The 55,125-nt window shown below is 72.1% G+C and carries 52 protein-coding genes; 26 read left to right on the top strand and 26 right to left on the bottom strand.

Features of this window, described 5'->3' with window-relative positions:
- Positions 1-298 precede the first annotated feature (298 nt).
- Together WDW90_RS14045 and WDW90_RS14040 are read right to left on the bottom strand one after the other, a co-directional pair.
- A complete protein-coding gene (locus WDW90_RS14045; protein WP_336488013.1) occupies positions 299-1,231 on the bottom strand; it encodes an amino acid--[acyl-carrier-protein] ligase in 933 nt (310 codons plus the stop codon).
- Positions 1,232-1,257: 26 nt separating this feature from the next.
- Positions 1,258-2,460 carry an acyl-CoA dehydrogenase family protein gene (locus WDW90_RS14040; RefSeq protein WP_336488012.1) on the bottom strand — a complete coding sequence of 401 codons (1,203 nt, stop codon included), beginning with the start codon at positions 2,458-2,460 and terminating at the stop codon, positions 1,258-1,260.
- A gap of 299 nt (positions 2,461-2,759) precedes the next feature.
- Between WDW90_RS14040 and WDW90_RS14035 the strand changes: the two genes are divergently transcribed.
- Positions 2,760-3,029 (top strand): phosphopantetheine-binding protein, encoded by a 270-nt coding sequence (locus WDW90_RS14035; protein WP_336488011.1) that lies wholly within the window; start codon positions 2,760-2,762, stop codon positions 3,027-3,029.
- Positions 3,030-3,216: 187 nt separating this feature from the next.
- Positions 3,217-4,461 carry an alpha/beta hydrolase family protein gene (locus tag WDW90_RS14030; RefSeq protein WP_336488010.1) on the top strand — a complete coding sequence of 415 codons (1,245 nt, stop codon included), beginning with the start codon at positions 3,217-3,219 and terminating at the stop codon, positions 4,459-4,461.
- Between the two features lie 67 nt (positions 4,462-4,528).
- Here the strand turns inward: WDW90_RS14030 and WDW90_RS14025 are convergent, their stop codons facing one another.
- The 3 genes from WDW90_RS14025 to WDW90_RS14015 are packed head-to-tail and all read right to left on the bottom strand — an operon-like array spanning position 4,529 to position 8,695.
- Positions 4,529-6,334 (bottom strand): long-chain-acyl-CoA synthetase, encoded by a 1,806-nt coding sequence (locus WDW90_RS14025; RefSeq protein WP_336488009.1) that lies wholly within the window; start codon positions 6,332-6,334, stop codon positions 4,529-4,531.
- 38 nt (positions 6,335-6,372) lie between these two features.
- Complete coding sequence (gene metA, locus WDW90_RS14020) at positions 6,373-7,380, bottom strand: homoserine O-succinyltransferase MetA (protein WP_336488008.1); 1,008 nt, start codon at positions 7,378-7,380, stop codon at positions 6,373-6,375.
- Positions 7,381-7,402: 22 nt separating this feature from the next.
- Positions 7,403-8,695: an O-acetylhomoserine aminocarboxypropyltransferase/cysteine synthase family protein gene (locus WDW90_RS14015; protein WP_336488007.1), complete on the bottom strand. Its 1,293-nt coding sequence runs from the start codon at positions 8,693-8,695 to the stop codon at positions 7,403-7,405.
- A gap of 474 nt (positions 8,696-9,169) precedes the next feature.
- Between WDW90_RS14015 and WDW90_RS14010 the strand changes: the two genes are divergently transcribed.
- The 3 genes from WDW90_RS14010 (at position 9,170) to WDW90_RS14000 (ending at position 11,517) form a co-directional block, all read left to right on the top strand.
- Complete coding sequence (locus WDW90_RS14010; RefSeq protein ID WP_336488029.1) at positions 9,170-9,613, top strand: cupin domain-containing protein; 444 nt, start codon at positions 9,170-9,172, stop codon at positions 9,611-9,613.
- Positions 9,614-9,653: 40 nt separating this feature from the next.
- Positions 9,654-10,514: a branched-chain amino acid aminotransferase gene (locus WDW90_RS14005; protein ID WP_336488006.1), complete on the top strand. Its 861-nt coding sequence runs from the start codon at positions 9,654-9,656 to the stop codon at positions 10,512-10,514.
- A gap of 382 nt (positions 10,515-10,896) precedes the next feature.
- Positions 10,897-11,517, top strand: coding sequence for a chemotaxis protein CheB (locus tag WDW90_RS14000; protein ID WP_336488005.1), 621 nt, complete (start codon positions 10,897-10,899; stop codon positions 11,515-11,517).
- On the opposite strand, the gene WDW90_RS13995 is transcribed toward WDW90_RS14000, so the two are convergent.
- The 5 genes from WDW90_RS13995 to WDW90_RS13975 form a co-directional block, all read right to left on the bottom strand.
- Positions 11,504-13,183 (bottom strand): thiamine pyrophosphate-binding protein, encoded by a 1,680-nt coding sequence (locus WDW90_RS13995; protein WP_336488004.1) that lies wholly within the window; start codon positions 13,181-13,183, stop codon positions 11,504-11,506. The genes WDW90_RS14000 and WDW90_RS13995 overlap by 14 nt on opposite strands.
- 83 nt (positions 13,184-13,266) lie before the next feature.
- Complete coding sequence (locus WDW90_RS13990; protein ID WP_336488003.1) at positions 13,267-14,889, bottom strand: ABC transporter substrate-binding protein; 1,623 nt, start codon at positions 14,887-14,889, stop codon at positions 13,267-13,269.
- Positions 14,889-17,147, bottom strand: a complete 2,259-nt coding sequence (locus tag WDW90_RS13985) for an ATP-binding protein (protein ID WP_336488002.1) — start codon at positions 17,145-17,147, stop codon at positions 14,889-14,891. The genes WDW90_RS13990 and WDW90_RS13985 overlap by 1 nt, the downstream gene beginning before the upstream one ends.
- A 224-nt stretch (positions 17,148-17,371) precedes the next feature.
- Positions 17,372-17,608, bottom strand: a complete 237-nt coding sequence (locus tag WDW90_RS13980; protein WP_336488001.1) for a hypothetical protein — start codon at positions 17,606-17,608, stop codon at positions 17,372-17,374.
- 91 nt (positions 17,609-17,699) lie between these two features.
- Positions 17,700-18,002: a hypothetical protein gene (locus WDW90_RS13975; RefSeq protein ID WP_336488000.1), complete on the bottom strand. Its 303-nt coding sequence runs from the start codon at positions 18,000-18,002 to the stop codon at positions 17,700-17,702.
- A 276-nt stretch (positions 18,003-18,278) separates the two neighbouring features.
- Here WDW90_RS13975 and WDW90_RS13970 point away from each other — a divergent pair, with 276 nt between their 5' ends.
- The gene (locus tag WDW90_RS13970) at positions 18,279-18,719 is read left to right on the top strand and encodes a hypothetical protein (RefSeq protein ID WP_336487999.1); all 441 of its coding nucleotides are present in this window, start codon (positions 18,279-18,281) and stop codon (positions 18,717-18,719) included.
- 117 nt (positions 18,720-18,836) lie between these two features.
- Entirely contained in the window at positions 18,837-20,255 is a 1,419-nt protein-coding gene (locus WDW90_RS13965; RefSeq protein WP_336487998.1) for an FAD-binding oxidoreductase, read from the top strand.
- 28 nt (positions 20,256-20,283) lie between these two features.
- On the opposite strand, the gene WDW90_RS13960 is transcribed toward WDW90_RS13965, so the two are convergent.
- A complete protein-coding gene (locus WDW90_RS13960) occupies positions 20,284-20,682 on the bottom strand; it encodes a DUF3775 domain-containing protein (protein ID WP_336487997.1) in 399 nt (132 codons plus the stop codon).
- A gap of 173 nt (positions 20,683-20,855) precedes the next feature.
- Between WDW90_RS13960 and WDW90_RS13955 the strand changes: the two genes are divergently transcribed.
- The 5 genes from WDW90_RS13955 to WDW90_RS13935 all read left to right on the top strand — a co-directional run bounded on the left by WDW90_RS13955 (position 20,856) and on the right by WDW90_RS13935 (position 25,674).
- Positions 20,856-22,316, top strand: a complete 1,461-nt coding sequence (locus WDW90_RS13955) for a hypothetical protein (protein ID WP_336487996.1) — start codon at positions 20,856-20,858, stop codon at positions 22,314-22,316.
- An 83-nt stretch (positions 22,317-22,399) separates the two neighbouring features.
- The gene (gene dapB / locus WDW90_RS13950; RefSeq protein WP_336487995.1) at positions 22,400-23,197 is read left to right on the top strand and encodes a 4-hydroxy-tetrahydrodipicolinate reductase; all 798 of its coding nucleotides are present in this window, start codon (positions 22,400-22,402) and stop codon (positions 23,195-23,197) included.
- A 106-nt stretch (positions 23,198-23,303) separates the two neighbouring features.
- Positions 23,304-23,939 (top strand): 2,3-bisphosphoglycerate-dependent phosphoglycerate mutase, encoded by a 636-nt coding sequence (locus WDW90_RS13945; protein ID WP_336487994.1) that lies wholly within the window; start codon positions 23,304-23,306, stop codon positions 23,937-23,939.
- Positions 23,940-23,942: 3 nt separating this feature from the next.
- Positions 23,943-24,605 carry an alpha-ketoglutarate-dependent dioxygenase AlkB gene (locus WDW90_RS13940; RefSeq protein ID WP_336487993.1) on the top strand — a complete coding sequence of 221 codons (663 nt, stop codon included), beginning with the start codon at positions 23,943-23,945 and terminating at the stop codon, positions 24,603-24,605.
- Positions 24,606-24,705: 100 nt separating this feature from the next.
- Positions 24,706-25,674, top strand: a complete 969-nt coding sequence (locus WDW90_RS13935) for a hypothetical protein (protein ID WP_336487992.1) — start codon at positions 24,706-24,708, stop codon at positions 25,672-25,674.
- 20 nt (positions 25,675-25,694) lie between these two features.
- Here the strand turns inward: WDW90_RS13935 and WDW90_RS13930 are convergent, their stop codons facing one another.
- Positions 25,695-27,128, bottom strand: coding sequence for an FAD-linked oxidase C-terminal domain-containing protein (locus WDW90_RS13930; RefSeq protein ID WP_336487991.1), 1,434 nt, complete (start codon positions 27,126-27,128; stop codon positions 25,695-25,697).
- A gap of 309 nt (positions 27,129-27,437) precedes the next feature.
- Here WDW90_RS13930 and WDW90_RS13925 point away from each other — a divergent pair, with 309 nt between their 5' ends.
- Positions 27,438-27,794, top strand: coding sequence for a c-type cytochrome (locus WDW90_RS13925; protein ID WP_336487990.1), 357 nt, complete (start codon positions 27,438-27,440; stop codon positions 27,792-27,794).
- A gap of 173 nt (positions 27,795-27,967) precedes the next feature.
- Here WDW90_RS13925 and WDW90_RS13920 read toward each other — a convergent pair whose 3' ends face one another.
- On the bottom strand, positions 27,968-28,507 hold the full coding sequence (locus WDW90_RS13920) for a MarR family winged helix-turn-helix transcriptional regulator (protein ID WP_336487989.1): 540 nt from the start codon (positions 28,505-28,507) through the stop codon (positions 27,968-27,970).
- A 300-nt stretch (positions 28,508-28,807) separates the two neighbouring features.
- Between WDW90_RS13920 and WDW90_RS13915 the strand changes: the two genes are divergently transcribed.
- On the top strand, positions 28,808-29,230 hold the full coding sequence (locus WDW90_RS13915; RefSeq protein ID WP_336487988.1) for an organic hydroperoxide resistance protein: 423 nt from the start codon (positions 28,808-28,810) through the stop codon (positions 29,228-29,230).
- Between the two features lie 163 nt (positions 29,231-29,393).
- Here the strand turns inward: WDW90_RS13915 and WDW90_RS13910 are convergent, their stop codons facing one another.
- Genes WDW90_RS13910 through WDW90_RS13900 form a run of 3 tightly spaced genes read right to left on the bottom strand, consistent with a single transcriptional unit; the run spans position 29,394 to position 32,318 of the window.
- Positions 29,394-31,160 (bottom strand): methanol/ethanol family PQQ-dependent dehydrogenase, encoded by a 1,767-nt coding sequence (locus tag WDW90_RS13910; RefSeq protein ID WP_336487987.1) that lies wholly within the window; start codon positions 31,158-31,160, stop codon positions 29,394-29,396.
- A gap of 40 nt (positions 31,161-31,200) precedes the next feature.
- On the bottom strand, positions 31,201-32,169 hold the full coding sequence (locus WDW90_RS13905; protein WP_336487986.1) for a site-specific tyrosine recombinase XerD: 969 nt from the start codon (positions 32,167-32,169) through the stop codon (positions 31,201-31,203).
- Positions 32,166-32,318: a histidine kinase gene (locus tag WDW90_RS13900; RefSeq protein ID WP_147025183.1), complete on the bottom strand. Its 153-nt coding sequence runs from the start codon at positions 32,316-32,318 to the stop codon at positions 32,166-32,168. Before WDW90_RS13900 ends, WDW90_RS13905 begins: the two co-directional genes overlap by 4 nt.
- Positions 32,319-32,661: 343 nt before the next feature.
- Between WDW90_RS13900 and WDW90_RS13895 the strand changes: the two genes are divergently transcribed.
- The 5 genes from WDW90_RS13895 to WDW90_RS13875 all read left to right on the top strand — a co-directional run bounded on the left by WDW90_RS13895 (position 32,662) and on the right by WDW90_RS13875 (position 38,648).
- Positions 32,662-33,264 (top strand): shikimate kinase, encoded by a 603-nt coding sequence (locus tag WDW90_RS13895; RefSeq protein ID WP_336487985.1) that lies wholly within the window; start codon positions 32,662-32,664, stop codon positions 33,262-33,264.
- Positions 33,261-34,391 (top strand): 3-dehydroquinate synthase, encoded by a 1,131-nt coding sequence (gene aroB / locus WDW90_RS13890; RefSeq protein ID WP_336487984.1) that lies wholly within the window; start codon positions 33,261-33,263, stop codon positions 34,389-34,391. Before WDW90_RS13895 ends, aroB begins: the two co-directional genes overlap by 4 nt.
- 169 nt (positions 34,392-34,560) lie before the next feature.
- A complete protein-coding gene (locus WDW90_RS13885) occupies positions 34,561-35,841 on the top strand; it encodes a glycosyltransferase family 87 protein (protein WP_336487983.1) in 1,281 nt (426 codons plus the stop codon).
- 62 nt (positions 35,842-35,903) lie between these two features.
- Entirely contained in the window at positions 35,904-37,205 is a 1,302-nt protein-coding gene (locus WDW90_RS13880; protein ID WP_336487982.1) for an HlyC/CorC family transporter, read from the top strand.
- A gap of 282 nt (positions 37,206-37,487) precedes the next feature.
- Complete coding sequence (locus WDW90_RS13875) at positions 37,488-38,648, top strand: GGDEF domain-containing protein (RefSeq protein ID WP_336487981.1); 1,161 nt, start codon at positions 37,488-37,490, stop codon at positions 38,646-38,648.
- A gap of 1 nt (position 38,649) precedes the next feature.
- Here the strand turns inward: WDW90_RS13875 and metW are convergent, their stop codons facing one another.
- Positions 38,650-39,339: a methionine biosynthesis protein MetW gene (metW, locus tag WDW90_RS13870; RefSeq protein ID WP_431311039.1), complete on the bottom strand. Its 690-nt coding sequence runs from the start codon at positions 39,337-39,339 to the stop codon at positions 38,650-38,652.
- A 44-nt stretch (positions 39,340-39,383) separates the two neighbouring features.
- Entirely contained in the window at positions 39,384-40,598 is a 1,215-nt protein-coding gene (gene metX, locus WDW90_RS13865; protein ID WP_336487980.1) for a homoserine O-acetyltransferase MetX, read from the bottom strand.
- A gap of 311 nt (positions 40,599-40,909) precedes the next feature.
- Between metX and WDW90_RS13860 the strand changes: the two genes are divergently transcribed.
- The 3 genes from WDW90_RS13860 to WDW90_RS13850 all read left to right on the top strand — a co-directional run bounded on the left by WDW90_RS13860 (position 40,910) and on the right by WDW90_RS13850 (position 44,004).
- Positions 40,910-41,776: a chorismate mutase gene (locus WDW90_RS13860; RefSeq protein ID WP_336487979.1), complete on the top strand. Its 867-nt coding sequence runs from the start codon at positions 40,910-40,912 to the stop codon at positions 41,774-41,776.
- Between the two features lie 136 nt (positions 41,777-41,912).
- Positions 41,913-43,040 carry a pyridoxal phosphate-dependent aminotransferase gene (locus tag WDW90_RS13855; RefSeq protein ID WP_336487978.1) on the top strand — a complete coding sequence of 376 codons (1,128 nt, stop codon included), beginning with the start codon at positions 41,913-41,915 and terminating at the stop codon, positions 43,038-43,040.
- Entirely contained in the window at positions 43,033-44,004 is a 972-nt protein-coding gene (locus WDW90_RS13850) for a prephenate/arogenate dehydrogenase family protein (protein WP_336487977.1), read from the top strand. The genes WDW90_RS13855 and WDW90_RS13850 overlap by 8 nt, the downstream gene beginning before the upstream one ends.
- 23 nt (positions 44,005-44,027) lie before the next feature.
- Here WDW90_RS13850 and WDW90_RS13845 read toward each other — a convergent pair whose 3' ends face one another.
- The 6 genes from WDW90_RS13845 to WDW90_RS13820 form a co-directional block, all read right to left on the bottom strand.
- Entirely contained in the window at positions 44,028-45,197 is a 1,170-nt protein-coding gene (locus WDW90_RS13845; RefSeq protein ID WP_336487976.1) for a DUF2125 domain-containing protein, read from the bottom strand.
- A gap of 117 nt (positions 45,198-45,314) precedes the next feature.
- Entirely contained in the window at positions 45,315-45,761 is a 447-nt protein-coding gene (locus tag WDW90_RS13840; RefSeq protein ID WP_336487975.1) for a hypothetical protein, read from the bottom strand.
- Positions 45,762-45,919: 158 nt separating this feature from the next.
- Positions 45,920-46,693, bottom strand: a complete 774-nt coding sequence (locus WDW90_RS13835) for a lysophospholipid acyltransferase family protein (RefSeq protein WP_336487974.1) — start codon at positions 46,691-46,693, stop codon at positions 45,920-45,922.
- Between the two features lie 61 nt (positions 46,694-46,754).
- Positions 46,755-48,545, bottom strand: a complete 1,791-nt coding sequence (ggt, locus tag WDW90_RS13830) for a gamma-glutamyltransferase (RefSeq protein ID WP_336487973.1) — start codon at positions 48,543-48,545, stop codon at positions 46,755-46,757.
- 121 nt (positions 48,546-48,666) lie between these two features.
- Positions 48,667-49,170: a hypothetical protein gene (locus WDW90_RS13825; protein ID WP_336487972.1), complete on the bottom strand. Its 504-nt coding sequence runs from the start codon at positions 49,168-49,170 to the stop codon at positions 48,667-48,669.
- 57 nt (positions 49,171-49,227) lie between these two features.
- A complete protein-coding gene (locus WDW90_RS13820) occupies positions 49,228-49,962 on the bottom strand; it encodes a response regulator (RefSeq protein WP_336487971.1) in 735 nt (244 codons plus the stop codon).
- Positions 49,963-50,373: 411 nt separating this feature from the next.
- On the opposite strand from WDW90_RS13820, the gene WDW90_RS13815 reads away from it, so the two are divergent.
- From WDW90_RS13815 to WDW90_RS13805, 3 genes are all read left to right on the top strand, one after another.
- Entirely contained in the window at positions 50,374-52,119 is a 1,746-nt protein-coding gene (locus WDW90_RS13815; RefSeq protein ID WP_336487970.1) for an ATP-binding response regulator, read from the top strand.
- An 8-nt stretch (positions 52,120-52,127) separates the two neighbouring features.
- Positions 52,128-52,817 (top strand): NAD-dependent deacylase, encoded by a 690-nt coding sequence (locus tag WDW90_RS13810; protein WP_336487969.1) that lies wholly within the window; start codon positions 52,128-52,130, stop codon positions 52,815-52,817.
- A gap of 239 nt (positions 52,818-53,056) precedes the next feature.
- A complete protein-coding gene (locus WDW90_RS13805; RefSeq protein ID WP_336487968.1) occupies positions 53,057-53,278 on the top strand; it encodes a hypothetical protein in 222 nt (73 codons plus the stop codon).
- 82 nt (positions 53,279-53,360) lie between these two features.
- Here WDW90_RS13805 and WDW90_RS13800 read toward each other — a convergent pair whose 3' ends face one another.
- Positions 53,361-53,495, bottom strand: a complete 135-nt coding sequence (locus WDW90_RS13800; protein WP_336487967.1) for a hypothetical protein — start codon at positions 53,493-53,495, stop codon at positions 53,361-53,363.
- A gap of 528 nt (positions 53,496-54,023) precedes the next feature.
- Here WDW90_RS13800 and WDW90_RS13795 point away from each other — a divergent pair.
- Positions 54,024-54,809, top strand: a complete 786-nt coding sequence (locus tag WDW90_RS13795; protein ID WP_336487966.1) for a DUF1194 domain-containing protein — start codon at positions 54,024-54,026, stop codon at positions 54,807-54,809.
- Here WDW90_RS13795 and WDW90_RS13790 read toward each other — a convergent pair.
- Positions 54,810-55,125, bottom strand: a 316-nt coding sequence (locus WDW90_RS13790; RefSeq protein ID WP_336487965.1) for a hypothetical protein, incomplete at its 5' end; no start/stop codon positions are given.

The following is a 55,125-nucleotide window of genomic DNA, read 5'->3' as shown; positions in this document are numbered from 1 at the left end:
GGAGGCTCGCGTGAGGGGTCGGTGCGGCATCGAACGGGAGCGGCCCCGGACCGGCGCCGATGCTGGATGGCTTGCCCTTCCCGGATCAAGCGCGGGTCCCCTCTCCCGTGCGGGAGAGGGACAGGGTGAGGGAGGCGACCTCGCCGGAGAGACCTGATTCCTCACCCGGTCCGCGTGAAGCGGACTCGACCTCTCCCGCACGGGAGAGGTGAGAGGCGGCGCGGATCGGACGCCGCCCGAGGCACCGGGGATGAGGCGTGAACCTGCTGGCCCGGGCGGGCGAGAGAGCGCCGCGGCCTCAGAGATGCAGGGCGGCGCGCACGCGTTCGGGCCAGTCGGCGATCCGCGCGCCGTGGGTGGCGAAGAGGGCGACCGCCAGCCGGTCCATGCCGAAGGCGACGCAGCCCGTATGGGCCGGCTCGCCGTCGGCATGACGCAGGTCCCAGGTCGTGCCGAAATGCTCGCGGTGGTAGTTGAAGCTCATGCAGGCAGTGCCGGCGGCCTCGCCCCGCAGCGGGATCAGCAGCTCGAACTTCAGCGACTGCTCGAGTTGGCTGAAGGCCATGATCTGGCCGACCCGGCCGAAGAACGGGTCACTCGCCTGCTCGACCCGGTAGGGCAGGCCGAGCGCGTCGGCGAGCGCGGTGGCGCGGGCGATCCAGCGCTCGCGGAAGGCCGAGACCTGATCGGGCGTGCCGATGCAGACATACTCGCGCATCCGGAAGGATTGCAGCCGGTCGAGATGCCGGGAGGGCTCGCGGCGGAAGCAGTCGCAGGCGACGTCGAAGCGGTAGCCCTCGCCCGGCACCGGCCCGCGCGCGGCCGCGATCGGGTAGACCGGGTAGCAGGCGGCCGGCGTGAGCACGAGGTCGGCGGTCTCGAGCGCCGCGGTCCAGTCGCCGCCCGTGGCCTGGAGGTCGGCCGCCGCCCGGATCTCGGCCTCGCTGCCCTCGAGGCAGGAGACGCAGCCGAGAAGGTTCGGGAAGCTCTTGAGATAGCCGTGGCGCTCCAGATGCTCCCGGCTCATCACCGGCGGGAAGCGGAAGACCTCCGTCCCGGCCTCGCGCTGGGAGGAGATCAGGGCGGCGAGCGCCTCGACCACCGACTCGTAGGCGCCGGTCCGGGCGTAGACGCCGTTCGCGTTCATCGGCCGGAACATCGCGTCGAAGAGCGCGTCGAGGGGATCCTGCGCCGGCGGGGCGGCCGGCACATCCATGACCTTCATGTTCATGAGGGCGACTCCTGGAGGAACGGGGGTCAGTCGCGCAGAGCGGCGGCGACGGGGGTCATCAGGGTGGCGGTGGCGAGATTGGCCATGATCCGGTCGTTGTGGATCATGATCGGCGCGGACAGGACGTCGCGCAGCGCCCGGCCGACGCTGAAATCGCCGTCCTGCCGGTAGCCCGCGAGGCCGTTGGCGCGCAGCGCGCTGCTCACCGCCGCGACGGCGAGCTCGGAGACCTCGACCTTGAGCATCGTGATCGCGGTCTGGAAATCGAGGGCCGCGAGGGACGCGGGATCATCCGCGGCGGCCTCGAACCGGTCGAGACCCTGCGCGATCAGGGCGCGGGCCTGCTTCAGGCTCGACACCGCGCGGGCATAGTGCAGGGCCCCGGGGGGGGCCTGCCCGCCGGCGCCGCGCATCGCCGTGCGGGTGAAGGCCTGTGCCTTCTCCACCGCGCCGGCCGCGATGCCCGCCCAGGCGCTCGACCAGAGGAGGTGCGAGACGGGCGTCATGGTCTGACCGTGGATATCGGCGTAGCGGGCAGGCAGGACCTGCTCGGGCCGGAAGCGGGCGCGCAGCCGGAAGCCGGCGCTGCAGGTGCCGCGCATGCCGAGCGTCTCCCAGCCGCTCAGGCGCTCCAGCTCGTAATCCTCCCTCAGGAGCACACAGAGCACCTGGTCCGAGGCGCCCGCATCGGCCGCCCGGCGGGCGACGGTGACGATCCCGTCGGCCTGGGCGCCGTAGGAGATCACGGTCGCGGCCCGCTCGAGGCGGAGATGGTCGCCATCCGGCTCGACCGCGGCGGCGGAGGCGCGCACGTTGCCGCCGCCCTGCCCCTCCGTGGTCGAGGAGGCGAGGAGGAGCTGCGCGTCGGCGATGCGGCGCATCGCGCCCTCGCACCAGGGCTCGCCGCGCCCGTGGCGGACGAGGCAGGCGACCTTGGTCTGGTGCATCGCGAAGATCATCGCCGTGGAGGCGCAGGCGCGCCCGAGCACGTAGCAGATCTCGGCGAGCGCCTGCATCGAGGCGCCCTCGCCGCCGAACGCGATCGGGATCGCCGCGCCGAGGAGGCGCTGCGCGCGCAGGGCCTCGACCGCCTCGGCCGGATAGCGCGCCTCGCGGTCGACCTCGGCCGCGTGGGCGGCGGCGACCGCGGCGGCGGAGGCCGCCCGGGCCGCGAGATCGACCCCGCCGTCGAGGCGCGCCACGGGTCCGTGCCTGTGCTGAATCGTCATGAGCTTTCCCGAAACGCCGTCCGCGGCCGTCGAGGGCGCCGCTGCCCGGACCGGGGCCGCGCTCGGCCGGGTCCGTCGATGGCCCATCATAGGCCGGGCACCCCCTAAAGCCGAGTTACGCGAACTCTAGAAAACTACGTATTCGGGCGATTGATCGAATTAACGACAAATATCGTTAAATTCATGAGTTCGTTGACCGATCGATCCCGTGAACTTATCTGAAGAACATCAAGGATTGGGTTGTTAACCATTTCCTCCTCGACTTGCCGCCCAAGCTTCACGAGATCGCGAGACTGACGATGCCGAGCGCTGTGCAGAACGACGTGACCGATCGGACACTGGCCCTGGCGCAGGAGATCGCGGCGCGCCACGCGATCAAGCCAGTCTTCGAGCCCCAGGACGCGCTGGTGGATGTCGGGCTCACCTCGCTCGACCTCGTCAACCTGATGCTGGCGATCGAGGCCGAGTTCGACATCATGATCCCGCCCGCCTGCCTCAACCCGAAGAACTTCTACTCGGTCGACGCCATCTCGCGGATGGTCGAGTCGGTGCGGGCAGGCGTGCATTAAATCCCGGTCGGACACACGCGGATAATCCATCGACCGACTGCGTCGTCCCGGAGCACGACGCCGCGAGGCCGGAGTACGGTTCCGCGCCGGCTTTCAGGATTGATCGGCGCGGGCCTCGGGCCGCACTCTCGGCGCCTCTCGACCGGCGCGGCGCGATGCCGGCCGGTCCGGCCCGAGGAGTCGCAGCATGGCCGTGCCGACACCGAGGAACTACTTCGACCTGTCGGCCTGGGCCTACAACAGCGGTATGACGGCCGGCACGCCCGATGCCGAGCTCGCGCCCTTTCCGGTGGCGGCGAATCACTACGACTCTCCGAACGACTACGACGCATTCCACGCCGCGACGGGCTTCTACGGCGCCGCCTACGTCAAGGGGACGGGCGCCGACCGGACCGTGCTGATCGGGTTCGAGGGCACGAACCTGGCGATCCTGCCGGACGAGCCCCAATTCGCCGTTGCGCAGATCCTGGCAGATGTCGCCCTCTATCTCGGGCAGCTGCCGCCCGCCCTCACGGACGCGCTCGCCTTCACCCAGTCCGTCGTCGCGACGGCGCTCGCGCAGGGCATCCCGCGGGAGAACATCGTCGTCACGGGCCACTCCCTCGGCGCGGCCGAGGCCGAGTACGTTGCGGCCCAGACCGGGCTCACTGGCGTCACCTACGGCACGCCGGGCATCTCGACCGATTACGTGCCGCCGGGCGCCGACACTCCGCTGACGAACTACGTCGAGTACGGCGACCCGGTCGGCAATTACGCGAACGGTCTCCCGCTGCCCGTCGAGACAAACTTCCTCTACAGTCCGAAGATCGCGCATTACGGCGACGTCAGCTATCTCGGTACGCCGGCCGAGGCGGCGCCCATCGTCGCGGCGGGGCTCGCCTTCGGCCATCCGTCCCTGCGCCCCGCGGCGCTCGCGACCTTCGCGGCCGCGGCCGCCGAGTTCCACCTGCTCACCACCTACGGGGAGGATCTCTTCCCGAACCAGGCCGTTCCGGTCCCGGGCTGGATGGCGAGCCTCACCGGCGCCGACATCCTGCGCATCGTCTCGGGCGTGCTCGGTGACGGCAACGCGCTCGTCGACGACGTCTTCTACTACGCCGCCAACCCGGACGTGTTCGCGGCCCGCCTCGATCCCGAGACGCATTACGCGGCGTCCGGCTGGCTCGAGGGCCGGGACCCGAACCCGTTCTTCTCGACCGCGGGCTACCTCGCGGCGAATCCCGACGTCGCGGCGTCCGGGATGAACCCGCTGGCGCACTACGAGGCGTTCGGATTCAGCGAAGGCCGCAACCCGTCGGCGGAGTTCGACGCGGCGGCGTACCTCTCGGCCTACGCGGACGTGGCGCGGGCCGGCATCGACCCGCTGCAGCATTATCTGGAGCACGGGGCGCTCGAGGGACGCATCGCCTTCGCGCAGGCGCATCCCGCCTGAGGCGCGGGCGGCTCGTGCCGAGTTTCGGTGAGCCGGTCCGACGGGCCGGGCTCACCGGGATCCGGCCTCAGAGTCGGATCGCGCCGGCCGCGACCGCCGCGAAGGTTGCCCGGTCGAGGGGCCGGTAGGCGCCGTCGACCTCGAGATAGAGTGGGTCGGCGATCCCGTCCGGGTCGAAGCCCTGCGCGGCGAGCGCCGCCGTCTTCTGCTTGAAGGTCTCGGTCACGCCGATTTCGGGACAGATTCGCAGGAACAGTGGCCGGGCATAGGCGGGCAGCCGCTCGGCGAGCCGCGCGTGCAGGCCCGCGAGGTCGAAATCGGGCCCGACGGTGAGCGCCGCCATGCCGGCGCGGCCGTCCGCGCCCGGCACCGCGACGCCGTAGACGCTCGCTTCCCGCACGCCCGGGCATCGGCCGAGCACCGCGGCGACCTCGGTCGTCGCGACGTTCTCGCCCTTCCACCGGAAGGTGTCGCCGATGCGGTCGACGAAGTGGAAATAGCCTTGGCTGTCCTGGCGCATCAGGTCGCCGGTGCGCAGGTAGGCGTCCCCCGGCCTGAGGACGTCCCGCAGCACCTTGCGGCCGGTCTCGGCGGCGTCGGTGTAGCCCTCGAAGCGGTGCTCGGCCTTCTCCGAGAGGCGCCCGAGCAGCTCGCCGGTCTCGCCGCGCGCCGCCGGCAGGCAGCGCCCGGCGGCGTCGCGCAGAGGCAGCCCCGTCTCGACGTCGTGGCGCACCAGGAGGGCGGGCGAGCGGTGGGCCATGAAGCTCGGCACCCGGCCGACGGCGCCGACCTTGCCGTCGACGTTGTAGAGCGAGACGGTGCCCTCGGTGGCGGCGTAGAATTCGAGGATCCTCGGGATCGCGAAGCGCTCCCGGAAGCGCTCCCACACGTCCGGGCGCAGGCCGTTGCCCGTGCAGAGGCGCAGGCGATGCGCGCGCTCGCGCGGGTCGGGCGGGGCGAGGGTCAGGTAGCGGCAGAGCTCACCGATATACTGGAACAGGGTGCAGCCGGTCCCGGCGACGTCCGCCCAGAACCGGCTCGCCGAGAACCGCTCCCGGATCACCACGGCGCCGCCCCCGAGAAGCACGCTGCCCGTCGCCACGATGCCGCCGACGCTGTGGTAGAGCGGCAGGCAGTTGTACATGCGGTCCGCGGGCGTCGGGCCGATCAGGCCCGCGAACCAGTGGGTCCACATCATCACGCGATGGTGGCTCACATGGGCGGCCTTGGGCAGGCCCGTGGTGCCGGAGGTGTAGATCAGGAGCGCTCCGTCCGAGAGGCCGACCGGCGGCGCCTCGTGCGCGCCGAGCGGCGCGCCGTCATGCTCGGCCGCGGCCTCCGCCAGGCAGGCGAAATCCGCCCCCTCGCCCTGCCACCAGACCGCCGGGGCCCGGGCAAGGTGGCCGAGCGTCCCCGCGAAAGCGTCGGCGAGCGCCGTCTCCACGATGAGGAGGCGGGGCGCCGCCACGTCGATGCAATGGGCGAGGCCCTCGCCCCGCAGGTTCGTGTTGAGGAGGGCGACGCGCAGGCCGACCCGGGTCAGCCCGAGCCAGATCGCCACGAAATCCGGACGGTTGCGCATGAGGAGCCCGACCGTGTCGCCCTTGGCGAGGCCCTCGGCGAGCGACCAGCGGGCGTAGCGGTTCTGGCGCGCGGCGAGATCGGCATGGCTCAGGGTCTCGTCCTCGCCGATGAGGGCGGGCGCGCTCCCGTGGGCGGCCGCGAGCTCGTCGACGACGCGCGGGAAGATGCGCCCCGGCTCCGCGTCGATCCGGGCGGTGCGCTCCAGCGCTCCGATCCAGCCGGCGGTCGAGGAGGCCCTGGGGCCGGCTTCCGGGGGAGCGGGCGAGGCGGCGAGCGGGGCGGCGTGCATGGGTCTCGGGCTCAGCGTGCGGGGAAGGGCGTCGCGCCTCAGGCGCGGTCCCGGATCGGCAGCGCCGCGGCGCGGCGGGCCGCCACCAGCGCGAGCCAGTTGCGGAAGAGACCGGCGGCGGCGTCCTGCCAGGCGGGCGGGAGCGGCGGCGCCTCGTCGAGGGACGGGAAGGCGGCGTAGAGGCCGGGATCGCGGTGCGCCCGCGCCGCATCCGCGAAGGCCTCGAGGCGCCGCGCGGAAGCGGGCCCGAAGGAATGCTCCGGCAGCGGCGGGCATGTCTCCCGCGCGCCGTCGAGGAAGCGGCCGACGTCGCGGCGGTACTCGCGCGCGAGGCTGTCGCCGTCGTATTCCGGGTGGCCCTGCAGGAACACCAGCAGGCTGCCTGCCTCCCGCACGAACAGGTCGACGCCGACCGCCTCCGAGCGCCGCAGCACCGTGTAGCCGCACGCCGCGAGATCGGCCTCCGCGAGTTCGTTCCAGCGCGAGTGCGGCACCGGCACGATCGCGGCCAGGCCCGTCAGGAGCGGATGCGGGGCAATGCGCGCGCAAGGATAGACGCCCGAATGCTTGGCGGGCAGCGGCCGGCGCAGGATGCCGTCGAGATGCAGCACCGCGGCGTGCGCGGCAAGGCACGAGAACAGGGTGGAGACGGTGTGCCGGGCAGCCCAGTCCACCACACCGGCGAAGGCGGGATAGTAGGGCTCGTCGTCGAGCCGGGCGGCGCGGGGCTCGGAGCCCGTGATCACGAGGGCGTCGAGGCCGGCCTCCGGCAGGGTGCGGTGCGAGGCGTAGTGGCGGTCGAGATGCGCACGGGCGAGCGGCCCGCGGGGCACGCCGTCGAGCGAGAACAGGCTGAGCGCGACGCCGTCCCCGATCAGCCGGCGGAACTGCCGCTCGGTCTGGATCAGGGCTGCGTCCGGCATGTTGTTGAGGAGGCCGACGCGCAGGGCAGCCGCGCCCGGCCCGGCGAGCGGGGCCGGGACGGGCGGGCAGGGCGCTCCTTCGAGGCCGAGCGCCCGGAACTCCTGCGGGCCGGTATCCAGCATGTCCGTTCTCCCGATGGCCGGGTCAGGCCGCGAGGGCGGCGGGACGGGCGGCGGCGAGCGCCTGGTCGAGATCGTCCCGGATGTCGTCGATGTGCTCGATGCCGACGCTGAGGCGGATCATCTCCGGGTAGACGCCCGCGACGCGCTGCTCCTCCGAGTTCATCTGCCGGTGGGTGGTCGAGGCCGGATGGCAGGCGAGCGACTTGGCGTCGCCGATGTTGACGAGGCGCTTCACGAGCCTGAGGGCGTCGTAGAAGGCCTTGCCGGCCTCGAACCCGCCCCTCACTCCGAAGGTGAGGAGCGAGGAGCCCTGGCCGCCGAGATATTTCCGCGCCATCGCGTGGTGGGGGCTGTCGGGGAAGCCCGCGTAGTTCACCCAGGCGACGTCCGGGTGGGCCCGCAGGTGTTCGGCGACCTTGCGGCCGTTCTCGACGTGCCGCTCGACGCGTAGCGCCACCGTCTCGATGCCCTGCAGCAGCAGGAAGGCGGAGAGCGCCGGGAGCACGGCGCCGGTGGTGCGCTGATAGACGCTGCGGGCGCGCGCCGCGAAGGCGCCGGCCCCGAAATGCTCCGCGTAGACGAGCCCGTGATAGGAGGCGTCCGGCGTGCAGAACATCGGGAACCGCTCGGGCTGCGCCGTCCAGTCGAAGCGCCCCGAATCCACGATGATGCCGCCGAGCGTGGTGCCGTGCCCGCCCATGAACTTGGTGAGCGAGGCGATGACGATGTCCGCCCCGTGCTCGATCGGGCGCAGCAGGATCGGGGTCGGCACCGTGTTGTCGACGACGAGGGGGACGCCGTGCGCGTGGGCGACGCGGGCGAGGCCCTCGATATCGCAGATGTTGCCGGCCGGGTTGCCGATCGATTCGCAGTAGACCGCGCGCGTGTCGGCATCGATCAGGCGCGCGATGTCCTCCGGGCTGTCGCTCGCGGCGAACCGGCAGGCGATGCCCTGGCGCGGCAGCACGTGGGCCAGCAGCGTGTGGGTGGTGCCGTAGAGCTGGGGAACCGCGACGATGTTGCCGCCGTGGTCGGCGAGCGTGGCGATGGCGTAGTGCAGGGCGGCCTGCCCGGTGGCGACGGCCAGGGCGCCGTGGCCGCCCTCGAGCTCGGCCACGCGCCGCTCCAGGACCGCCACCGTCGGGTTGGCGATCCGGCTGTAGCGGTAGCCCTCCTCCTCCAGATTGAAGAGGGCGGCCCCGTGGTCGGCGCTGTCGAAGGCGTAGGCCACGCTCTGGTAGATCGGCACCGCGACCGCGTGGGTCGTCGGGTCGTGCTCGAAGCCGGCGTGTACCGCGATCGTCTCGCTGCGCATGAGGCGTGGTTCCCGTGAGGCTCAGAGCCCGTACGGCTCCGGCGCAAGTCCTGCACCACCTCATCCTGTCTCGGCGCGATACAGCCGATAAAGAATATTGGTGAACCAAATACAGACCGGCATCTCGGTGAATCGAAGCCGAATCGAGCGGGGGACAAAGCGCGGTGGACCGCATGCCCGGCCTCATGGCCTGCCCCTGCCCGGCCCCTGCCCGCGCCGGTTCGGCGAGAGGATGCGGCGGGCGGCGTCCCGAAATGGGGCGAACCTGTATCGGATGGACGAGATCCGCACCTGCTCCGATCAACGGCATACGGAATTAAACTTACGGCTGTCATTCCTACGCATTAAGCATGCCTTAACCCGAGGCTTGCGAACCGATATTGATGTGTGTTGAGTGAAATGACCGGAACGACTTCGATCCCGCCACTCGATTCCTCCAGCCCCGAAGAGAGACTGCCTGTGTCGACGATCCCGATGATCCCCTCCGTCACCTCGGTCGAGCTGAAATCCGCTCCGATCGAGCCGAGCTGGATCCAGGAAGGCAACCCGCAGGCCCGCAACGCGACGCTGTCGCGCAGCGCCGACGGCCTCGCCAGCACCCTGGTATGGGATTGCACGGCCGGGCGGTTCCAATGGATCTACGACATCGACGAGACGATCTACTTCCTCGAGGGCTCGGCCACGATCAGCGACGGGCATTCGGAGCCGAAGACCTTCCGGGCCGGCGACGTCCTGTTCCTGCCCCGCGGCGCGGTCTGCCACTGGCACGTCGAGACCTACGTGCGGAAGGTCGCCTTCTGCCGCCGCACCCAGCCGAAGATCGTCGGCTTCGCCATGCGGGCGATCGGCAAGATCAAGCGGACGCTCGCGCGCCGCCCGAGCCAGACCGTCGCGCCGGGCTTCCTCGAAGCCGCCTGATCCGCGCCGCCCGTCCCCTCCCGTTGCGTGAGCCGCGGCCATGACCATGCCCCAGACCGAGCACACCTGGACGTACTTCGAGGGCGCCTGGCATCCCGGCAATGTGCGGATGATGGGCCCGCGCACCCATGGCGCGTGGCTCGGCTCGACGGTCTTCGACGGCGCCCGCGCCTTCGAGGGCGTCACGCCCGACCTCGACCGGCACCTCGCGCGGGTGAACCGCTCGGCGGCGGCGCTCGGCCTCAGGCCGAAGGTGAGCGAGGGGCGGTGGCGGGAACTGGTGCAGGAAGGCCTCGCCCGCTTCCCCCGCGACGCCGAGCTCTACATCCGTCCGATGTACTGGGCGGAGGACGGCTTCGCGGGAGGCGTGCGCTTCGATCCCGACTCCACCAACTGGTGCCTCAGCCTCTACCACGCGCCGATGCCGCTGCCCGCCGGCGTGCGGGCGACGCTGTCGCCGTTCCGGCGGCCGTCGATCGAGACGGCGCCGGTCGACGCCAAGGCGGCCTGCCTCTACCCGAACGGCACCCGCGCGCTCATCGAGGCGCACGCGCGCGGCTTCGGGAACTGCCTGATGCGCGACGGGCTCGGCAACATCGCGGAATTCGCCAACGCCAACGCCTTCCTGGCCCGCGACGGCGTGGTCCGCACGCCGGTCCCGAACGGCACGTTCCTCGCCGGCATCACGCGGGCGCGGGTGATCGCGCTCCTGCGAAGCTCGGGCGTGACCGTCGTCGAGGCGACCCTCTCGTACGAGGATTTCCTGAACGCCGACGAGGTCTTCACGGCCGGCAACTTCGCCAAGCTCGCCCCGATCACGGGCCTCGACGACCGGCGCTTCGAGCCGGGACCGATGTTCCGCCGCGCCCGCCAGCTCTACTGGGACTTCGCGCACGGCTGATCCGGCACGGCGCCCTGCGCGTCGCCCGGTCCGGATTGAGCCCACCCGCATCCCGGCAGCAGGACATTCCTGTGCCGCATCCGCCCGCGCTGCTCGCGGGACAGGTGCGTGAGAAGCGTGGATTGCCGGATCACCTCCTGAAGCTCACGCCTCAGCCTGCGGCTCGCCTCGATCAGCAGATCCGAATCGGAAAAGTACATCGTCTGGATTTATGCGAATGCGCAGATTCCCGGCATTGACCCAGGTTAGGTGGAGCGGAGTTCCCGTCGGGAGCGGCGACGCGACCGCAGCGCCCAGACCTGCCCCCCGCGGGCGCGTCGCTGACGCGTAGCCAATCCTCATGGCCGGCCGCGACCCGTGCTATGCTGTGCCGATGGAAGCCGTGACCCCCTGGTTCGTGGCGGTCGGAGCATCGGGCGGCGAAGGCCTCGATGACCTGATGACGCTCCTGCACGAATTGCCGCCGAACTTCGGCGCCGTCGTGCTGATCGTGCTGCACCGTCCGGTGGATTGCCTCAGCGAGCTGCACGCGGTTCTCGGCCGAGCCTCGCGCTTGCCCGTCGCCATCGCCCTGCAGGGCGAGCGCTTCGAGCCCGGAACCGTCTATATCGGCGAGCCGGACGATCACCTCACCCTGACGGAGCGGACCTTCGGGAAGCTGATCGACGATCCGACGGGCCGCTATCGCAACCGCACCGTCGACCTGCTCTTCCACTCGGTGGCCGCGCACGGGGGCAAGCGCATCATCGGGGTGATCCTGTCCGGCGCGCTCGACGACGGCGCGCGCGGCCTCTCGGCGATCCATCGGGCCGGCGGGATCACCATGGTGCTGACGCCGAGCGTCTTGCCCTGGCGGGGCATGCCCGAGAACGCGATCGCGTTCGACGGGCCGGTCGACCTGACCGGCACCCCGGGCGAGATCGCCCGGGCGATCGTCGCGGCCGTGGCGCGCGGCCCCGGTGAGCCGGCCGCCCAGCTGGGCGACGGCCTCAGAGCCCCTTGAGGGCTCCCTCGCGGATCCGGCTCAGCGTCATCCCGGGCGAGATCGCGTCGGTGGCGATCTTCAGGTGGATGATCGCGGGCTGGCCCGAGGCGCGGGCCGCCTCGAGGGCCGCCGGGAAGTCGCCGGTCGCCTCGACGGTGACGCCGAAGCCCCCGAAGGCGCGGGCATAGGCGGCGAAGTCCGGATTCCGCAAGTCCGTCGCGGAGACCCGGCCCGGGAAGTCGCGCTCCTGGTGCATGCGGATCGTGCCGTAGCTCGCATTGTCGCAGACGATGCAGATGATCGGCAGGTCGTGCTGCACGGCGGTCGCGAATTCCTGGCCGTTCATCAGGAAGTCGCCGTCGCCGTTGAGCGAGATCACGGTGCGCTCGGGGTAGAGGCGCTTGATCCCGACCGCCGCCGGCACGCCGTAGCCCATCGAGCCCGAGGTCGGGGCGACGTGGGAGCCGAGGCGCCGGAAGCGGTAGAAGCGGTGGATCCAGGCCGCGTAGTTGCCGGCCCCGTTGCACAGGATGGCGTCCTCGGGCAGCGCCTCGCGCAGGTGCACCATCACGGCCCCGAGATTGACGCCGCCGGGCTGGGGGGTGGCGAGTTCGCTCCAGTCGAGATACGCGGCATGCGCCGCCCGCGTCTCCTCCGCCCAGGGAATGCGGGCGGGCGCCTCGAGCGCGGCGAGCGCCGCCGCCATGCGGGCGGGCGCCGCGTTGATGGCGAGGTGCGGGACGTAGACGCGGCCGAGCTCCTCCGGCCCGGGATGGATGTGGACGAGGCGCGGGCCCGGGTTCGGGATGTCGAGGACCGCGTAGCCCTGGCTCGGGATCTCGCCGAGGCGCCCGCCGAGCACGATCAGCAGGTCGGACGCCTTCGCCCGCGCCACGAGCTTCGGGTTCGCGCCGAGGCCGAGATCGCCCGCATAGGCCGGGTGCAGGGGGTCGAACAGCGGCAGCCGGCGATAGCTTGTGGCCACCGGCAGGTCGAAACGGTCCGCGAAGGCGTGGATGTCGGCATGCGCCGCCTCGGTCCAGCGGCTGCCGCCGAGGAGCAGGAACGGGCGCCTCGCCTCGGCCAGGAGCCGCGCGAGGCGCGCGAGCTCGTCGGCGCCGGGCGCCGCCTCGACCGGCTGCCAGGGCGCCGCCAGCGGCGCGGTGACCGACTCCTTCAGCATGTCCTTGGGCAGCGCCATCACGACGGGGCCGGGCCGGCCGGAGGTCGCTGTGTGGAAGGCGCGCGAGACGTATTCGGGCACGCGCTCGGCCTGGTCGATCTCGGTCGCCCACTTGGCGAGCGGCCCGAAGGTGGCGCGGTAATCGAGCTCCTGGAAGGCCTCGCGATCGCGCTGGCCGCGCTCGACCTGGCCGACGAACATGATCATCGGCGAGGAATCCTGCTGGGCGATGTGGATGCCGGCCGACGCGTTGGTGGCGCCGGGTCCGCGGGTGACGAAGCAGATGCCCGGCCGGCCCGTGGCCTTGCCGTGGGCCTCCGCCATCATGGCGGCCCCGCCCTCCTGGCGGCAGGTGGTCACCGCGATGCCGGATTCGTAGAGCGCGTCGAGCACGGGCAGGAAGCTCTCGCCCGGCACCGTGAAGACGTGGGCGACCCCGTTCGCCCTGAGCTGATCCACGAGCGCCTGGGCGGCGGTGCGGGCTTGGCCTTCGATCGTCATGGGGTCCCCGGTCGCATCGGCATGGAACGGGCTCGGCGCTCCTTTGGCCGGAGCGGAACCGGGCCGACCCTAGCAGGGAAACGTTAGCGGGACGTCTCGCCCCGCAGGGCCACGCCGTCGAAGAGATGGCGCCCGAGCGGGTCCATGCGGAAGCCCGCGACGCCGCGGCGCAGCGCCATGTGGACCACGGTGTGGGCGAGCGGCACCCAGGGCGCCTCGCGCCGCACGATCTCCTGCCCGCGCGCGTAGAGGTCCAGGCGGGCGGGCGTGTCGGTGGTGCGGCGGGCGGCCTGGATCAGGGCGTCATAGTCCGGGTCGCACCAGCGGGCGAGGTTGGCGCCTCCGGGCTCGGCGGCCTTGCAGCCGAGCAGCACGTTCATGAAATTGTCCGGATCGCCGTTGTCGCTCGTCCAGCCGTACAGCATCGTCCGCGGCTGGCCCCCGTAGAGTGCCGCCCGGTAGGCGCTCCAGGGCTCCGTCACGAGCCGGGCCCGAATGCCGATTCGGGCGAGATCCGCGCGGATCATATCGGCGACGCGCCGCCCGTCCGGGTTGTAGGGCCGGCTCACCGGCGGGTACCAGAGGTCGGTCTCGAACCCCTCCGCGTGGCCGGCCTCCGCGAGCAGGCGCTGGGCCTCGGCGCGGTCGAAGGCGATCTCGGGCAGGTCCGCGTCGGTGGCCCACAGGCCCGGCGGCAGCGGGCCCCGCGCCACGATGCCGGCCGCCCCGTAGGCGCCCTCGACGATGGCGCGCCGGTCGATGGCGAGGTTGATGGCGCGGCGCACCCGCACGTCGTCGAACGGGGCCTTGCGCGTGTTGAGGGCGAGGTAGGAGACGTTCAGCTCCGCCTTCGACATCAGGACGAGGTTCGGGTCGGCCGCGATGCCCGCGAGGTCGCTGGGCGCCGGGAAGGCCAGGACGTGGCACTCGCCGGCCTTGAGCTTGGCGAGCCGCACCGCCGGGTTCGGGGTGATCGAGAAGACGAGGCCGTCGATCGGCGCGAGGCCCGGCTCCCCGGCCTCGGGCGCGCGCCAGTAGTCGGGGAAGGCGCGGTAGCGCACGGCGATGTCGGGCCGGTAGCCCGCGAAGGCGAAGGGACCGGTCCCGATCGGCTCGCGCTCCAGCGCGTCGCGGGCGTCTGCCGCCGCGAGGCTCGCGGCATATTCCGCCGAGTGGATCGACGCGAAGGCCTGGGCAAGGTTCGGCAGGAAGGTGGCGTCCGCCTCCTTCAGGCGGAAGCGCACGGTGCGGGGATCGGGCGCCTCGATGCCCTCGATCAGGTCCGCGAGGCCGAGATCGCGGAAGTAGGCGAAGCTGCCGTTCTTCAGGGCGTGGAACGGGTGGTCCGGCTTCCACTGGCGCAGGAAGGAGAACAGCACGTCGTCGGCGTTGAGCGGCCGGGTCGGACGGAAGCGCGCGTTGGCGTGGAAGCGAACGCCCTCGCGCAGGGTGAAATCGTAGGTCCGCCCGTCCGCCGACACCCGCCAGGATTCGGCGAGGCCGGGCCGGATCTCCGTCGTGCCGGGCGCGAATTCCACGAGCGTGTTGAACATCTGCCAGGTGACGTTCATGGCGGTCGTGGTCGTCACCACGGCCGGGTCGAGGGATTCCGGGTTGCCCTCCGAGCAGAAGACCAGGGTCCCGGCGGCGGCCGAGGCGGGCGGACCGAGGCAGAGCGCTGCCAGGAGGAAGTGCCGCAGGCTCATCAGCTGGCCGCCCTCAATGCTGGGCGCGCGGGCGCCTGGATCGCGGCCGGGAACTCGATGCGCACGCGGGTGCCCTCTCCGGGTCGGCTCGCGAGCGCGATGCGTCCGCCGAGCTTCACCGTGACGAGGTTGTGGACGATGTGCATGCCGAGGCCCGTGCTGCCGCGGGAGCGGGCGGTGGTGAAGAACGGGTCGAAGATGCGTTCCAGGTTCTCCGGCGGGATGCCGCGCCCGTCATCGGCGATGTCGAGGCGGATCAGGCCCGGCCCGGCCTCGGAGACGCGCACGCCGATATGCCCCGGCCGGCCGGGCTCGAAGCCGTGGACGACGGCGTTGGTGATGCAGTTCGTCACCACCTGCGCGAGCGCGCCGGGATTCGTGTCGACGGTGAGCGGCGGGCAGTCGCGCGTGACCGCGTGCCCGCCCTGGCGCAGCAGGGGCTTGAGGCTCGCCAGCAGCTCGTCGAGCCAGATGTCGAGGGCGAAGCGGCGCTGCTCGTCGCTGACCCGGTCGACGGCGACCTGCTTGAAGCCATGGACGAGGTCGGCGGCGCGGGCCAGGTTGGTGCAGAGCAGGGCCGCCCCCTCCTGCACGCGCTCGACGTAGTGGGTCAGGCGCGAGCGCGAGAGCTGGCCCTCCGCCAGCGTCGCCTGGAAGCCCCGGGTCTCGTCCCGCACCACCGTGGCGGTCGTGAGCGCGAGGCCGAGGGGCGTGTTGATCTCGTGGGCGACGCCGGCCACGAGCTGGCCGAGCGAGGCGAGCTTCTCGGCCCGGATCAGGTCGGCTTGCGCCTGGCGCAGGTCGAGGAGAGCGGCGTCCGCCTGGTCCTTGGCGCGCCGGAGCGCCTGCTCGCGCCGGGCGATCTCGGTGACGAAGAAGTTCGTGGCGCGGGCGATGTCGCCGAGTTCGTCGGCGCGCTGCAGCCCGCTCACACGCCCGGCCGCGGGGTTCGCCGCCAGCGCGATCATGTCGCCCTGGAGCTGGCGCAGGGGCGTCGTGATGGCGCGGGCCACCGCGAGCGCCACCAGGGTGCCGATGAGAAGGCCCGCCGCCGCGCCCGCGAGCAGGATCTGCCGGATCGAGGCGCCGAAGCGCTCGGCCTCGCCGATGAAGGCGTCGTTGAGGCTCTGGGCGCTCGCGCTCATCGCGGCGGCGAGCCCGTCCATGTCGGCGAGCATCTCGGTCTGGCGCTCCAGGCCGCCGATGGTTGTCGTCAGCCGCTTGCGCCAGCCGTCGATGGCATCGACCATCTCGGCCTGGATCAGGGGCGAGATCGGCAGCGCCGACGCCTTGCCCGAGAGCTGCTCGCCCTCCTCCAGCATGGCCCTGGCGCCGGGCGGGTCGCGGCGCACCAGGGCGTCAGCGGTGCGCTGCCCGAGACGGAGCGTCGTCACCGCGATGTTCTGCGTCGCCTGCTCGGTCTCGTTCGCCTCGATTGCGTAGGTGAGGAGCTGGGCCACCTCCTCGTGCAGGGTGCGCTGGCCCGAGGAATCGATCTTGAGGATGCGCTCGCTCCATTCCGCGAGCCCCTCGCCGGTCCCCGCCTCCTCGGAGGCGGCGAGCCCCTCGATCTCGTCGGCCTCGCGCTTGCGCCCCTGCGCCCGCAGGGCGGTCGCGAGGCTCGCGGCGGCCTCGCGCAGCCGCGCGACCTGGGCCGGCTGGACGGCGGCCTCGCCGCGGGCCCGCTCGAGGGCGAGTTCGGCCGCGATCGCCTGCAGGCCGTTGATCCCCGCCACCACGTCGCGGGTGGTGCTCAGGCGCTGCACCTTCTCGCTGAGCGAGCGGACGAGGTCGGCATTCGAGGCCTGCTGGCGCAGGCGGGCCCGGTCGGCGAGCTCGACGAGGCGACTTGCCCGCGTCGCCATCTCGGCGATCAGCCCGTCATTGTCGCGGGTGACCCCGATGAAGGCCCTCATCCGGGCGACGTAGCGGCTGAGCGCGGCCTGCGCCGATTCGATGCGTGCCGTCTGCTCGGCGGTGCGGACGTAGGACTTCAGGGCGTCGAGGCCCGCCCCCGCCTCGGCGGTCAGGGCCAGGAAGCGCTCGGCATGGGCCGCCCGCTCGGCCGCGCGGGCGCCGACATAGTCGTCGCGCACCATGCGGGCGAGCGCCAGCACGCGGTCGACCTGACCGGCATGCACGGCGCCGCCGCGGGCGCGCTCCTCCTGCGCGAGAAGGAGCCAGCCCGCCACCGCGATCGCGGCCGCGATCAGGATGGGAACGCCACCGACGAGGAGTATCTTCCGGCCGACCCGCATCAGCGCTCCCCACGAGACTCCCGTCGACCGGCCTCACCTGTCCCGGCAACGACAGTGCATCGGGAGTTTCGCGAGAGGCGCTTACCGCCCATCGTGCAACGTCGCCAGTGTAGATTCTTCGCAGGGGCGGGCAAGCGCGGGCCAAGGTCCGCTTTAACGGGCCGGTCCGCGCCGCTGATCTGGACCGCCCGCGCGGAATCTTAGCCGGATCCGCAGCAGCGGGCTCAGGGTGTCACGAGGGTCTTGCTCAGACGGCCTTTCGGCCCTTCGGAACCCTGTGCGGAGCCTTTGCGTCCGCGCGCCGTGCGGCGCGACGACTTGCCGGGCGCTGCGCGGACGCCGAAGCGCTCGGCCGCGTCGGGCGGCGGCGCTGCGGGCTCGGCCTCGCCATGGAGGATCGTGCGCAGCCGCGGGAGCGCCTCGGGATCGGCGGCGAGCAGGTTTTCGGAGAAGTGGGACATGGTGGGCGTCCGGATCCTGAACGGATCGGGGGCAGCTTGCGCCGGTTCGCCTTGCGCCCGGCCTCAAGGAACCCGTCAAATTGTACGGAATCTACCGATTCCGCCGGGCCGGGGCGCCGGGCGCGGGCACCGGGCTCGCGGCTGTCGCCGGCGCCGTCTCGGCCATGCCGATGAAGCGCACGGCGCGCGGGCCCGTCCCCGCGCAGGCGGCCGCCGCGTAGGGCCACGCGGCCTGCCGGCAGGCCGCGTCCAAGCCGGCAGGCCCCGCCGGACTCGCGGGAAGCAGAACCGGCGCGGCGGCAGCGGCCGGGGCGCTTCCGGGCCCGGGCATCGCGAGGACGAGACCGGCCGCGATCGCGGCGCTGGCGCTCGCCAGATGAAGACATGTCGTCATGGTAACCCTCCCGGCCCGCGTCGGGCCGTCCCCGGCGCCTCCTCTAGGCGACCTGCATGTCCGCAGTTTTGCGTCGCGCGTCACAGGATCCCGGGATCCGGGGCCGATTGTTGCGTCGGGCGCGCCCCGCGCAACAGTCGGGGCTCCGCGCTGAGGCAATTCGCCGAGGCGGACGGCCCTTTGTGGCTGCGGCCGCCTGATCTATCTCGCACGGCGTTCCAAGCGGCCCGCATCGATCCCGAGAGAGGCCGCGCGATCGACGAGGAGACATTCAGGATGCGTCGACCCCTTCCCCTCGCCCTGGCGGCGGGGCTCGCCCTCGGCCTGGCCGCGGCACCCGCCTCCGCGCAGATCCGCAATGCGCCGGCGCCGCGGGCGCTCGAATTCGCCGCCTACATCTTCGCGGCCTCGAACGTGTGCGGCTACCGCATCGGCACCGAGCAGTTCGAGGCGCTCCTGGCCAAGCAGAACGCCCGCTCGGAGGATGTCAGCCCGCGCGGCCCCTTCGGCAACAAGGTCCAGACCATGTTCGCCCTGATGTCGAACCAGATGGCCCTCAACCGCGAGAAGGCGTGCCTCGCGGTGGCGGGCGAGTACGGCCCCGAGGGCAACGTCGCCAAGAACGTGCTGCTGCCGGCCGACGCGGCGCAGCCCGCGGGCGAGAAGCGGCCCGAGGGCGCCCCCGCGCCCGAGCCCGCACCGAAGCCGGCGCAGTAGGCGCCGGGACCGGGCGGACAGGCGCGCCGCGCGTCGCCGGACGGAGGCCGCCGTTTCCGGGGGCGGCCCACGCCTGTACAAGGCAGCGCGAGACACCCCCGCCAGGGAGGCGCAACGATGCCCGGATCCGACGCCCTCGACCCCTTCCGCGACCTCCTCGGCGAGGGCGGCGTGCTGTCGGATCCCGGCATGACGGCGCCCTACTGCCTCGACCACCGCGAACTGATGCGCGGCGCGACGCCGGCGGTGCTGCGTCCGCGTTCCGTGGAGGCGGTGCAGGGCCTCGTTCGGCTCGCCCGCGCCCACGGCTTCGGGCTCGTCCCTCAGGGCGGCAACACCGGCTATGTCGGGGGCGCGACGCCCGAGCCCGGCCGGCGCCAGCTCGTGGTGAGCCTCGAGCGCATGACCCGGATCCGGTCCGTCGATCCGCTCAACTTCACCCTCGCCTGCGACGCGGGAGTGATCCTGGCCGAGGCCCAGAGGGCGGCGGCCGAGCACGGGCTCCTGCTGCCCCTGAGCCTCGGCTCGGAGGGCAGCTGCCGTCTCGGCGGCAACCTCGGCACCAATGCCGGCGGCCTGCAGGTGCTGCGCTACGGCATGACCCGCGACCTCGTGCTCGGCCTCGAGGCGGTGCTGGCGGACGGCGCGCTGTTCTCCGACATGCGGACGCTCCGCAAGAACAACATCGGTACCGACCTGAAGCAGGCCTTCATCGGCGCGGAGGGCACGCTCGGCATCGTCACGGGCGTGGTCCTGAAGCTGTGGCCGGAGCAAGCCTTCCGGGCGACCGCCTGGCTGCAGCTCGGCGCGGGCGCGCCGATCCCGGAGATCGCCGCCGACGTGCGCCGCGAAACCGCGGACCTCGTCTCGACCTTCGAGCTGATCTCGGCCTCCTCGCTCGGCCTCGTCGCGGAGATGCGCGGCGCCGATACCGGCCTGCGGACGGGCCCGGGCGGCGCCGTGCTCCTCGAGCTCCAGGCATCCTCGGCGCGCATCCCCCTCGACGAGGTTCTGATGGGCACCCTCGAAGGGCTGATGGAGCGGGGCTTCGTCGAGGACGCGGCGCTCGCCCGGTCCGAGGCGCAGCGGCGGGCGATGTGGGCGATCCGCGAGACCATCCCCGAGGGCGAGAAGCACGCCGGCGGCTCGGTGAAGCACGACATCGCGGTGCCGGTCTCGCGGCTGACCGACTTCCTGGAGCGCGCCGGCGCCATCGTGGCGGAGCAGATGCCCGGCGTGCGCCTGTCCTTCTACGGACATGTCGGCGACGGTAACATCCACTACAACCTCGTGGTGCCGGAGGGCCAGGACCGGCTCGCCTTCACGCGCGCCGTCGAGGCGGGCATCGCCCACGACCTCTACGCCGTCGCGATCGACCTCGGCGGCAGCTTCAGCGCCGAGTACGGCATCGGCCGGTTCAAGCGCGACCTGCTCGCCCGCTACACCGATCCGACCCGGCTCGCGCTCGTCGCGGCGGTGAAGCGGGCCTTCGACCCGGAGGGCGTGATGAATGCCGGCGCGATGCTGGGCGGGTGAGCGCGCGAGCGGAGCCCGCCCCCCGCCCTCACGCCTGCGGCAGGTCCGGCGTGATTCCCAGCGCGTCGAGCCCCTCGGCGAGGAGGTCGCCCGCGTCCGGGGCGCCGAGGAGCTCGTGGGCCGCGCCCTCGCCCGCAGCCTCACGCTCGCGGGCGAAGCGCACGGCCTCGCCCCATTCCTCGGGCTCCATGTCGCCGCGTCCGACGTAGACCAGTGCGAGCAGGTTGGCGCGCTCGTCGTCGTTGAGCCCCGCGATCAGGCTGCGCACCTCGCCCTCGGTGGCGTCGTCCGTGCCGCCGACGAGGACGTCGGTGGAGCCGTCGTCGATCGGGTTCGAGCCGGAATCCGGATCGGTCGCGCCTTCCTTCACGTCGATCGCCCGCAGCCGCAGGATGATCTCGGTGACCTTGTCGACGGCGATGTCCATGCACGGCTCCCAGAACGATGGGCCCCGAAACACGGGCCCGGCGCACCGACAACCCCCGAACGGCGGGCCGGTTCGGCGCGACGGGTCGATTCCGGGACGTCCTCGCGCGGTCCTGTGGGTGGAGGGCGGCCGGCGCCTTTCCGGGGATATGGAGCCGCGCTACCTCGGCTGTCGTGTCGAACCTGCGCCCCGCCCCCTCCCTCCTCGCCCTGGTGCTCCTCGTCGGCCCGGCCCCGCGCGCGCAGGCCGAGACCGCGGCGCCGACCTGCTTCCTGACGGGCGGCGGCGCCCTCGAGATCTGCCGGGGCGGCGGCGAGGCCGAGGGCGTGTTCTTCACCCCCCGCCCCTGCGAGTTCGCCCGGAACGTGCAGCTGATCCGCCTCACCGGCGTGACGGGGGCGCCCGGCCCCCTGCAGGCCGTCTACCAGGGCGAGACGCCGGCCGAGCCCCGGCGCGCCCGGGGAAGGGACGAGGAGGCCTGCGAGTCGCGCCGCGCCACGAGCCCCCTCGACGGAGGCTCCGTGCGCTCAGGCCGCCTGCCCGAGCAGCTCGCCACGATCATGCCGCCGACGCGCTACCGGCTCTGGGAGATGGCCCGGTCGGTCGCCCGGCCAGAGAGCCGGCGCAAGCGCCCCGGGCGCGGACGGGAGCGCGCGGAGACGCCGCCGGAGCCCGCCGCCGAGGGGATCGGCGCCCGCAATCCCATGGTGGTCACCGGGCGCGACTGGGCGGGCGACGAGTACTATTACGCCTTCCTGCTCGCCACGACCTCGACGGAGGACGGAAACCGCCACGTCCTGATCCAGGCCCGCACCTTCGACTTCGAGCGCTTCGATATCCGCGGCCGCACGGGCGAGGGCCTCGACTGGACGCCCTTCATGCCGGAGGCCGAGCGGAAGGGACGTCGCCGGCGCGGCCCCGCGCCGGCCGGCGACAACCCGAGCCCGAGCGCCGTGCTCGACGAGGCGGGCAGGCCGGTCATCGGCAATTGCGCCGGCCAGGGCTTCGAGACGGAGGGCCTCGTCGGCTCGATCAGCGTGGTCGATCAGGTCTACCACTACTTCTACACGGATGTGCTGCCCGCCGATTGCAACGAGCCCATCCTGAAGCGGCGCATGGGCCTCTACCTGCGTACGAGCCGGGATCTCACCGGCGAACGGGTCTGGTCGGCCGCCCGCACGGTGGCCGAGCCCCTGCCGGCCCAGAGCCTCGTGCGGGTCGCCAAGGCCAAGGGCATGGACCGCTGGGCCGTCTCCTACACCTGCAACCGCCCCGCCAACGCCCCGGGCGGCCCCGTGGCTGACCTCTGCGTGCAGTACACGGCCGACCTCTCGGTCGGCTCGCTCGCAGGTCTGACCTGGTACTCCGAGCCCGTCTCGGCCAAGCGCTCGACGGCCTATCTCGGCCTGCGCTCGGGCGGCGACGGCAGCGGGCGCTTCGGGCGCAGCCAGCATTTCTGGATGACGGACCGCTACGGCAATCTCGACACGCCCGCAAGCTTCCCCGCCAAGGCCGGCTTCCTGACCTGGCTCGACCGCCTCGCGCCGGGCCAGGAGGGGACGGGCGCCTCGACCCTGTACGGCCGCCCGGTCTACTGGGGGACGTGGTCGGTGCGCACGATCGGGGCGAAGTAGGTCGCGGCATCGCCGCGCGGGTTGGCAGCCCGGGACCGAGCCTGTACCCCGGCCCCGACGGCAATCGAAACGAGGTGAGGACGATGCGGCTCGTCGTGGTCGGCGCCGACGGGCGCATGGGACGGATGCTGATCCGCGCGGTCGCGGAGGCCGAGGGCTGCACGCTCGCCGGCGCGATCGAGCGCGAGGGCTCGGCGGCGCTCGGCCAGGATGCCGGCACGCTCGCGGGCCTCGCGCCCCTCGGCGTGCCGGTGACGGACGACCCGCTCCCCGTCTTCGCGGCGGCCGAGGGCGTCCTCGACTTCACGGCGCCCGCCGCCACCACCTTCTTCGCCGAACTCGCGGCGCAGGCCCGCATCGTGCACGTCGTCGGCACCACGGGCCTGTCCGAGGACGACCTCGGCAAGCTCGCGGCGGCCGCCTTCCACGCCCGCATCGTGCGCTCGGGCAACATGTCGCTCGGCGTCAATCTCGTGGCCGGCCTGGTGCGCCGGGTCGCCGCCGCGCTCGGCGAGGAGTTCGACATCGAGATCGTCGAGATGCATCACCGCATGAAGGTCGATGCGCCCTCCGGGACCGCGCTCCTCCTCGGGGAGGCCGCGGCGGACGGCCGGGGCGTGCGCCTGCCGGACGTGCGCGTCTCCACCCGCGACGGGCATACCGGCGCGCGGCGGCCCGGCGATATCGGCTTCGCCACCCTGCGGGGCGGCACGGTGGTGGGCGACCACAGCGTGACCTTCGCCGGACCGGGCGAGCGCGTCACCCTGAGCCACCACGCGGAGGACCGCGGCATCTTCGCGCGCGGCGCCGTCAGGGCCGCCCGATGGGCCTTCTCCCGGCCGCCCGGCCTCTACGGCATGACAGACGTGCTCGGCCTGTAACGGCCCTCAAGCTTGGGCAGGGGTGCGGGCTCTGCTAGGAGCCCGACGAGGCCGCCCGAGCGCAACCCGGCTCGAAGCCCTTCGGATCGCACAAGGAATCGTCCCGATGGACCGCCTGCTCGTCCTCGCTCGCCACGGCCAGAGCGAGTGGAACCTGAAGAAGCTGTTCACCGGCTGGCGCGACCCGGACCTGACCGAGCTCGGCGTCGAGGAGGCCCGCCGGGCCGGGCGCTGGCTCAAGGACCAGGGCTACGGCTTCGACGTCGCCTTCACGTCGAACCTGAAGCGGGCGCAGCGCACCAACGCCCTGATCCTCGGGGAGATGGGCCTCTCCGACATCGAGGTGGTGCGCTCCCAGGCCCTCAACGAGCGCGATTACGGCGACCTGTCGGGCCTCAACAAGGACGATGCCCGCGAGCGCTGGGGCACCGAGCAGGTGCATCAGTGGCGTCGTTCCTACGACGTGCCCCCGCCCGGCGGCGAGAGCCTGAAGGACACCGCCGCCCGCGTGCTGCCCTACTACATCGAGACCATCCTGCCCCGCGTGATGGCGGGCGACCGGGTGCTGGTGGCCGCCCACGGCAACTCGCTGCGCGCCCTCGTGATGGTGCTCGACCGGATGACGCCCGCGACCATCGCGGGGCTCGAGATCGCCACCGGCATCCCGCTGGTCTACCGCCTGAAGGCCGACACCACCGTGCTGATGAAGACGGTGCTGGAGCGCGACATCGACCAGGACTGAGCGATGGCGGTTGCGCTCGCGCCGGGCCTGATCCACCATCCGGGCTATCTCGACGGGGACGCCCAGGCCGCCCTGGCCGGGCAGCTCGCGGCGGCGCTCCGGCTCGCTCCGCCCTACACGCCGCGCATGCCCCGCACCGGCCGCCCCTTCTCGGTCCGCATGACGAATTGCGGGCCGCTCGGCTGGGTCTCGGACGAGGCCGGCTACCGATATCAGCCGACCCATCCGGAAACCGGGGAGCCCTGGCCGGCGATCCCCGGGATCGCGCGCGCGGCCTGGGACGCGCTCGCCCGCTGCGCGGCCCCGCCGGAGGCCTGTCTCGTCAACCTCTACGCACCGACCGCCCGGATGGGCCTGCACCAGGACCGGGACGAGGCCGCCCTCGACGCCCCGGTCCTGTCGCTCTCCCTCGGGGCAGCGGCCCTGTTCCGCTACGGCGGATTGCGGCGCGGGGACCCGACCCGGTCGGTCCGGCTCGATCCCGGTGACGCACTCGTGATCGGCGGCCCCTCGCGCCTGATGCATCACGGCATCGACCGCGTCCTCCCGGCCGGGACCGATCTTCTCGCGGCGCGCGCGCCGCGGCCCGCCTTTCTGCCCGCCGGCGGACGTTGCAACCTGACATTGCGGCGCGTCACGGCCATCCCGGCGCCCGCCGCCGCTTGACTCCGGAGCGGCGGGCGCAGACCCATCGCATCGGAGGACGCCCCGCGGGGCGGCCAGGCCAGACCCCGGGCAAACCGGGCTCACGCGGAGAACCCGTCCGATGCGGTTGCGTCACGCCATCCGTCCCCTCGCGCGCCCGCTGGCGGCGCTCGGCCTGCTCGCGGCCGCATCGGGCGCGGGCGCGGCGGGCGAGCCGATCTACCCGTCGGGCTCCCGCTTCGGCTTCGAGCCGCCCTCGGACATGGCCCTCTCGCGGCGCTTCGCGGGCTTCGAGCGCAAGGAGGGCGGCGCCACGGTCTCGGTGGTGGAATTGCCGCCCTCGGCCTACGCCGACCTCGAGAAGAACTTCACCGACGAGAACCTGAAGAGCCAGGGCTTCGTGGTGGAGAAGCGCGAGCCCATCAAAGTCGGGGGGGCGGACGCCCTGCTGTTCACCGGCGAGCAGCCGCCCGAGGGCGCGACCGGCGGCCCGGCCATCCGCAAGTGGCTCCTCCTCGTCGGGGACTCGACCGTGACCGGCCTCGTCATCGCGCAGGCGCTGCCCGGCGCCGAGACCGAGGAGACGATGCGCGGCCTCGTGACGAACGTCACCATCCGGCCCGCCCTGACTCTCGACCAGCAGGTGGACGCCCTCCCCTTCCGGATCACCGATCCGGCAGGATTCCGGCCCGTCCGGGTGCTCGCCGGCAACTCGGTTCTGCTGACGCAGGGGCCGAAGGACCAGATGTCGAACCTGGAGCAGCCGATCCTGGTTCTGGCCCAGGCCGTTCAGCCGCCGCCGACCGCCGAGCAGCGCGACGGCTTCGCCCGCGCGGCGCTCTACGCCAACCAGACCATGAAGGATTTCGTGATCGAGCGCTCGCAGAGCTATCGGCAGAACGGCGTCGACTGGCACGAGATCGTGGCGCGGGCCACCGACCTGCCCTCGAACCAGCCGGTGGTGGTCTCCCAGACCATCCGCTTCGCCCCGGACGGCTACCTGCGGGCGGTCGGCGTGGTGCGGGAGGACCAGCGCGAGGGAACCCTCGCGAAGTTCCGCGAGGTCGTCGACAGCGTGCAGGTGAAGTAGCGACGAGCCGCCGCCGCGGTTCAGGCCGCGACGCGGCCCTCCAAGGGGAAGACCTTGGCGGGGTTCATCAGCCAGGCGGGATCGAACACGTTCCTCACCCGCATCTGCTGCTCGAGATCGGCCTGATTGTACTGGAAGCGCATCAGCTCGCGCTTCTCGATGCCGACGCCGTGCTCGCCGGTGAGGCAGCCGCCGACCTCGACGCAGAGCTTCAGGATCTCGTCGCCCGCCGCCTCCGCTTTCTGCAGCTCGCCCGGCCTGTTGATGTCGAACAGGATCAGCGGGTGCAGGTTGCCGTCGCCGGCGTGGAAGACGTTGGCGACGCGCAGGCCGTGGCCCGCGCAGATCGCGCCGATCCGCTCCAGCACGTGGCCGAGCTGACCGGTCGGGATGGTGCCGTCCATGCAGATGTAGTCCGAGATCCGGCCCGTCGCCCCGAAGGCGGACTTTCGGCCCTTCCAGATCGCGGCGCTCTCGGCCTCGGAGCGGGAGACCTTGAGGCTCGTCGGCCGGAAGCCCTGCGCGATCGCCGCGATGCGCCCGAGCATGTCGTCGATCTCGGCGTCCGACCCCTCGACCTCGATGATCAGCATCGCCTCGGCATCGCGCGGATAGCCGGCCTGCGCGAAATCCTCGGTGATCAGGATCGCCTCGCGGTCCATGTACTCGATCGCCACCGGAATGATGCCGGCCGCGATGATGGCGGCGACGCACTGGCCCGCATCCTCGACCGAGGAGAAGCCGACGAGGGCCGGCCGCGCGCCCTCGGCCGCCCGCAGGATCCGCACGGTCGCCTCGGTGACGATGCCGAGCTGTCCCTCCGAGCCGCAGATCAGGCCGAGCAGGTCGTAGCCGCCGCTGTCGAGATGGGCGCCGCCGATCTCGACGACCGTGCCGTCGTTCATCACGAGCGTCACGCCCATCAGGTTGTTGGTGGTCACCCCGTATTTCAGGCAATGCGCCCCGCCAGAGTTCATCGCGATATTGCCCGCGATGGTGCAGGCGAGCTGGCTCGACGGGTCGGGCGCGTAGAAGAATCCCTCGTGCGCGACCGCGCCCGAGATCGCCAGGTTGGTGATGCCCGACTGGACGCGCGCCGTGCGGTTGGCGAAGTCGAGGTCGAGCACGCGCGTCATCTTGCCGACGCCGAGGATCACCGCGTCTTCCTGCGCGATGGCCCCGCCGGCGAGCGACGTGCCCGCCCCGCGCGGCACCACCCGAACGCCGTTGCGGTGGCAATAGGCCATCACGGCCGAGACTTCCTCGGTGGTCGAGGGCAGCACCACGGCGAGCGGCATCTTGCGATAGGCGGTGAGCCCGTCCGTCTCGAAGGCGCGGCGCTCATCCTCGCTGGTGATCAGCGCCTCCGCCGCCACGAGGGGCCGCAGACCCTCGATGATCGCCTCGCGGCGCGCGATGGTCTCGGCGTCGGGAGTCGGGAAGGCGATCGTCATGGCGTTCTCCCAGGGCCCGGACGGGCTTGTCTCTTTCGTCTTGCGGGCCGTCGTCGAGCGGCAGCGCCGCCTTCATCCGCCGCTCAGCTCGGCGGTGACAAGGTCGCGCTCGAAGCCGATCACGGCCGGCTTCGCATCTTGTACCCGAAAGCCGCCCACGACGCATCGGAACAGAATCGTGACCACGAGGCTTCCTTTGGTCGCGGAAGCGCTCGATGTGGAGCTAGCGTTCACAATCTCGATCTGTTCTAAACGTCGAGCTCGGCTATAAGCCCTGGCGGTTCAGACCGCCTCACAGGAGGAAAATTCATGCGTCACCTCATCCTCGGCGCCGCCCTCGCGCTGCTGATGCCCCTCTCGGCCCAGGCGCAGGACGCGGCCGCGGGCGAGAAGGCCTTCGCTCCCTGCAAAGCCTGCCATGCCTTCGGCAAGAACGGCGTCGGCCCCGACCTGAAGGGCGTCGTCGGCCGCAAGGCGGGCACGCACGAGGGCTACAACTACTCGGCCGCGCTGAAGGGCTCAGGCCTCACCTGGGATGAGGCGAATCTGAAGGAGTGGATCAAGGATCCCAAGGCCAAGGTCCCCGGCAACAAGATGGTCTATCCCGGCCTCAAGGACGACAAGAAGCTCGACGACCTGATCGCCTACCTCAAGACCCAATCGTAAGCCGCGCGGCTCGGGTACGGCCGATGAGCCGCGGCCGGGCCGCAGGCAAGGCCTGAAGGGGCCGTCTCCCGCGCGGGAGACGGCCCCTTCTCGTGCTCGCGTGCGGGACGCGAGACCCGGGCTGGAGGTGACTTCGATGTGACTTCGACGTGACTTGGCCGGATGCCGGGCGCTCAGACCTCCTCGGCCGTCCGCTCGCGCTCGAGCGCCGCGCCCTCGTGCAGGCCGGAACGGAGGCCGACCAGGAGGTCGAGGAGTTCGCGGCGGGCTTCGAGATCGAGCCCCGTCATGCCGCCGGCCTGGTCGGGGATGCAGGCCATGCTGTCCTTCAGGGAACGGCCCTTCGGCGTCAGGAAGATGCTCACCTGGCGTTCGTCGGCCCGGTCCCGCGCGCGCCGGACATGGCCCGAGGCTTCGAGGCGCTTCAGGAGCGGGGTCAGCGTGCCGGAATCGAGGAAGAGGCGGATGCCGATCTCCTTCACGGTCAACCCCTCCTCCTCCCAGAGCACCAGCAGCACGAGGTATTGCGGGTAGGTGAGGTCGTGCTCGGCGAGAAGGGCCCGGTAGGCCCGCCCGAAGGCATGAGCGGCCGCGTAGACGGCAAAGCAGAGCTGGTTGTCCAGCCGCTGCGGATCGAGCCGGTCGACGGCCTCGGCACGCTTGCCATCCGGTCTCGCCCGCTCGTGTCCGTGCGGGTCTGGGCGGCCCGACATACGCATCACTCCATGACGACGGCCATCAGGGCGTCGGTTTCCCGGTTCCACGCAATATCCTAGCCAAACCGAATTTTGTGCACAATCGACTCGCAACCGCGGAACTCGATTGCGCGCAATCGAGTTTGGTGTATGAGAAGGTGATCGTTCCGCGCGTCATCGGCATGGCTGCCGCGAGTCGGTACGATGGAGGATCGTCCGGACCGACATCGTCCGCCATGTCACATGTGAACGGTTCGGCGTATCCACAGCGGATCGACGGCCCTGGCGGGATGTCCGAACCCGTTCGAGGAGATGAACATGCAGGCTCTCTACACCGCCCACGCCCACGCAACCGGAGGTCGCGAAGGCTCCGCCGCGACCGACGACGGCAAGCTCGGCGTCACGCTCTCGACCCCGAAGGAGCTCGGCGGCGGCGGCGGTTCCGGCACCAACCCCGAGCAGCTCTTCGCGGCCGGCTACGCCGCCTGCTTCCTCGGCGCCATCAAGTTCGTGGCCGCGCAGGACAAGGTGAGGATCGCCGACGATGCCAAGGTCGAATCCACGGTCGGCATCGGCAAGCGCGACGACGGCACGGGTTTCGGCCTCACCGTGACCCTGAGGGCGACGCTGCCAGGCATCGACCGCGAGACGGCGCAGGACATCGTCAAGCGCGCCGACGTGGTCTGCCCCTACTCGCACGCCACCCGCGGCAACATCCGGGTGGACGTCTCGGCGGCCTGAAGCGCCTCGGCGCGGCCGATCAGGCCGGCGGAGGGTCCGGTGCAGGCTGCCGGGCGGCCGCGCCCCGGCCTCCCCGCGCCGACCGCCCGCAACGCCCCGGTGAGGAAGCCGGTCCGGCCCGGATTCGAGGACGAGACCCGGAGGATGGCGCTCCTGCCCAGCCTCACTCCGGAAGGGCGAAGACCGTGAGCTGGCCGCCGGCCGCCGTGTATTGCGACAGGGCCGCGTAGCCGCCGACCGCTCCCGAGCCGTCGGCCGGGTCGGTGAGGCCCGCCGCGAGGCCGATGCCGGCCCAGCCGCCGATGCCGGACAGGACCGCCACGTATTGCCGGCCGCGATGCGCATAGGTGGTGACGTTGCCGACGATCCCCGAGGGCGTCCTGAACCGGTAGAGCTCGCGGCCCGTACGGGCGTCGACGGCCTTCAGGTAGCCCTCCAGCGTCCCGTAGAAGACGATCCCGCCCGCGGTCGCGAGCGCCCCGGCCCAGACCGAGAAGGGCTCGGGCTTCGACCACGCGATCCGGCCCGTCGTCCCGTCCCAGGCGATGAAGGCGCCGGTATGGTCCTCGCCCTCGGGCGGATGCAGCGTCAGGGTGGCGCCGACATAGGGCTGGCCCGGCACGTAGGTCACGCGGAAGGGCTCGTAATCCATGCACATGTGGTTCGCCGGCACGTAGAACAGGCGTGTCCGCGGCGAGTAGGCCGCGGGCTGCTGGTTCTTGGCACCGAGGGCGCCGGGGCAGATCCCCGTCGTGGTCTCGTCCTCGCCGGCCTCCTCCGGTGCGTAGCGTCGGTCCAAGACGGGGCGGCCGTAATCGGCGGCCCCCGGATCCTGCGCGATACGGCTTGCCCAGTTCACGCTCGGGTCGAACTTCTCGGCCACCAGCAACTCGCCGGTGGCCCGGTCGAGGGTGTAGCCGAAGCCGTTGCGGTCGAAATGGGTCAGGAGCCTGCGGCTGCGCCCGCCGATCTCCTGATCGGTCAGGATCATCTCGTTGACGCCGTCATAATCCCACTGGTCGTGGGGGGTCATCTGGTAGACCCAGCGGGCCGTGCCGGTATCGGCGTCGCGGGCGAAGATCGACATCGACCACCGGTTGTCGCCTGGGCGCTGCACCGGATTCCAGGTCGAGGGATTGCCGGTGCCGTAATAGACGAGGTTGAGATCCGAATCGTACGAGAACCACCCCCAGCTGCAGCCGCCGCCGATGCGCCACTGGTCGCCCGCCCAGCTCCTCAGGGAGGAGTCCGGCCCGATCGGGCGGCCGAGCTGCGTGGTCCGCTCCGGATCGACCAGCATGTCGGCGTCCGGTCCCATCGCGTAGGCGCGCCAGAGCCGCCGGCCCGTCGCCTGATCGTAGGCCGTCACGTGGCAGCGGGCGCCGTACTCGCCCCCCGAGATGCCGACGATGAGCTTGTCCTTCACGGGCAGCACCGTCGCGGTGTTGGTCTCGCCCTTGGCGGGATCGCCGTTCGTCACGGACCAGATCGGCGTGCCGGTCCTCGCATCGAGCGCCACCAGCGTGGTGTCGGCCTGATGCAGGAACAGGCGGCCGTCGGCGTAGGCGAGGCCGCGATAGACCGTGTCGCAGCACATGACCGGGATGACGTTCGCGCCCTGGCGCGGCCTGTAGCGCCACAGGATCCTGCCGTCGTGGTCGAGGTCGAGCGCGTAGACGATGTTGGGGAAAGGCGTGTGCACGTACATGACGTGCCCGACGACCAGGGGCGCACCCTCGTGCCCGCGCAGCACCCCGGTCGAGAAGGTCCAGGCCACCTTCAGCCGCCCGACATTGCCCGCGTCGATCTGGTCGAGAGCCGAGTAGCGGGTATTGGCGGCATCGACCGTCTGCAGGACGGGCCCGTCTCCCGCCCGCGCGGCGCTGAGGCCGAGGGCAAGGAAAAGAGCCGGCACAAGAGATAATTTCATCTGGAAATAATCTTGGTTCGGCAGAGAGCTGCGCTGGATTTCAATCGTCCATCAGCGGGTGCAGGTCGCGGACCATGCCCTTGAGGCGCTCGTCGAGGACGTGCGTGTAGATCTGCGTCGTCGAGATGTCGGCGTGACCGAGCAGTTCCTGCACGATGCGCAGGTCCGCCCCGTTCTGCAGCAGGTGGCTGGCGAAGGCGTGACGCAGCACGTGGGGGCTGACGCGGTCCGGCCGGATCCCGGCGGCGGCGGCGGCCGTCTTCAGATCGCGGGCGAAGGCTTGGCGCGTGAGATGGCCGCTCTCGCTGTCGGACGGGAACAGCCAGGGGCTGTCGGAGGGGGATGCCGCGAGATGCTCGCGCATGGCGGCTCGGGCCAGCTCGGTCAGCGGCACGAGGCGCTCGCGCCCGCCCTTGCCCCGCACGACGAGGAAGCGCTCCCGGGTCGAGGCGGCCGTGCGCGGCAAGGCGATCAGCTCCGACACGCGCAGGCCCGTGGCATAGAGGAGCTCGATCAGGCACAGCATGCGCCGCGCGCGCACCGGCTCCCCCGGCGCCTGCACGTCCGCGGCCGACGTCACCCGCTCGCGGGCGACGCCGAGGAGGCGGTCGACCTCCGCGACCGAGAGCACCTTGGGCAGGACCCGGCCCCGCCTCGGCCCCGCGACCGGCGCGCTCGGGTCGGTCCCGGCCATCCCCTCCGCGTAGAGGAACTTGTGGAAGCCGCGGATGCAGGAGAGTCGGCGCGCGGCCGACGAGCTCTTGAGCCCCCGCGTCTCGAGCCCGGCCATGTAGGCACGCAGCGTCCCGACCTCGACCTCTGCCGGGTCGATGCCCTCCTCCGACAGATGGGCAAGGTAATCGTCGAGGTCGCGCCGATAGGCCTCGAGGGTGTTGCGGGCCGCCCCCCGCTCGGCGGCCAGCATGTCGAGATAGGCCGCGGTCTCGGGCGCGCCGTGCGGCCGGTGCTCGGCCGGCCGCGTGTCCGCCGCCGCGCCCCGGCGCGTCACCGGTTGCCCGGCTGGAGCTTCGCCGCCGGGATGGTCACGCTCATCTCGCGCGGGGTCGGCTCGACGAAGGTCGCCAGCGCGAACATGCCGGCGAAGACGAGCCCGGCCAGGATCGCGAGCGTGGCGATGAAACGGAACAGGGTCGGCACGTCGGGCGGGTCTCGATCGGGCGGGCGGGCAACGTGTTGCGCTGCGGGGACCCGGGGGTTGCATCACGCTGGGCCTGCGATGGCAAGGTCCGCGAAGACACAGGCGGCGGCTCCCGCGTCGCGGGCGGCACGCGGCGCGATCGCCCGGATGCGCCGGCGGCGTCGTTCGGATCTGCCCGTGTCCGGGAGTTTCGCGCAGCGGCCAAAACGCGCTAAGAGCCTCCCTTGTATGCCCCATGCGCGCCCCGCGCGGTCCGGACACGGCGACGACCGGCCGCGCGGAGGGCCCGTGAGGTGCCGTCGCCCCGTGTCCGTCGCTGTCGTCCATGCGTAGACTGCCGTCATGACCGAGCCTGAGCCAACAGGCGAACCGATCGAAGCGCGCTTGCGCCGGGCCCTCGGGCCGCGGTCGATCGTGCTCGTCGGGCTGATGGGCGCGGGCAAGAGCACCGTCGGGCGTCGGCTGGCGAACCGGCTCGGCATGATCTTCAAGGACGCCGACAACGAGATCGAGGCCGCGGCCGGCCTCACGATTCCCGACATCTTCGCGATCTACGGCGAGCCGAGTTTCCGCGAAGGCGAGGAGCGGGTGATCTCCCGGCTGATCCGGGAGGGCCCGATGGTGCTCGCCACGGGCGGCGGCGCCTTCATGCGGGAATCGACGCGCGCTCGGATCAGCGAGGGCGGCCTCTCGGTCTGGCTCAAGGCCGACCTCGACGTGCTGATGCGCCGCGTGCGCAAGCGCGGCAACCGGCCCCTGCTCCAGACCGAGAATCCCGAGGAGACCATGCGCCAGCTCATGGAGGCACGCCACCCCGTCTACGGCGGCGCGGACGTGATGGTGCTGTCCCGCGACGTCTCGCACGACCGGGTGGTGCAGGACGTGCTCGAAGCGCTCGACAATCACCTGACCGGTCCGACCAACCGAGGCGTGGCAGCCCAGTGACCGAATCCCTGACCGTGCACGTGCCTCTGGACGGCGGGCGCGACTACGACATCCTGATCGGGCGCGGCCTTCTCGACCATGCGGGCGCCCGCGCCGCGGCACTCGGCGGCAGGGCCGCCGTGATCGTCACCGACGAGACCGTGGCGGCGCTCTACGGCGCCCGGATGCGGGCGGGCCTGGAGGCGGCGGGCCTGCGTTCGGGCCTCGTCGCCGTGACGCCCGGCGAGGGCTCGAAATCCTACGCCACCTACGCCGCCGTCAGCGACGGGCTGCTCGCCCACAGAGTCGAGCGCAACGACCTCGTGGTGGCGCTCGGCGGGGGCGTGGTCGGCGACCTCGCAGGGTTCGCCGCCGCGACGCTGCGGCGCGGCGTGCGCTTCCTGCAGGCGCCCACGACCCTGCTCGCGCAGGTCGATTCCTCCGTCGGCGGCAAGACCGGGATCAATTCGACCCACGGCAAGAACCTGATCGGCGCGTTCCACCAGCCCCGCCTGGTGCTGGCCGACACGAGCACCCTCGACACCCTCTCGGAACGCGAGATGCGGGCGGGCTACGCGGAGGTGGCGAAGTACGGCCTGATCGGGGATGCCGGCTTCTTCGACTGGTGCGAGGCCAACTGGCGCGGGATCTTCGCCGGGGGGCCCGAGCGCGACGAGGCGGTGGCGATCTGCTGCCGCGCCAAGGCCGGGATCGTGGTGCGCGACGAGCGCGAGGACGGCGAGCGGGCGCTGCTCAATCTCGGCCACACCTTCGGGCACGCCCTCGAGCGCGTGACGGCCTACGATTCCACCCGCCTCGTGCATGGCGAGGGCGTGGCGATCGGGCTCGCGCTCGCCTTCCGCTTCTCGGCCCGGCTCGGCCTCTGCGCCGGCCAGGATGCGGGCCGGGTCGCGAACCACCTCGCGCTCGCTGGGCTGCCGACGACCCTGGCGCAGGTGCCGGGCGGCTGCGGCGATGCCGATGCACTGCTCGACGCGATGGCCCAGGACAAGAAGGTGCGCGACGGGGCGCTGACCTTCATCCTCGCCCGCGGCATCGGGCAAAGCTTCATCGCGCCCGGCATCGACCGGGCCGAGGTGCGGGCCTTCCTGCAGGACGAGCTGCGGGCCGACGGGAGTTCCGCCTGATCGGAGCGGCAACTCCGTCGGCAGGCTCGCGCGGCGTGTGACGCGAAGCCCAGATCCGCCATCCCGAAGGGATCGACCGGATTTGGCACGAGGCGTCCGCGCGTTAACCCGGCGGAACCGGGGCGCGGCCTATCCTCCGGCGTCTTCCGCGGCACCCGCGATGGGCCCGATGAGCGTTCCACCCGCGGCAGCCCCGCGCGCCGGCCTCGGCGATCTCCTGGCGAGCGACCTGCGGCTGCACGCCCTCACGCTGCGGGCGGCCCTCCTGCTCGTGCCCCTGAGCCTCGCCATCGCCTTCGGGCTCCTCGGCACCGGCCCGGTCGCGGCCCGCAACTGGCTCGGCGAACTCCTCGGCTACGACTTCTCGCAGGTCTGGCTCGCGGGGCGCAACGCCCTGCAGGGCGAGGCCGCGGCGGCCTACGACCTGCCCCGCCATCTCGCGAATCAGGAGGCCGCCTTCGGTCCGGAGGCGGGCCGCTTCGCCTGGCACTACCCGCCGGTCTTCCTGCTGCCGGCCGCGCTCAGCGCCCTCCTGCCCTACGGGCCGGCCTTCCTCCTCTGGAGCCTCGCCTCCCTCACCCTGTTCGCGGCGGCGCTCGGCCTGGCGACGGGGCGTCGGGACGCGGTCCTGATCGCGCTCGCCCACCCGCTCGTGATCTGCAACCTTGCCTACGGCCAGAACGGCCTCTTCACGGCGGCGCTGCTCACGCTCGGCGCCGCGCTGGTGGACCGGCGCCCGGTCCTGGCCGGCATGCTGTTCGGTCTCGTCGCCTACAAGCCGCAGCTCGCCGCCCTCGCCCCGTTCCTGCTGCTGACGACCGGGCGCTGGCGCGCGCTCGCGGCCTGCCTCGGCTGTCTTGCCGGCCTCTGCCTCGTCTCGGTCGCGGCCTTCGGCATCGCGCCCTGGCGCGCCTTCGCCGAGACACTGGCGCTCACCAATCGCATCGTGCTCCGGGAGGCGTGGTCGGGCCTCGACATCAACGCCAGCGCCTTCGGAGCCCTGCGCCTCCTCGGCGGCACGATGGCGGCGGCCTGGGCCTGCCAGGTCGCCGCGAGCCTGCTGGCCGTCGGGATCGCCTGGCGGGTCTGGGCCATCGGCGCCGCGCCGCCCCTGCGGGCGGCGGCTCTCCTCGCCGCGGCGACCCTCGTGTCGCCTTACGTGCCGCTCTACGACCTGGCGCCGCTGGTCCCGGCGAGCGGCCTCCTGGCGATCGAGGCGCACCGGCGAGGCGGCTTGCTGCCGCGGGAGCGGGCCCTCCTCATCGCCTCGCCCGTCGCGGCCGCCTGCCTGCGCCTCGTCGCGGGGACGACCGGCCTCTCGCTCGGCTTCGGCCTGGCACTGGCGACCCTCGGCCTCGTGGCCGCCCGCGCGCTGCCGGCGCGCGGATCCGAGCGCGTCGCGGACCGGTGCCGCCCCGCGCCCCGCGCGTGCGGGGCTAAAATCCTCTAAGAGGAGCCGGACGCGGCGCGGCAGATCGGCATACCGGCCGCGCGCACGAAGATACCGGCGCGATGGAAACCCATACCGACCTCTGGCTCGCCGCGAGCATCGTGGTGATCTCTCTCCTGCTCTCGGCCTTCTTCGCCGGAGCCGAGACTGCCTTCACGGCGGCCTCGCGGGCGCGGATGCACGCCCTCGAGACGTCCGGGGACGGGCGCGCCGCCATCGTCAACCGCATCCTGGCGATCCGCGAGCGTTTCATCGGCGCCATGCTGATCGGCTACAACATCGTGGCGATCGGCGCCTCGGCCTTCACCACGAGCGTGCTGACGGCGATTTTCGGCAAGAGCGGCGTGCTCTACGCCACCGCCGGCATGTCGATCCTCGTGATCGTCTTCGCCGAGGTGCTGCCCAAGACCCTGGCCATCAGCACGCCGGACCGGGCCGCCCTGCTGATGGCCCGGCCGGTCGCCTTCACGGTCGCGCTGCTCGGGCCGCTCGCGGTGGCGATCGAGAGCCTGGTGCGGCTGATGCTGCGCCCCTTCGGCATCACCATCGGCGAGCATCAGTCGATCCTCTCGGCCACCGAGGAGATCCGGGGCCAGGTCGCGCTGCTTCACCGGGAGGGCGGCGTCGCCAAGGCCGACCGCGACATGCTGGGCGGCCTTCTCGACCTCTCGGATCTCACCGTGTCCGAGGTGATGGTCCATCGCACCAAGATGCGGATCATCAACGCCGACTTGCCCTCCGAGGAGATCGTGCGCGAGGTGCTGTCCTCGCCCTATACCCGCATGCCGCTCTGGCGGGGCACCCCGGAGAACATCGTCGGCGTGCTCCACGCCAAGGATCTGCTGCGCGCCCTCGACGCGGCCGGCGGCGACGCCTCGGGCCTCAAGGTCGAGGCCTTGGCCCTCGAGACATGGTTCGTGCCCGACACCACCTCCCTGCGCGACCAGCTGAAGGCGTTCCTGTCCAAGAAGACCCACTTCGCCCTCGTGGTCGACGAGTACGGGGAGGTGATGGGCCTCGTGACGCTGGAGGACATCCTGGAGGAGATCGTCGGCGACATCGCCGACGAGCACGACGTCGCGGTCTCGGGCGTGCGCCCGCAGGGCGACGGCTCGGTGAATGCCGACGGCGCCGTGCCGATCCGCGACCTCAACCGCGCGATGGACTGGAACCTGCCGGACGACGAGGCCACGACCGTCGCGGGCCTCGTCATCCACGAGGCGCGGGCGATCCCCGACCAGGGCACCGCCTTCAACTTCCACGGCTTCCGGTTCCAGGTTCTGCGCAAGGCCAAGAACCGCATCACGACGCTGCGGATCACGCCGCTCGGGCCGAACCCGGCCCCCAAGCGTCATCCCGAGTGAGGCCGGGATTTTCACGTGCAACGTTAAGATCGGTCGAATCCGCCGGCAGGCGGGCGTGCCGGATCGGCACAGGGAGGAAAAGGTGCAACCGATCGCGCCGGCAGCAGGCACCCGGCGGCCCGTACGGGATCCGACACAGCCGGGCTTCGTCCGGCCTCATACCCTCAATGCAACGTTTAGGTTGCATTTGAGCGATAGGATCAAGGTCGTCTTCGGCATGGAGGCCTACCGACTGATCCGGCAGCCGCGACCGGATGGGCCGGGCGGCCCCGGAACGGATCGATGCGTCTGGACACCCCGACCCTGCTGCTGGTGACCGTCGTCGTGACCTTCATGGTCGGGACGCTGTTCCTGCTGTCGTGGAGTCAGGCCCGCCGCACCCACGCGCTGGCGATCTGGGGCATCGCCCATCTGACGGGCGCGCTCGCCTCGGCGCTGCTGGCTCTGCGCGGGACCATTCCCGACGCGGCCTCGATCGGGCTCGCCAACACGCTGATGATCGGCGCCTACGGGCTGATCTGGAGCGGCGTCCGGGCCTTCGAGGGGCGTAGCCTCCGGCTCGATCTCGCGCTGTCGGGAGCGCTCGTCTGGGGACTCCTCTGCTTCATCCCGGACTTCTTCGCCTCGCTGCCGGCGCGGGTGATCGTCGCCTCCGCCATCGCGGGCACCTTCTGCGCGGCCGGCGCGCTCGACATCTGGCGGGGCCGCGCGGAGGTGCTGGTCTCGCTCTATCCCGCCATCGTGCTGCTCGGCGCCTACGCGGTGCTGTACTGGGTCCGCGTGCCGCTCGCCCTCATGGCGCCGCTGCCGCGCGACTCGAACGTGATGGACTCGCCCTGGCTCGCGATCCTGTGCTTCGCCGGCATGCTGTTCACGGTGGCCATCGCCTTCACCTTCATGGCTCTGACGAAGGAGCGCGCCGAGCGAGAGCAGCGCCAGGCCGCCGAGACCGACCCCCTCACCGGCATCGCGAGCCGCCGCGCCTTCGTGGCGGGTGCCGAGGCGCTGCTCGCCGACCCGGCCCGGCCGGTGTCGCTGCTCCTGTTCGACCTCGACCACTTCAAGAGCATCAATGACACCTACGGCCACGCGGTCGGGGACGGCGTCCTCGTCGGCTTCTGCCACGCGGCGCGGGCGCTGCTGCCGCCGGGCGCGCTGCTCGGACGGATGGGCGGCGAGGAATTCGCCTGCGCGATTCCGGATCGCGGTCCCGAGGCCGCGCTGGCGAGCGCCGCCCTGATCCGCGCCGCGCTGGCACGGCTGTCGGTGCCGACCTTGCCCCGGCTCCGGGTCGGGACGAGCGTCGGGGTCGCGGAGAGCGGCGCCTTCGGGCGCGATTTCGACACCCTGCTGCGCCAAGCCGATGCCGCTCTCTACCGGGCCAAGCGCAATGGCCGCAACCGCGTCGAGGTCTCGGCCGCGCCGCTCGGGCGCGCGGCCTGACCTAACGGTGCCCGCCGCCCCTCCGCAGCAGGAACACGCCCTGCGCGCCGATCAGGTTCCAGAACCACCAGGGCATCGAGAAGCGCATCGGCCGGCCCCGCGCATCGAGGGCCGTGGCCTTCTCGATGCGCGCGCCGACCAGCCGGCACAGGCCGACGAAGTCGCGGATCGTGCAGTGATGGATGTTCTGGGTCTCGTACCACGCCTCCGGAAGGATCTCGGTGACGGGCATGCGGCCCCGGAAGGCGAGCTCGGCCCGCACCCGCCAGTGCCCGAAATTCGGGAAGGAGATGACCACCTGCCGGCCGATGCGCAGGAGGTGCTCCAGCACGATGCGGGGGTTGCGCGTCGCCTGGATGGTCTGGGACAGGACGACGACGTCGAAGGCGTCGTCCGGGTAGTTGGCGAGATCCGTGTCGGCGTCGCCCTGGATCACCGGCAGGCCGCGCGCGAGGCAGGCGTTGACGCCCTCGCGGGAGAGCTCGATGCCGCGCCCGTCGACGCCCCTGCGGTCGCGCAGGAGCGCCAGGAGCGAGCCGTCGCCGCAGCCGATGTCGAGCACCCGCGCGCCCGGCGGCACGAGGCCCAGCACCACGATGTGGTCGACGCGCGCGCCCCCGGATTCGGGCTCGTGCGGCAGCCGCTCGGCCGCGTCCCACGGCGCCGAGGAGGCGGCGTCCCCGAGTGCGATCTCGTCCTGCGCGATCTCGTCCTGCGCCGTCTCGTCCCGCGCGCTCACAGGCCGCGCGCCCGCGCCGCCGCGTCGATGAACCCTTGCGCCGCCGAGAACATGGCCGGCTCGTCGAGCAGGAAGGCGTCGTGGCCCTTGTCGCTCTCCACCTCCACGAAGGCGACGGGCGCCGAGGCCGCGTTCAGCGCGTGCACGATGGCGCGCGAATCGGCGGTCGGGAACAGCCAGTCCGAGGTGAAGGACATGATGCAGAAGCGCGTCCGCGTGCCCTGGAACGCCTTGGCGAGCACGCCGCCATGGTCCTCGGCGAGGTCGAAATAGTCCATCGCCCGGGTGAGATAGAGGTAGGCGTTGGCGTCGAAGCGCTCGACGAAGCTGAGGCCCTGGTGGCGCAGGTAGCTCTCGATCTGGAAGTCGGCGTTGAAGGAGAAGGTCGGGGCCGAGCCGCCCTGGAAGCGCCGCCCGAACTTGCGGTGCAGCGCCGGCTCCGACAGGTAGGTGATGTGCGCGCCCATGCGGGCGACGCCGAGCCCCTTGGCCGGGCGCGTGCCGGCCTCGAGATAGCGCCCATCTTCCCAGGCCGGGTCGGCCATGATCGCCTGCCGCCCGACCTCGTGGAAGGCGATGTTCTGGGCCGAGTGGCGCGCGCCCGTGGCGATCGGCATGGCGGCGAAGACCCGCTCGGGATAGAGCGCGGCCCATTGCAGGACCTGCATGCCGCCCATCGAGCCGCCGATGCAGAGGAACAGGTCGCGGATGCCGAGCCGGTCGAGCAGCATCGCCTGGGCGCGGACCATGTCCCGGATGGTCACGAGCGGGAAGTCGAGCCCGTAGGGCCGGTCCGTCTCCGGATTGACCGAGGCCGGGCCGGTCGAGCCCATGCAGGACCCGATCACGTTCGAGCAGATGACGAAGTAGCGGTCCGTGTCGACGGGCTTGCCGGGGCCGACCAGCGTCTCCCACCAGCCGGGCTTGCCGGTGACCGGATGGGTATGGGCGAAGTGCTGGTCTCCCGTGAGCGCGTGGCAGATCAGCACCGCGTTCGTGCGATCGGCGTTGAGGGTGCCGACGGTCTGGTAGGCGATCTGGAAGGGGGCGAGCATCACGCCCGCATCCATGGGCAGGGGCTCGTCCGTGCCGAAGCGGGCGACGGGGCTGCTCGGCTCGAGCGCCTGCGACAGCTCGGGGGCGGGACGGGGCCGCGGGCCGGTCTCGGCGGCGAGGCCCGGCTTCAGGGCGGTGTCCGGAATGGTGTCCATGACGCGTCTGGAAAGGGTGCGTTCGCCGTCTCGAAGCCGCGGCGCGGGCGCGCGAGGCGGCAGGCGCCCGCGGGGCCCATCGTCGTCCCTCGTCCCGTGCAGTTAGTGTGCCCGCCCGCGGGCGTCAACGAAAGCGACCGGCGGGGTGCGGCCCCGAGAGTGCCGGCCACGGTGAAGCGTCGGCCACGGGACGCCGGACGACGCTTCACCGAATCCCGCCCCCGCCTGTCACCGCGAGCGCTGGCCCTTCGTGGCGCCGGATCGTAAACACGGGGCGGACGCCACCCCGCCGCATCCCGACAGAACCCCGCATGCGCTTTTCCAAGAGAGCCGCGCCGCCGCTCGACAACCTCGCCGATCTCCGCGCCGAGATCGACCGGATCGACGCCGAGATGCACGCCCTGCTGATCCAGCGCGGCTCGATCATCGACCGGCTGATCGCCGTGAAGGGCACCTCCGCCTCGGGCTCCGCCTTCCGGCCCGGCCGCGAGGCCGCGATGATGCGGCGCGTCGCCGAGCGCCACCGGGGGCTCCTGCCCCTCGACACGGTGGAGGGCATCTGGCGCGTCATCATCGCGACCTTCACCTACGTGCAGGCGCCGTTCTCGGTGCATGCCGACATCTCGGGCGGCGACGCGGCGATGCGCGATTCCGCCCGCTTCCATTTCGGCTTCACGGTGCCCTACCGACCCCACCCGACCTGCGCGGTGGTGATCGAGGCGGTGGCGGCCTCGCGCGGCGATCTCGGCATCTTCCGCTTCGATCCCCGCGGCGCCAAGGCGCCCCCGGCCTCCGAGGCCTGGTGGGACGGACTCGTCGGCGAGGGCCGCCCGAAGGTGATCGCGCGCCTGCCCTTCATCGAGCGCCCCGCCCATCCGGCCGGCACGCCGGTCTTCGTGGTGGCCAAGCCCCTGGAGGACCCGGCCGCCGCGCAGCGGGACTGGGTGCTGCACGCCGCTCGGGCGCAGGGCTGGACGCCGGAAGCCGAGCGGGCGCTGCAGGATCTCTACGGCGAGGTGGTGGCGCGTGCCACCCCCGAGGACGGGGCGGAGCGCCTGCTGCTCGCCGTCCCCGGCGGCGTCGGCGCGCGCCAGCTCCGCGAGGCCCTGGAGCGGGCCGGCGCCAGCGTGGGCGCGCTCGACGAGACCGGCAGCCACGCCGCCCGCTTCCGGGTGTGAGCGGGATCGCGGACGGTCCGGGCGTGCCCTGTCCGCGCGGCCCGGCTCCGCTTTTTCCCGCACCCGAGATGTCCATGGGCGGGCGAAATGCTGTAGAGGGGCGGGCTCTATGCGCTCGATCCCGAAACCGACGGCCATGACCACCGCAAGCCCCGACCTCGCCCTCCGCCCCGTGCCGCGCCCCGGCGTGCTCGCCATCGAGGCCTACGTGCCGGGCAAGAGCGGAGCGTCGGGAACGCATCCCGTCTACAAGCTCTCCTCGAACGAGACGCCGCTCGGGCCGAGCCCCGCCGCGGTCGCGGCCCTGCACGGGACGGCCGGCGGGCTCGCCCTCTATCCGGACGGCAATTCCACGCTCCTGCGCGAGGCGATCGCGACGAAGTACGGGCTCGACCCGGCCCGCATCGTCTGCGGAGCGGGCTCGGACGAGCTGCTGTCGCTGCTGGCCTACGCCTATGTCGGGCCCGGCGACGAGGGCATCTACGCCGAGCACGGATTCCTGGTCTACCGCATCGCGATCCTGGCTGCCGGCGGCACGCCCGTGGTGGCGCCCGAGCGCGACCTGACGGCCGACGTCGACGCGATCCTGGCGGCGGTGACCCCCCGCACCCGGATCGTCTTCATCGCCAACCCGAACAACCCGACGGGCACCTACCTGCCCTTCGCGGAGGTGCAGCGCCTGCATGCGGGCCTGCCCGGCAACGTTATCCTCGTGCTCGACGGGGCTTACGCCGAGTATGTGCGCCGCAACGACTACTCGGCCGGCCTCGACCTCGTGCTCAACGCCGACAACGTCGTGATGACCCGCACCTTCTCGAAGATCTACGGGCTCGCGGCGCTGCGGATCGGCTGGATGGTCGGTCCGGCAGCGGTGGTCGACGCGCTCAACCGCATCCGCGGCCCCTTCAACCTGTCCTCCGCCGGCATCGCGGCGGGCGCGGCGGCGATCGACGACGAGGCGCACGTGGCGGCAGCGGCCGCCCACAACGCGGCCTGGCTCCCTCGCCTCACCGACGCGGTCACGGCGCTCGGGCTCGCCGTGACGCCGAGCGTCGGCAACTTCATCCTGGTCCACTTCCCCGACGCTCCGGGGCGCACCGCCGCCGCGGCCGATGCCTTCCTGACCGGGCGCGGCGTCATCACCCGGCGCGTCGCCTCCTACGGGCTGCCGAACGCGCTCCGGGTGACCGTCGGGAGCGACGCCGCGAACGAGGCATTCCTCGCCGCGCTCGCGGATTTCATCGGGAGTGCGCGCGATGCCTGAGGCCGGCACGGGCGGGATCGGGCGGCTCGCCATCGTCGGGCTCGGGCTGATCGGCTCCTCGATTGCCCGAGGCGCCCGCCAGTACGGGCTCGCGGAGACGATCGTGGCGATCGACCGTGACGCGGGCGTCTGCGCGCGCGTGCGGGAGCTCGGGCTGGCCGACCACGTCACGCCGGAAGCCGCCGAGGGAGTGGCGGGGGCCGATCTCGTCATCCTGTGCGTGCCGGTCGGCGCCGTCGGCGCCGTCGCGGAGGCGATCCGGGGGCACGTGAAGCCCGGCGCCATCCTGTCCGACGTCGGCTCGGTCAAGGGCTCGGTCGTGGCGGCGGTGACGCCGCATCTCGGCGAAGGGGTCGCCTTCGTGCCGGCCCACCCGGTCGCCGGCACCGAGTATTCGGGCCCGGATTCCGGCTTCTCGACCCTGTTCTCGGGCCGCTGGTGCATCCTCACGCCGCCCGAGGGCGCGGACGGGGCCGCGGTCGCGGCCGTGCGGCATTTCTGGGAGGGCCTCGGCGCCATCGTGGAGACCATGACGGCCGAGCACCACGATCTCGTGCTCGCCATCACGAGCCACGTGCCGCACCTCATCGCCTACAACATCGTGGGCACGGCGGCCGACCTCGAGACGGTGACGCAATCCGAGGTGGTCAAGTTCTCGGCCGGCGGCTTTCGCGATTTCACCCGCATCGCCGCCTCCGACCCGACCATGTGGCGCGACGTCTTCCTGACCAACAAGGACGCCGTGCTGGAGATGCTCGGGCGTTTCAACGAGGACCTGGCGGCGCTCGCCCGTGCCATCCGCTGGGGCGACGGCGACGCGCTCCACGACCTCTTCACCCGCACCCGCGCCATCCGGCGCGGCATCGTCGCCATGGGCCAGGAGACGGCCGAGCCCGATTTCGGCCGCGGCCGGACCGGTGCGGCGCCCTCGCGGGACGCCGCCGGCGGCGGCACGCCACGGTAGAGCCGCGGGCTGGGCGCCGCCGCTCAGTAAAGCGGCTCCAATCGCACGTTCGGGATCGGGAAGGGGCCGAGCATCAGGAGCCCGTCCGCCAGCCGCAGCGGCGGCAGCGGCTTGAGGGGCACGTCGCCGGCCGACGCCGGCGGGGTGCCCGCGGCCGAGCCCGGCGGGACCGTGTCGTCGGTGCGGGCCTGACGGCGGCCGCCGCCGAGGAGCGCGCCCACGAGGTTGCCGATCAGCGCGCCCTTCTCGGCGCCGAAGCGCTGGCCCATCACCTGGCCCACGAGGGCTTCGAGCCCGGCCGCGCGCAGGTCGAGCTGGCCGGCGAGGCGGTGGTCGTCGTCGAGGGCGAGGCTGCCTCGGCCCTGCAGGCGGCGATCGCCCTTGACGATCGACAGGAGCGCGATGTCGAGGCTGCCGCCGGCCTGCCGCCAGGCTTCGAGTTCCTGCGGCACCGGGCCGGTGCGGAATGTGGTCGCCCGGTCGATGGTGGCGTCGAGAGCGAGGTCGGCGGGCGCCGTGCTGCCCACGAAGGCGTCGACGACCGGCAGGACGGCCTGGGCGGCCCGCAGGCTGACGTCGACCGCGCCCTCGCTCGCGAAGCGGCCCGGCGTCGGGCGGGCGTGGAGTTCGAGGTGTTTCGTCGCGAAATCGATCGGCATCGGCGCGGCGCCGCGCACGCTGCCCTTCGGCTCGTCGACGACGAGCGAGGCACGCACGAAGCCGTCCTGGGCGCCGTGGAAGCTGCCTTCGAGCGATGTCCAGGTGACGTCGCCGGTGAGCTCGCCCTGCTCCACGTGGAAGGGGCCGGCGGCCTGCAGCAGCCCGTGGCGCGGCTGGTAGATCTGCACCACGGCGGTCAGCGGGCCGAGGGTGAAGCTGAGGTCCTGGCGCGCGAGCTTCAGCGCGGCGCAGCGCAGCTCGATCCGGAACGGAAAGCCGGTGATCGAACGGTCCGTGCAGGTCCAGTTGCGGCCGGAAGCCGCCTCGCGGGCGAAGAAGGCGTCGATCTCGCGGCCCGCCCGGTCGCGGATGTAGAACCAACCGGCCGACCACAGGGCCGCGATGGCGACGAGCAGGATGTAGGGAAGGAACAGGCCGAGGCGCGAACGGGACTTCGCGGGTGCGGGCCGGCCGGCCGGCCTCGTGTCGGGCCCCGTCCCGGATCCGGTCTGGGGGCCTGTGTCGCGCGCCATCTCGTCCGCTCCTTCGGAAAGTCCCGCCCGGATCTCCGGCCGGTCTCCCTGACGCGGGATCACGAGCCGCGCAAGTTAGGGCGGTCCGGAAGAGGCGAAAGGATGGCGGTGCGCCGCTCAGGCGCGGGCCGGGTCCGTGGGCTCGGTCTCGAGGTCTTCCACGATGGCGCTGCGCTCGGCCTCGGTGCCGGCGAGGCGGTGCACGTGCATCTCGGTGGCGCCGCCGCTGCGGGCGCGCGCGAGCCAGTTGCGGTGCAGCCGCTCCCGCGGACCGGCGCCAGCGGCCGCGACGGCCACGAGTTCGGCAAGCCCGCTCGCGTCGCGGCGCACGGCCATCACGACGGCCTCGCCCATCTCGTCGAACTCGGGCTCGCTCAGCTCGTGCACGCCGACCACGTAGCGCTTGCCCGAGCGGCCGCGCCAGGCGCTGAGGGCCAGGGCCGGGGTGCCGCGCAGGCCCGCGGCCGTCCTGAGACGTTCCTCGCGCACGTCCTGCCTCCGTGACCGGTCGTCCTTCAGGTCGCGCAGGGCAGCCGACCAGGACAGAGCTCGCTTGTTCGCCATTTGTTCTAGACTATCCCGGTCAATTCCGCGGCGTCAAGGACGTCGCCTCCTGTCCCGGAAGATGGGGATTCCCAGGGTTATCCACAAGCGCACCGAGCGATTCGGCGCCTGTCCACAGGCTGGCCCCGGGGCGCCTTTCGCCGCACCCCGGGGGCCTGTCAGGCCGCGCGCGAATCTTCCGGCTCGACGGGCGCCGGGGCGAGCCCGTGCGCCGCGAGTTCGGCCCGCCCGCTCGCCAGGAGGGCGTTCGAGGCGGCCTCGATGCGCGTCTCCACAAGTTCGAGGAAGGGCGCGCGGGCGAGCCCGTGCGGGATCGGGGGCAGGAACTCGATCACGGCCCGGCCCGGCCGGCGCCGGAGGCTGCGGCGCGGCCAGTAGAGACCGGTGTTGAGCGCGACGGGCAGGCACGGCACGCCGAGCGCCACGTAGAGGTGGGTGAGGCCGAGCTTGTAGGCGGGCGGGGCACCGGGCGGACGGCGGGTGCCCTCGGGGAAGATGATGAGCTGGCGCCCGTGCCCGATCGCACTGGCCGCCGCCTGATTCATCAGCGCCATGGCGCGGGTGCCCTTGGTGCGGTCGATCGCCACCATGCCGCTGCGCGAGAGGTACCAGCCGATCAGCGGGATCCAGAGCAGCTCCCGCTTCAGGATGTAGGCGAAATCGTCGAACTTCGTGACGAGAGCGAGCGTCTCGAGCGCCGACTGGTGCTTGGCGGCGATCAGGAGCGGACCCTCCGGCACGTTCTCCAGGCCCCGGAACTCTACGTCGAGGCCGCCGACCTCCCGCAGGAGCCAGAGCGTCGCGCCCGCCCAGGTCTGCGCCAGCCGGATCACCGCCCGCTGCGAGACCAGGGTCGGCAAACCGGCGACCGCCAGCACGGTCGTGAGCAGGTAGAAGCAGAGGTTGAAGGCGACGGATCGGAGGGCGAGCATCGAGAACCCGGTTCTGGCGCGGCGCGCCCCCTTTAGCCTGCCTGCCCGGGCATCACCAACCTTACTCGCCGACAGCGAGCGTGCCGCGCTGGCGCGGATCCGCGGCGCCAGCCAGGAGCCCGTCCACCCGCATCACGGAATTGGCCGAGCCCGAGCTCGGTCCCACCCTCACCCGGTGGCCGCGGGCGCGCAGCAGCGCCAGGGTGTCGGGCGAGATCCCCTCCTCGACCAGGAGCACGTCCGGCTTCCACTGGTGGTGGATCCGGGGCGCGGCCACGGCTTCCGCGAGGTTCATGCGGAAGTCGACGAGGTTCACGATCACCTGCAGCACCGTCGAGATGATGCGGCTGCCCCCCGGGCTGCCGGTGACGAGGAGGAGCTGCCCGTCCCGGAACACCAGGGTCGGGGTCATCGAGGAGAGCGGCCGGGCGCCCGGCGAGATCGCGTTCGCCTTGCCGCCCACGAGTCCGTAGGCGTTCTGGGCGCCGGTCTTCGATGAGAAATCGTCCATCTCGTTGTTGAGGATGACGCCGGTGCCCGCAGCCACGAGGCCGATCCCGTAGGAGAAGTTGAGGGTCGTGGTGGTGGCCACCGCGTTCCCCGCCGCGTCGACCACCGAGTAGTGGGTGGTCTGGTCTTGCTCGAAGGGCAGCGGATCGCCGGCCTTGACCTCGTCGGCGGAGCGCGCCCGGTCCGGGTCGATCGCGGCGCGCAACCGGTCGGCATAGGGCTTGGCGATCAACCCCTCCACGGGCACCTGCGCCCGGCCGGGATCGCCGAGCCACGTGGCGCGGTCGGCGTAGGCCGGCTTCATGGATTCGGCCAGGATGTGGAGCGCCGCCGCGCTGCCCGCGCCCCTGCCGGCGAGGTCGAAGCCCTCCAGCACGTTCAGGATCTCGATGAGGTGGACGCCGCCCGAGCTCGGCGGCGGCATCGAGACGATCTCGGCGCCGCGATAGCGCCCGCGCACGGGCTCGCGGATCTCGGGCCGGTAGGCGGCGAGGTCGGCCATCGTCATGATGCCGCCCGCCTCCTTCACGGCGGCGGCGATCCGCTCGGCGATCGGGCCCGTGTAGAAGGCGTCCGGCCCCCCCTCGGCGATGGCCCGGAGCGTGCCGGCGAGGTCCGTCTGCACGAGGCGCTCGTCGCGCGCCAGCGGCCGGTCGCCGCGGAAGAAGACCGCCCGGCTCGACGGCCAGCGCCCGAGGAGGCCGGCGGCGCGCGGCAGCGAATCGGCGAGCCCTGCCTCGACCGGGATGCCCTCGCGGGCGAGGCGCTCGGCCGGGGCGATCAGCTCGGCGAGGCTGAGCCGCCCCGAGCCGTAGAGGCGGTGGGCCTCCGCCATGCCCCGCACGCTGCCCGGCACCCCGACCGCCCTGCCGCCCCGCGTCGAGGCGGCGCGGTCGGGCTCGCCGGCGGCGTCGAGGAACATGTCGGCGGTCGCGGCCGCGGGCGCCGTCTCCCGGAAATCGATCGCCGCCGTCTCGTTGCGGTCCGCGAGATGCACCAGCATGAAGCCGCCCCCGCCGAGATTGCCCGCCCGCGGCAGCGTCACGGCGAGCGCGAAGCCGACCGCGACCGCGGCGTCGACCGCATTGCCGCCCCGCCGCAGGATCTCGACCCCGATGCGGGCGGCCCGCGCCTCCTGCGCGGCGACCATGCCGTGCCGGGCAAGTACCGGCAGCATGCGGGCATCGTCGGCCTGGATCGGCGCGTCCGCGGCGGGCGGCGCATTCGCTGCCGGCGGCGCAGCCACTGCCGGCGGCGCAGCCACTGCCGGCGGCGCCTGGGCGGCGGCGGGGCCTGTCAGTGCGAGGAGGAGCGCGAGGGCGGCGCGGATCGTCTGGGTCATGGAGCCTCCGGGACGGCTCCGGACCGGCCCGGAGACGCTTTCCGCCCGCACGGAACCTGCTCTCTCGGCGCGCCCGGTCAAGGTCTCGCCAGGCTGCGTCGATGTCCCGCGGATGCGGTGCTCAGGCGGGCGCCCGGGTCTCGTCGGGATCCGGTCCGGCGCTGCGGCCGGCGACGAGCCAGTAGACGAGGCCCGCGGCCGCGCCGGTCAGGAACAGGATCGCCGTGAGATGCCCTTCCGCCGCGAGCCTGTCCGCCCCGCCGGGGCGCGCGGCGCCGCGTGCGAGCCAGGGCAGGGCCGCCGTGAGGAGGCCGCAGGTGCCGGCGTACCAGCTGACCGCCCGCAGGCCCAGGACCTCGCCCACGAGCGCGACGAGGACCGGCGGTGCCACGAGGAGGAGCGAGAGCGCCTGGGCGAGGCCGGCGATCAGGATGAGCATCGTCTCGGACGCCATCCCGGCCGCGAGGTCCGACAGGGCCGCGTCGAGCCCGGCGAGCGCCCCGCCGGCGAGCCAGGCCTGCGCGGCCGGGTCGAGCGCCAGCGCCAGAGCCAGCGCGACCCCGCCCGCCGGAACGGCGAGGACGAGGGCGAGTGCCGAGAGGAGGAGGCGGCCGAGGACGCGCATGCGCCCGTCATAGCCGGACCGCGCGCGGATTGCGCGAGGGACCGCGATCCGTCCGCCTCAGTCGCCTTCCGGCCGGAACACGTAGCCGAGGCCGCGCACCGTGCGGATGAAGCGGGGGTTGGCGGGGTCCGGCTCGATCTTCTTGCGGATCCGGTTGATGCGCACGTCGATCGCCCGGTCGAAGGCATCGGGGTCGCGCGCATCGGCCAGATCGAGCAGGCGCTCGCGCGTGAGCGCCCGCTTCGGATGGTCCGCAAAGGCCTTGAGGAGGTCGTATTCCGAGCGCGTCAGCGGCTGCTCCAGCCCATCATCGTCGCGCAGGCGCAGCGAATCGGGCTCCAGCCACTTCGTGCCGAAGCGGATGCGCCTGACCGGCGCGGCCTCGGCGGGCGGCGGCTCGGGCGGGCGGGCGGGCGCCCCCTGCGCCCGGCGCAGCACCGAGCGCACCCGGGCGACGAGCTCGCGCAGCTCGCAGGGCTTCGACAGATAGTCGTCGGCGCCGAGCTCGAGCCCCACCACCCTGTCGATCGGGCTCGCGGTGGCGGTCAGCATGATCACCGGGATCGTGCCCCGCGCCTTGAGGTCGCGCACGATCGAGAGCCCGTCCTCCTCCGGCATGTTCAGGTCGAGGACGATGAGGTCGGGCTGGCGAGCGGCGAGATGCGCCCGCAGCGCGCGGCCGCCGTCGCACTGGGCCACGTCGAAGCCGTGCAGGCGCAGGTAGTCGCCGATCATGGCCCGGGCATCGGCCTCGTCGTCCACCACGACGACATGCGGCTGGCCGGCACTCACCGGGCGCACCGCCCTGAACCGGTCGGGAACACGCGCTTCATCTCACGGACCGGAAGATCTCTCGTCGGACACGGCAGGATTGTACAATGCACCATTCGTATCCCCATGGCGACGCGCGGCCGCAATCTATCAACGGCGGTCTCTCCGCTGACCGGCACCAGCCGCCCGCGAAACGAGACTTCCGGGCGCGCGGTCCGTACCGTATCGGCCTGATCCACTGAGATTTCGCGAAGATTTCGTGCGGTCCCGGACTGTTGCGCGACTGGTTCCGGGCGGCCGGAGACCGGTTCCACCCGTGCCCCCGCGCACGCGCGGCACCCCAGATGAGCCATATTGCACATGCAACTTCAGAGCGATTCAGGCTAGACCGGCCGCCGCGGGCGGCCGCCGCGACGGAACCGGACCCTCACGATGGACGACGATATCCTCCACCTCATTCCCGACGAGGTCGCGGAGGCGCCCCAGCGCAGCGGTTCCTGGACCATCGCGGTCGTCGACGACGATCCCGCAGTCCACGAGGGCACCCGCTACGCGCTCGCCGATTACGTCCTCGACGGGCGCGGGCTCGAGATCCTGTCGGCCCACTCGGCCGCGGAGGCGCGGGCGCTGCTGGCCGACCGGCGCGACGTGGCGGTGGTGCTGCTCGACGTCGTGATGGAGAGCGACGACGCGGGCCTCGCCCTCGTCGACTATATCCGCCGCGACCTGCGCGATGAGACCGCCCGCATCATCCTGCGCACCGGTCAGCCGGGCCAGGCGCCGGAGCGGCGCGTCATCGTCGACTACGACATCAACGACTACAAGGCGAAGACCGAGCTCACCGCGGACAAGCTCTTCACCAGCCTGACGGCGGCACTGCGTGCCTATCAGCAGCTGAAGCGCCTCGACGAGACCCGGCGCGGCCTCGAGATCATCATCGACGCCGCGCCCATGCTCCTCGACCACAAGTCGATGCAGCGGCTCGCCGAGGGCATGCTGACCCAGGTCGCCTCGCTCCTCAACGTCGCCTGCGCGGGAATCCTGGTGCTGCGCGAGAGCGGTGAGACCGACGACCATTTCTGCGTGCTCGCCGGCTCGGGCTGCTATCAACACTACATGGAGCGCCGGCCTGCCTGGCCCCTCGACCCCGACGTGCACCCGATCGTGGCGCGGACCTTCTCGGAGCGGCGCCACAGCTTCGGCGCGCCCTGCTCGACCCTCTACCTGCAGACCTCGACGGGCAGCGAGATCGTGGCCCTGATCGACGCCGACCGCTCGCTTTCCGAGACGGACCGGGCTCTCATCGACCTGTTCACGAGCCGGCTCTCGATCGCCTTCGACAACGTGATCCTCTACGAGCAATTGCAGCGGGCCAATGTCGGCCTGGAGCAGCGGGTGGTGGAGCGCACCGCCGAGCTGATCCGGGCGAACCGCCGCCTCGCCATGCAGCGCTCGGACCTGCGCCGCGCGAACGGCCTCAAGACCGAGATCCTCGGCACCATCGCGCACGACCTCAAGAACCCGCTCTCGGTGATCCTCGGCCGGGCCGAGATGCTCACCGACATGACCGGCATGGCGCCGCCGCCGATCGAGCAGATGCGGGCGCAGGTCGAGCACGTGCGCGCCTCCGCCAAGCGCCTGACGGCGATGATCGAGAGCCTGATGGCGGACGCCATGAACGACGCGCTCGACATCACCCTGCGCCGCGAACCGGTCGACCTCGCGGGGCTCGCGCGCGAGGTCTGCGAGGCGAACCGGCCGCTCGCCGAGACGAAGCGGCAGGCGCTCACGGCCGAGCTGCCCGACGAGCTCTATCTCTGCGGCGACGGCGAGCGCCTGCGCGAGGCGATCGACAACCTGATCTCGAACGCCATCAAGTACAGTTTTCCGGGCGGGGCCATCACGGCGCGGGTCTGGCGCGACGGGCTGGAGACCGTCTGCGCGGTGAGCGATCAGGGGCCCGGCCTGTCGCCGGAAGATGCGGGGCGTGTCTTCGGCCGGTTCCAGCGCCTCTCGGCCAAGCCCACCGGCGGCGAGGGCTCGACGGGCCTCGGCCTCTCGATCGTCAAGCGCATCGCCGAGCTGCACGGGGGCCGGGCCAGCGCCGAGAGCGCGGGGCCGGGCCGGGGCGCCACCTTCGCGATCCGGTTCCCCAACATCGCCGTGGAACTGGTGTAGGATACGCCATGGCCGAGGCCGTCTTCGTCCTCACGGGGGCCGGCGTCTCGGCCGAGAGCGGGCTCGGCACCTTCCGGGACGCGGGCGGGCTCTGGCGCCGGTTCGACCCGATGAGGCTCGCCACGCCCGAGGCCTTCGCGCGCGACCCCGCCGAGGTGCTCGCCTTCTACGACCTGCGTCGCCGCGGCGTGGTCGCGGCCCAGCCGAACGCCGCCCACCGCGCCCTCGCCGAGGCGCAGGCGCGCCTCGCGGCGCGGGGCGGGCGCCTGTTCCTCTGCACGCAGAACGTCGACGACCTGCACGAGCGGGCCGGCGCCGAGGCCGTGCACATGCACGGCGAGCTCCTCAAGACCCGCTGCCAAGCCTGCGGCGGCATCCACGCGCAGCACGGCGATCTCGGCGTGGACGAGCCCTGCCCGGCCTGCGGCCGCGCGGGCGGGTTGCGGCCCGACGTGGTCTGGTTCGGCGAGATGCCGAAGCACCTGGACAGGATCGACGAGGCCCTGCGCGGCTCCGACCTCTTCGTCGCGATCGGTACCTCGGGCTCGGTCTACCCGGCGGCCGGCTACGTCGCCGAGGCGCGGGCGCTCGGGCTGCGGACCTGCGAGCTGAACCTCGAGCCGTCGGACAACGCGCATCTGTTTGACCTGGTACGCTACGGCCCGGCGAGCGAGATTGTTCAGGAATTCTTCAGGTAACGGGTAGACAGAGCGCTTGCGTACCCTATCTTGCCGCCGCTCGCAGGACGCCGTTTCATCCAACGACTTACCGGCTCGGCGCGCGCATTCGCGCACCGGTCCGATCGGGCGAATCGCACCCCAGCCGGCCGTCAAGATGTGGACGGCTTCGTCAGCCCAGGGTTACAACCGTCAAGCTTGGTGAGTCGTCGCGCGGCCTCATCAGGCGTTCGTTGCAGCCTTAGGGGAATAATCGGCCCATGCAGAACATAACCGTGACTGCCCGCGAGCGTGATACAGTCGTAGCGGCTTTACGCTATTATCAATTCTATCGGATGCAGGGTCACCCGTTCGACCCTCGCCAGGATCATCTTATCGACGCCATCGCTAGCGAGACCGGCGAGGCTCTGGATATTGCTGAAATCGACGATCTCTGTGCCGGCCTCAACGGCAACAAGCACGCGCTCTGCGCTTCAGCCTGACGCGCCGTGCGGGGCGGAGATGCTGTTCCGCCCCGGTCCCGAACCGGACGCGGCCGGCGCCCCGCAAGACCGGATCACCCGCTCAGAACAGGCTCGCGACCCGCATGACGGCCGCCCGCGGCGCCGGGCCGTCCTCCCGGTCGATCAGGCCCGGCACGAGCAGCGCGTAGCCCGTCAGAATCGTTCCGGCGGCGAAGATCTTGATGATGTCCCGCATGATGGTCGCCCCTCTGGTGGAGCCCGGCGTGCCGGAAGCTCTCGTTGAGGCGGTTTCTAGCGCGGCCGTCTTTCGCCAGGATTGCTTCGCCACGGCCAAGATTGCGTTGCGGAGGCAACCGTTCCGGCATCCGCGGCCCCAGCTTGAAACCGATCCGCGCTCGCGTCCGTAGAGGGCCTTCGTTCCGCAACGTCGGGATGGGTGGGGCAGGCTGACCGGCGCGCCGGCGCCGCCTGCCGCATCGCATGGACGCATAAGAGTCTAGGGAAGATCCCATGGAGGGGACGGAGCGTCCGAAACGGACGCTCCGTCCTTCTCGCCGCCGCGGCGGAATTCCCGAGACAGCGGGCAGCGTCCTCGGCGCGAAGGGCGGAAAATGGAATTCTGCTTCTCGAAACATCGTGCGATCAGAGAGGGATAGAGCATGCTTCCGTGACGCGGCGACATGCTCTAATCAGGCTTGGCCGTTTCCCGGTCGGAGCATCCGGCGGCGAGGGCCTTCGGCGGCGGGGGTTGAGAATGGATCCGATGTCGCCGCGCCGGAGCGCGCGCCGGGCCGGATGGTTGGCGCGCGCCGCGCTGGCGGCCTGCCTCGTCGGCCTCGCGCCGGCCCGCGCCGACGAGCGCGTCGCGATGGCTCTCGTGGTCTCGGTCGACGTGTCGCAATCCGTCGACGAGGCCCGGTTCCGCCTGCAGATGGAGGGGATCGCGGAGGCGCTGGAGGATCCCGCCGTCCTTTCGGCCATCACGGGCAATCCCGGCGGCATCCTGTTCGCCGTGGTCACCTGGGCCGACCGGGCCAGCCTCTCGCTGCCCTGGCGGCGCATCGCCACGAAGGCGGACGCCGCCGCTCTCGCCCGAATCGTGCGGGGGCTGCCGCGCCAGGCCGGCACCTTCACCTGCCTCGGCGGCATGCTGCGCAGCGTCGGCGCGAGCGTGCTGCCGGCCCTGCCGCTGCCGGCCGACCGCGTGGTGATCGACGTCTCGGGCGACGGGATCGACAATTGCGCCGATCCGGAGGCCATCCACGACGAGCGCGACGCCCTTCTCGCCACCGGCGCCACCATCAACGGACTGCCGATCCTCGTGCCCGGCGAGAACGACGTGGTCGGCGCGGGCGCCTTCCGGGCGCCGGGCTACGGCCTGCGCACCCTGATGGACCACAGCGAGACCACGCTCGACCGCTGGTACCGCGACCACGTGGTCGGGGGCCCGGCCGCCTTCGTGCTGACGGCGGGCGGCTACGGGGATTTCGCCCGGGCGCTGCGCCAGAAATTCGTGATCGAGATCAGCGCGCTGGCACCCCCGCGCTGATCAGGGCGCCGTCCGCAGGTTCTGGCGGGCCCGCTCGAGCGCCGCCTCGCAGCCTGGGGCGTCGCCCTTCCTGTCGGCGGTCCGGGCCTCGTCGAGCGCGACCTTGGCCTGCTGCGCCTTGTCGCCTCCCTGGCCGGCCTGGGCCGACTTCTCGGGCGGTGCTTCGGGAACGGCCGGCCCGCCCCGGTTCAACGTGTCCACCCCCTGGCCCTCGCGGGCGGCCGCGGTCGCCTTGCCGCTGGTCGAGGCCGAGATGGCTTCCCGGGCCTCGTCCGTCACGCGCTTGTCGAGGGCGGCGATCCGGTCGCCGCACGCG

The organism is Methylobacterium nigriterrae, assembly GCF_037106235.1.
GTDB lineage: Bacteria > Pseudomonadota > Alphaproteobacteria > Rhizobiales > Beijerinckiaceae > Methylobacterium > Methylobacterium nigriterrae.
Note: the sequence above shows the minus strand (reverse complement) of the source record. Positions and strands in the feature narration are given on the sequence as shown.

Bases quoted from the DNA above. Each gene is read 5' to 3' on its own strand.
- WDW90_RS14030 (WP_336488010.1), top strand. From the start codon at position 3,217: ATGGCCGTGCCGACACCGAGGAACTACTTCGACCTGTCGGCCTGGGCC.
- WDW90_RS13980 (WP_336488001.1), bottom strand. From the start codon at position 17,608: ATGTCCCACTTCTCCGAAAACCTGCTCGCCGCCGATCCCGAGGCGCTC.
- WDW90_RS13965 (WP_336487998.1), top strand. From the start codon at position 18,837: ATGCCCGGATCCGACGCCCTCGACCCCTTCCGCGACCTCCTCGGCGAG.
- WDW90_RS13990 (WP_336488003.1), bottom strand. From the start codon at position 14,889: ATGAGCCTGCGGCACTTCCTCCTGGCAGCGCTCTGCCTCGGTCCGCCC.
- WDW90_RS13945 (WP_336487994.1), top strand. From the start codon at position 23,304: ATGGACCGCCTGCTCGTCCTCGCTCGCCACGGCCAGAGCGAGTGGAAC.
- WDW90_RS13985 (WP_336488002.1), bottom strand. From the start codon at position 17,147: ATGCGGGTCGGCCGGAAGATACTCCTCGTCGGTGGCGTTCCCATCCTG.
- WDW90_RS14005 (WP_336488006.1), top strand. From the start codon at position 9,654: ATGACCATGCCCCAGACCGAGCACACCTGGACGTACTTCGAGGGCGCC.
- WDW90_RS13805 (WP_336487968.1), top strand. From the start codon at position 53,057: ATGCAGAACATAACCGTGACTGCCCGCGAGCGTGATACAGTCGTAGCG.
- WDW90_RS13800 (WP_336487967.1), bottom strand. From the start codon at position 53,495: ATGCGGGACATCATCAAGATCTTCGCCGCCGGAACGATTCTGACGGGC.
- WDW90_RS13960 (WP_336487997.1), bottom strand. From the start codon at position 20,682: ATGGACATCGCCGTCGACAAGGTCACCGAGATCATCCTGCGGCTGCGG.
- WDW90_RS14010 (WP_336488029.1), top strand. From the start codon at position 9,170: ATGATCCCCTCCGTCACCTCGGTCGAGCTGAAATCCGCTCCGATCGAG.
- metA (WP_336488008.1), bottom strand. From the start codon at position 7,380: ATGCTGGATACCGGCCCGCAGGAGTTCCGGGCGCTCGGCCTCGAAGGA.
- WDW90_RS13940 (WP_336487993.1), top strand. From the start codon at position 23,943: ATGGCGGTTGCGCTCGCGCCGGGCCTGATCCACCATCCGGGCTATCTC.
- WDW90_RS13935 (WP_336487992.1), top strand. From the start codon at position 24,706: ATGCGGTTGCGTCACGCCATCCGTCCCCTCGCGCGCCCGCTGGCGGCG.
- WDW90_RS13845 (WP_336487976.1), bottom strand. From the start codon at position 45,197: ATGGCGCGCGACACAGGCCCCCAGACCGGATCCGGGACGGGGCCCGAC.
- WDW90_RS13840 (WP_336487975.1), bottom strand. From the start codon at position 45,761: ATGGCGAACAAGCGAGCTCTGTCCTGGTCGGCTGCCCTGCGCGACCTG.
- WDW90_RS13825 (WP_336487972.1), bottom strand. From the start codon at position 49,170: ATGCGCGTCCTCGGCCGCCTCCTCCTCTCGGCACTCGCCCTCGTCCTC.
- dapB (WP_336487995.1), top strand. From the start codon at position 22,400: ATGCGGCTCGTCGTGGTCGGCGCCGACGGGCGCATGGGACGGATGCTG.
- WDW90_RS13995 (WP_336488004.1), bottom strand. From the start codon at position 13,183: ATGACGATCGAAGGCCAAGCCCGCACCGCCGCCCAGGCGCTCGTGGAT.
- WDW90_RS13895 (WP_336487985.1), top strand. From the start codon at position 32,662: ATGACCGAGCCTGAGCCAACAGGCGAACCGATCGAAGCGCGCTTGCGC.
- WDW90_RS13885 (WP_336487983.1), top strand. From the start codon at position 34,561: ATGAGCGTTCCACCCGCGGCAGCCCCGCGCGCCGGCCTCGGCGATCTC.
- WDW90_RS13920 (WP_336487989.1), bottom strand. From the start codon at position 28,507: ATGTCGGGCCGCCCAGACCCGCACGGACACGAGCGGGCGAGACCGGAT.
- WDW90_RS13975 (WP_336488000.1), bottom strand. From the start codon at position 18,002: ATGACGACATGTCTTCATCTGGCGAGCGCCAGCGCCGCGATCGCGGCC.
- WDW90_RS13970 (WP_336487999.1), top strand. From the start codon at position 18,279: ATGCGTCGACCCCTTCCCCTCGCCCTGGCGGCGGGGCTCGCCCTCGGC.
- WDW90_RS13810 (WP_336487969.1), top strand. From the start codon at position 52,128: ATGGCCGAGGCCGTCTTCGTCCTCACGGGGGCCGGCGTCTCGGCCGAG.
- WDW90_RS14035 (WP_336488011.1), top strand. From the start codon at position 2,760: ATGCCGAGCGCTGTGCAGAACGACGTGACCGATCGGACACTGGCCCTG.
- WDW90_RS13880 (WP_336487982.1), top strand. From the start codon at position 35,904: ATGGAAACCCATACCGACCTCTGGCTCGCCGCGAGCATCGTGGTGATC.
- WDW90_RS13835 (WP_336487974.1), bottom strand. From the start codon at position 46,693: ATGCTCGCCCTCCGATCCGTCGCCTTCAACCTCTGCTTCTACCTGCTC.
- WDW90_RS13915 (WP_336487988.1), top strand. From the start codon at position 28,808: ATGCAGGCTCTCTACACCGCCCACGCCCACGCAACCGGAGGTCGCGAA.
- ggt (WP_336487973.1), bottom strand. From the start codon at position 48,545: ATGACCCAGACGATCCGCGCCGCCCTCGCGCTCCTCCTCGCACTGACA.
- WDW90_RS13925 (WP_336487990.1), top strand. From the start codon at position 27,438: ATGCGTCACCTCATCCTCGGCGCCGCCCTCGCGCTGCTGATGCCCCTC.
- WDW90_RS13930 (WP_336487991.1), bottom strand. From the start codon at position 27,128: ATGACGATCGCCTTCCCGACTCCCGACGCCGAGACCATCGCGCGCCGC.
- WDW90_RS13815 (WP_336487970.1), top strand. From the start codon at position 50,374: ATGGACGACGATATCCTCCACCTCATTCCCGACGAGGTCGCGGAGGCG.
- WDW90_RS14040 (WP_336488012.1), bottom strand. From the start codon at position 2,460: ATGACGATTCAGCACAGGCACGGACCCGTGGCGCGCCTCGACGGCGGG.
- WDW90_RS14015 (WP_336488007.1), bottom strand. From the start codon at position 8,695: ATGCGCAGCGAGACGATCGCGGTACACGCCGGCTTCGAGCACGACCCG.
- WDW90_RS14045 (WP_336488013.1), bottom strand. From the start codon at position 1,231: ATGAACATGAAGGTCATGGATGTGCCGGCCGCCCCGCCGGCGCAGGAT.
- WDW90_RS13850 (WP_336487977.1), top strand. From the start codon at position 43,033: ATGCCTGAGGCCGGCACGGGCGGGATCGGGCGGCTCGCCATCGTCGGG.
- WDW90_RS13860 (WP_336487979.1), top strand. From the start codon at position 40,910: ATGCGCTTTTCCAAGAGAGCCGCGCCGCCGCTCGACAACCTCGCCGAT.
- WDW90_RS13795 (WP_336487966.1), top strand. From the start codon at position 54,024: ATGTCGCCGCGCCGGAGCGCGCGCCGGGCCGGATGGTTGGCGCGCGCC.
- WDW90_RS14025 (WP_336488009.1), bottom strand. From the start codon at position 6,334: ATGCACGCCGCCCCGCTCGCCGCCTCGCCCGCTCCCCCGGAAGCCGGC.
- metX (WP_336487980.1), bottom strand. From the start codon at position 40,598: ATGGACACCATTCCGGACACCGCCCTGAAGCCGGGCCTCGCCGCCGAG.
- WDW90_RS13875 (WP_336487981.1), top strand. From the start codon at position 37,488: ATGCGTCTGGACACCCCGACCCTGCTGCTGGTGACCGTCGTCGTGACC.
- WDW90_RS13855 (WP_336487978.1), top strand. From the start codon at position 41,913: ATGACCACCGCAAGCCCCGACCTCGCCCTCCGCCCCGTGCCGCGCCCC.
- WDW90_RS13910 (WP_336487987.1), bottom strand. From the start codon at position 31,160: ATGAAATTATCTCTTGTGCCGGCTCTTTTCCTTGCCCTCGGCCTCAGC.